This is a genomic window from Candidatus Paracaedimonas acanthamoebae (assembly GCA_017307065.1).
Taxonomy (GTDB): domain Bacteria; phylum Pseudomonadota; class Alphaproteobacteria; order Caedimonadales; family Caedimonadaceae; genus Paracaedimonas; species Paracaedimonas acanthamoebae_A.
In genome coordinates, this window is record JAFKGL010000013.1 from 1 (window position 1) to 57,671 (window position 57,671).

Below are 57,671 nucleotides of genomic sequence, written 5' to 3' on the forward strand. Positions count from 1 at the left end.
AGTAGATGGTCAGAGATGATGTTTTCTTCCTTGAAGGCCTTTAAAAAGCCTTCAATCTTCTTCAATAATTCCTCTCCTTCCGTCCTTTAAAATTAAGAGAGTCTAGCAAACTCTTAAGAGTTCTTTTTAACGCTCTTTTTTGAGCGAATGCCCTTTCTTTGTCCACTGAAAGGGGGAGGAACCCCTCAGCGTGCGTGAGAGGCACGGTGCAAGTGAGGAGTGGTGGTGACAAAAGGAATGAGAATGAACCAATCCATGATGGAAAGGTTTGGGAGAGATCGAATGGTGACAGGTTCGATCTATAGGCTGCTTGAGATTCTCGAGACATGCCCGAGAATGACGCAGGTTGGATATGGTTGTGTTCCTTGGCGAGATGGAAGAAGAAAGGATAACAACTTTTATTTTGTCATCCTCGGCCTTGTGCCGAGGATCCCAGGCAACCGGTCGGTGCCGGTAGTCGCCAGAAGATCTTTCAACGTGTACATGAAGGAATGGTGAAAGCCCTCATGAAAGCAAGAAGAGAGGCCTAAAAAGAAGGAGAGAGAAGGCAAAATTCTTAAATAATGAAAGTACTTCTTTTCATTTTTAGCCAAAGGTTTTATAGTGCTTTATCAAAAAAATATGGCTTTAAGAGTTCTGTAAGGAGCCCTTTAAAATGGAGATATAATCTTTGAAAGAGGTTGTGATTATGCGAAAAATTAAAAATTTAGTCACTTTCGTTTTTGTTAGTTTGTGGATTATGATGCCTCTTCACGCTGAGCTCGTGATTGACGTGACTTCTGGTAGTGTGGAACCTATGCCCATTGCTGTAACAGATTTTTATGGAACGACCCCGCATCTTGCCGAAATTGGAGCTCAAATTTCAAAAATTGTGAGCGATGATCTTGAGAGTTGTGGATTATTTAAGCCTTTGGATAAAATGGCATTTATTCAAAGCCCTGCTCAATTAAGAGATTATATCCGGCATGCAGATTGGCGCCTTATTAATGCGCAAACTCTTGTTCGTGGTGAGATCAAGCAATTATCCGACGGACATTTAAGAGTTGAATTTCGTCTTTTTGATGTCATCTCTGAAAAGCAAATGGAAGGTTTATCGTTTCCCTTTGATCCGAAACTTATTCGACGGATTGCGCATAAAATTGCAGATGCCATTTATAAGAGAGTCACAGGCGATGAGGGGTACTTCGATACTCGCATCGTTTATGTATCGCAAACAGGACCTTTAACAAATGCGCGTAAGAGATTGGCAATTATGGACCAAGATGGCGCCAATGCAAAATTATTAAGCCTCGGGGATACCAGTGTTTTAACACCTCGTTTTTCTCCTGATGGACAAGAAATCGCCTATTTAGAATTTTCGCGTCAACGGAATATGGCTCCTCATGTCTATCGTATTCAACTATCAACACTTCAACGTCAATTGGTGGGGAATTTTAAAGGGATGACGTTTGCGCCTCATTATTCACCTGATGGAAAAAATGTCGTTATGAGCTTTTCTGCGGGAGGTCGAACCTCTCTTTATAAAATGAATATTTTCACGCGAACAGTGCAGAGGTTAACAGATGGGCCTGTGATTGATACGTCTCCTTGTTATTCTCCGGATGGGACGAAGATTGTTTTTAACTCAGATCGAGGCGGAAAACCTCAGCTTTATATTATGTCTGCAGAAGGGGGGGAAGCTCAACGCATCAGTTTTGGTCAAGGGCGCTATATGACACCTGTATGGTCCCCTCGTGGCGATTTAATTGCTTTTACGAAACAGCATGCCGGTAATTTTTATATCGGCGTCATAAAGCCAGATGGAACAGGGGAACGTTTAATTGCTCAAGGGTATGTGGTTGAAGATCCATGTTGGTCCCCAAATGGGCGTGTGATTATGTTCACCCGGATGGAACGTTCTGGAAAATCAAAGATTTATAAGGTTGATATGACGGGATATAACGAAAGACTCATTCCCACACCTGTTGGAACAGAGGCGCGAGGACCTTCTTGGTCTCCCCCCTTGAATTAACATAATTTTTAGGTTATAATCACAGCCACGTTGAGGTCAAATTATACTATTGTAGGGAAAATCTAAAGATTTTCTGCTAAAAGTTAAACACGCTTAAAAGGACAAAGAGGACAATGAAAAAGTTATTATCCGCTCTCTGTGCAACACTTTTTCTCACAGCTTGTGATACTTGCTGTGAAGATAAAGCTGCTACAGGTGGTTTTGATATCAATGGCGAAGCAACACCAGGTTCAGCTGCTGAATTCCACCAAGTAATTGGTGATACAGTAAACTTTGGTTTTGATAAACACACTTTATCAACTGAAGCACAAACAGCTCTTCACAAGCAAGCTGATTGGCTTAAGAAGTGGCCACAAACAAACGTAGTTGTAGAAGGTCATTGTGACATTCGTGGAACAACTGAATACAACATGGCTCTCGGTGAACGCCGTGCCCACGAAGTCAAGACATTCTTGATTGGTCAAGGCATTGAAGCAAAGCGCCTAGAGACAGTTAGCTACGGTAAAGAGCACCCAGTTGCACAAGGTACAACTGAAGCTGACCACGCTAAGAATCGTCGCGGTGTGACAGTTCTTCGCTAGTCGCAAGTTCTTTTGCAAAATAAATAGCCGGCTTTTAGTCGGCTATTTTATTTGTATACCAAAAAAACCTCCTTCTCCAGGGGAGGTCTCGAACTTGTAAAAAGAGCGCGCATGGACTGAATTTTCTTCCAAAATAAGTATGTCTCTCTAATTCGAATGGATCAATCGAAGAAGTCGCAATGGCGTGGCGACAGCTTTTTAAATTCTCATTAATCCATAGCTTCTTGAAGAGTAGGATCCAATAGTTTGCAAATTTGTTCTAGAAATGTATGAGTAAGGGTATCAAATAAAAGTTGATCAGGCAGATCAAGTGAATGGCCCATCAAATTTTTTAAATAGTGTCCTTGATGAGAGCTTTGCATACCTTCTGCCTCAGACTCTATTTCGATGATTTGTTTCATGAAAGTTTATTTTCAGAAAACATTTTATCGATCTCTTCAGATAATATAGTAATGGCTTTTCTCTTACTTCTTAAATAGGCCATATCTTCATCATTCTGAGATTAAAATATCTATATTGTGAAGGTAAAATATTTTTTCGAGCATCTTCAAGAAGTTAAATAAAACATACTAGACTTGATAGACAAAATTTGGATTAACGAATATCTTATAATGGTAAGGTCTTTTTATTTTCTCATAATCAACAAATGCAGAAAGATGGTGAGCCACTTTTATAAGAATAATTTGATATAATGATCATTTTTTCGCGAGCAAAATAGATTTCTTTATTAAAAAAGCCCGAGAACTTAATCCCGAGCTTTTTTAAAAGTTACTTACAAATAAATTTTACTGCTTAGGGGCCAACACCATAATTATTTGTTTACCTTCAAGCTTTGGGTGCAATTCAATTTTAACATCTTCACCACAATCAGTGCAGACGCGTTTCAAAATTTCCATCCCAATTTCTTGGTGATCCATTTCACGACCTCGAAAACGCATGGTTACTTTGACTTTATCACCTTCTTCAATAAATCTTTTTGTATTACGAAGTTTTGTTAAGTAATCATGTTCTTCAATCATAGGGCGAAGCTTAACTTCTTTAATTTCAATGATTTTTTGTTTTTTGCGTTCTTGAGATTTCTTTTTCTGAGCTTCGTACTTAAATTTTCCATAATTCAAGATCTTGCAAACAGGGGGATCCACATTTGGAGAAATTTCAACCAAATCAAGGCTAGCTTCCCTTGCCATGTCAAGTGCTTCTCTCACGTTGACAATGCCAATCATATTGCCGTTTTCATCAATTAATCTAATTTGTGGGGTCCGTATCGCTTCATTGACACGATGGCTTTCGGACGCGGGGCCTTTCGTTGGGCCAAAAGGTCTGTTGATGGTTGTATCTCCTTTTTTTAATAATAACTTTACATATACCTCTTTTTTTTAAGCAGGTGGTAGTGTTTCTTCTCTTAGTTTAGCAATTGCATCTTCAAGTGCAAGTATTTCTTGCATTTCACCGCCTAAACGACGAATCGCCACAGTGCGTTCTTGGGCCTCTCGTTTACCAACGACAAAGATATAAGGGACTTTTGCAAGGCTCAATTCACGAATTTTATAATTAATTTTTTCATTTCTGAGGTCAGTTTCGACGCGTAGACCATGTGTTTTGAGGAGGTTGGAAATTTCTTGAGCGTACTCATGGCTTTCGTCTGTAATGGGGGCGATAGCAATTTGTGTGGGGGCTAACCAAAGAGGAAACTTTCCTGCAAAGTGTTCAATCAGAACGCCAATAAAACGCTCTAATGATCCTAAAATGGCGCGATGCAACATCACAGGGTGGTGTTTTTGCCCGTCTTCGCCCACGTAGTAAGCTTCTAAGCGTTGTGGAAGGACAAAATCGACTTGGAATGTTCCGCATTGCCATTCACGACCAATCGCGTCTCTGAGGCAGAATTCTAACTTAGGCCCATAAAAAGCGCCTTCTCCAGGGTTAAGGATAAATTCAAGGCCTGTTTCTAAAGCAGCTTCTCGAAGAGCTTGTTCTGCTTGATCCCAGACTTCATCTGAGCCCGCTCTGTTTTCTGGGCGGTCTGAGAATTTTATGGAGATGTGTTCAAAGCCAAGATCTTTATAAACACGTTGAAGTAATTGACAGAAAGCTTTAGTTTCAGCAGTAATCTGTTGTGGTGTGCAAAAAATATGCGCATCATCTTGAACAAAGGCTCGGACGCGCATGATCCCGTGCAAAGAGCCTGAAGGTTCATTCCGATGGCACGCCCCAAATTCTGCCATTCTTAAAGGAAGATCGCGATAACTTTTGATTCCTTGGCGAAAAATTTGAATATGACAAGGACAATTCATCGGTTTGACGGCCATAACTTTTGTTTCATCATCATTTGATGTGAACATATTCTCGCGGAATTTTGACCAGTGACCTGAGGCTTCCCACAAGGAGCGATCAACCATAATCGGCGTATTGACTTCGACATAATCATTTGTCTTAAGAAGGCGACGAATATAGTTTTGCAGAGTTTGATAAATCTCCCATCCTTTAGGGTGCCAAAAAATGGCGCCAGGAGATTCTTCTTGGAGGTGGAATAGATCCATTTCACGGCCAAGCTTACGATGATCTCGCTTCTCCGCTTCTTCAAGTTGGTGAAGATAATCTTTCAGTTGCTGCTCAGTTGCCCATGCTGTTCCATAAATGCGTTGAAGCATTGGGTTCCGATGATCTCCGCGCCAATAGGCCCCTGCGAGTTTCATCAATTTAAAGGCTTTACCAATCCGAGCCGTGGACGGAAGATGAGGGCCTCGACACAGATCAAGGAAACTTCCTTGTTTATAAAGAGTGACTTTTTCAGTTTGAGGAAGATCAGCAATAATCTCCGCTTTAAAATGTTCTCCCATAGATTTAAAGTAAGAAATTGCCTCATCTCGCTGCCACACTTGACGTTGGATGGCCTCATCGCGATCCACAATTTCAGCCATTCTTTTCTCAAGCTTTTCAAGATCAGCGAGCGTGAAGGATTCTTCACGATAGATATCATAATAAAAGCCGTTATCAATGGCGGGGCCAATTGTAATTTGAGCCTCAGGATAAAGTTCTTTAATGGCTTCGGCTAATAAGTGTGCGGCATCATGGCGCAGTACTTCGAGGGCTTCAGGTTGTTGGCGCGTGACGATTTCAATGGTTGCATCTTCGGTGATAGAACGGTTGAGATCCCACAAATCTCCATTTACTCTAACGACAATAGCCTCTTTTGCAAGACGAGGGCTAATGCTACTTGCGATCTCAAGACCTGTAATTTCTTTCTCATAAGAACGAGAAGAACCATCAGGAAGTGTTATTAAAACCATTTTAACCTCTTAAAAACTGTATGGTGGAATTTACAGAAGCCTAACACAAGGCGCAAGCATAACTTTGTGTTCATGTTAAGAGATTTATTAAATAAAAATATTTTTAGGGATAAAGATAAAAAATTCAGAAAAAAGAGAAAGAGGGAAGAGCCTCTTTCTCTGGATGATCATAATAAGTCTTAGATTATGATTGAGCTCGATGAAACGCTCTAATAAAAGCTAAAGCTCCATTTTTATTCTGTTCTACTTCTTTGTCGCTTGGTATGAGACCGTTTTCAATATCTTGAGGCTTTGGAGAAACAGCGATAACATCATCTGTAGTTATATTGTACTGCCAACGGATGTGCATATTTTTTTTCTCTGTACGGGGTTTGCTTTCATAATTTTCTTCTCTCCATCGCGTATTATTGACTGGAAGTGGCTTTGCTTCGACTTCTCTACTAATGCTGTAGTGAAAATCAATTGTATTTAGTGTTGATTTACCGATTGTGTAATGAGGTTTATCCACTCCACCATTTACATACATGTTTGTCTCAAACCCATATCCTTTTCTATAAATCCAATTTGTGGATCCATCATTAGAGCTTCTACCCTTAATAATAAGCCAACGAACGGTTTTACAAGTATAGAGATACGGACTAGAGTGGCCGGAGCACTTATAGCGACGTGTGATTTACCTGCTTACCAAGGAACTCACTTAATTATAAATGTGCATCAGGGTGTGGCAGGTCCAATGTGCAGTGCTGTTGCGGATAATGTGCCTTTTAATCACAACTAAAATTAATCTAAAGTAAGTTGTACTAGGGCTATCGAGTTAAATTAAAATGACTCCATAGCCCTTAATTTTGGGGGACCAAGTTCTTATTTTATATGTATCTTATATTTTACTAGTCACATTCGGCAAAAGAGATTAAAAAAGCACAAAAACATAGGAGACCGGTGTGGCCAACCCATTCTATATCACAACCCCCATTTATTACGTGAACGATGTACCTCACATTGGACATGCCTATACAACGATTGCCTCAGATATGATGGCGCGTTTTGCAAGGATGGCTGGTCGTGAAGTCTTCTTTTTAACCGGCACAGATGAACATGGCCAAAAAATTCAAAAAGCAGCCCAAACAGAAGGAACGGATCCTCAAGTATTTGTGGATCGCGTCTCTGAGAGATTTCAAGCGTTAACTCCTTTATTTCATCTGTCAAATGACTACTTCATTCGAACAACCGAAGAACGCCATATCAAGGCAGCTCAGGCTTTATGGAATAAGATGAAAGAAAGAGGCTTTATTTATAAAGGGGGATACGCAGGATGGTATGCTGTCCGAGATGAAGCCTTTTATGCGGAAACTGAACTTGTTCATGGCAAAGCTCCTACAGGCGCAGATGTTGAATGGGTAGAAGAGCCTAGCTATTTTTTTAAGCTGTCAGCTTTTCAAGAACCTTTGCTCGCCTTTTATCGCGCTAATCCTGATTTCATAGGACCAGAGTCGCGACGGAATGAAGTCATTCGATTTGTCGAAGGGGGATTGAATGACCTCTCTATTTCTCGTTCTTCTTTTAAGTGGGGGGTGCCGATTCCCGATGATCCTGAGCATGTTATGTACGTCTGGGTGGATGCATTGACTAATTATATCACCGCCCTTGGGTATCCAGATGAGGATGCGCCTGATTTTAAGAAGTTTTGGCCAGAAATTCTTCATATTATTGGAAAAGATATTTTGCGGTTTCATGCTATTTATTGGCCCGCCTTTTTGATGGCTGCGGGGTTGACACCTCCAAAACGTCTTTATGCTCATGGTTGGTGGACCAATGAAGGGCAAAAAATCTCAAAATCTCTAGGGAATACGATTGATCCTGTTGAGCTTGTTGAGACGTATGGGGTGGATCAGGTTCGTTATTTTCTCATGCGTGAAGTTCCTTTTGGTCAAGATGGAGATTTTTCACGAGCCGCTCTTGAGCAACGTATCAACTCAGATCTTGCCAATGATTTCGGAAATTTGGCCCAGCGCGTCCTTTCTTTTGTTTACAAAAATGCAGAGGCTAAAGTGCCAACTCCATCAGCTTTTGAAGCCCAAGATGAAGCTCTTTTAACGATGGCTCAAGAGCTCTTACCGCGCTTGGGTGAAAATTTTGAAAAACAAGCTCTTCATCGGATGGTGGAAGCAATTTGGGAGCTTGTGGGGGCGGCTAACCGGTATGTTGATGCAGAACAGCCTTGGTCTCTCAGAAAGACAAATCCAGAGCGTATGGCAACAGTTCTGTATGTCCTTTTAGAGACTTTACGGTATTTGGCATTTTACATCGCCCCCATTATGCCGCAAGCGTCAGTTAAATTACTTCACTTATTAGGGATTTCAGAGCCCAAACTTCACTTCAAAGAGCTTCAGGAAAAAAAATTGCAGAGTGGTGTGCTGTTACCTCAACCAGAAGGATTATTTCCGCGTATTGAAAAGGAGCGTAAAGAATGACTGAAAAACGCCAAAAGTTGATTGTTGCGAACTGGAAAATGAATGGAACACAAGAATTTTCACGTGATTTAGCGGCAGATCTTGCTGAAAAGTGGTTTGCAAATCCTTCTCCTCATCAGATTGTTGTGTGTCCTCCTTTTTCTTACTTATCAATTGTTTTAAATAGATTGTTTGGAACGGAAATTGCTTGTGGGGCCCAGGATTGCTCAGTTCATGAAAAAGGGGCGTACACGGGAGAAATTAGTTCTCTTATGGTGAGGGATATCGGATGTCGTTATGTTATTGTCGGGCATTCTGAGCGTCGTCACCATCATCAAGAAACAAGCGCGTTGGTCCGTCAGAAAGCTGAATCTGCTCTTAAAGTGGGTCTTAAACCCATTATCTGCATTGGTGAGACATTGGCTGAGCGAGAAGATCAAAAAACTTTAAAAATACTTGAAGATCAGCTAACAGCGTCAGTTCCTGAGGGGAATCAAGAGATGGCGATTGCGTATGAGCCTGTCTGGGCGATTGGGACAGGTAAAACGGCAACATCAAAGGAAATTCTTGAAGTGCATGCTTTTATTCGTTCATGGATGCAAAAAAATCGTCAAAATGGGTCGGATATGCCTATTCTTTATGGGGGATCTGTCACTGACCAAAATGCTCAAGAAATTCTTTCTCTTGAAAATGTTGACGGTGTTCTTGTTGGGGGCGCAAGCCTTAAATCAGAATCTTTTTGGCAGATTGTGCAAGCTGCTTAAGTTCAATAAAAAAAGAGCCCAATAAAGGGGCTCTTTTTTATGAGTTTTAAACTATCAAGATCTATATTTTGTTATATACGTCCATTAAGGTATTTAGCACCTTCATCTGGGTTATGAGCATTCTTCCAGCCATACCACTTTGACATTTGTATTTCTGATCAACGAGAAGGGAGAAGAAATTTTGAAGTAAAACATCAAGGTCTTCTTTGAATTCTTTATGTTCTTTAAAGGTTTCATAAATCCGATAAACTTGACTTGAAACAGTTAACATATACACATATTGATCGTTAGGTAAAAGGTCAACAGACTGCTTAACAGAAGCTTCTTTATGTCCAATCTTATGGTACGTAAGTGATCCTTCAAGCGCTTTTTGAATATCTGAACGTTGTTGCGAGTTAAAATCAAGGTCTTGTGAAATTTTGTCATAAAAATCCAAGACTTCTTCATATTTTTTAAAATGATGAACTTCTTTAGCCTTGAAAAAAGATTCTAAGAGATTGCTAATACTTTCTTGAAGTTTAAGGTGATATTTTGGTGCAACAGTCTGTCCATAAGCCATAATTGTTTCAGGTCCAGAGTTATATTTTCGTTCTTCTACTTCAGCTTTAAGAGAGGCTTGAAGTTCTAAAATTGTAGGAGAGAAAGGTTTTTTGTTAACAATTTTTGTCTTTTCTTCAAGCTGAGAACCTTGAGAACCTGTGGCGACAGAAGGAGAGAGTTTTGTAAGATCAATCAGTAGAACATCACTAAAATAGGGATTTTGCGTCCAGGAAGTTGCGCTGATATCGATGATCTGATCAATTTTCTCTTTTGTTTGTGTTAAAGTTTTGTATAAATCAACAAGTCCTAATCTACTAAAATAGTTAGTAATTTCTTTTTCTTGAGCTTCATCCATGGGAATTGGGAAATTCTTTTGAATATCTTCATCTGTAAGTTTATTAAGAATAGTGATAATTTTATGAAAAGTGCTTTCAAAAATTTGGAGATCTTTTTGGAAGGGAGATAAGTAAAGACCGAGTAATTCTATTCTAAGTGTCGGGTCAATCTGCGAATCGAGGTCAGGGCGGTATTTTTGCACAGAGCTGCTTATTCTGCCTTCAATCGATAAAGGAATAGTTGGTTTTGTGTAGCCACAAAAAGGCATCTCAATAAAATGAATCTCCTGGAGTATAGCAGTGATGTAAGATTGAATAGATCTTCCTTGTGTCGTGATATACCTTATTAATGGAATAAGATGGTCATTTTGAGCAGAAGGGATAGGCTTATCTTTCATTTCTGATTGGAGTACGAGGGGCTGAGGGGCTATAATTAAAGGCTTAGGTGGCTCAAGATCTAAAGACTTTGGTTTAATAGGTGCAAATTCTTTAGACATAGCTAAGGCTAATTGCAATGCAACTTCATCGTCTAAATCGCCATTACTATAATGACTATTATAATTGATAGGGGCGGGTGCTTGAGATCTGCGTAAAGCTTCTTGTAAAGCCTCTTCTTCGCTGTACCCAAAATTGTATTGATCGGACGCATAGCTCATAGAGCTTACGGCTAGTAAGCTTGTTGAGGCGAATAGATAAAAGCGTTTAAGGGGAGAAGTCATAAGAAGGAATCTCTCTATTTAATTGACCATATTGGTATAAATTATATAAGGGGTCTTTACTGAATTTCAAGTGATGTAATTGCAATATTATTATGCAAAATATCTAGTTGAAAATAGGTCAAGAATTTTAAACGAGCTATTTCTCTCGCGAGTCTAATTTCCCTCTAGCATTTTTTTTCAACCCCCTTTAAAATGCCGGCAGTTAAAACAAAGGATTCAGATTAACATGACGACTGTAGTGTTGGTATTTCATATTATTCTCGCGATTGCGATGGTGGGGATTATTCTTCTTCAAAAGAATGAAGGTGGTGGTCTTGGCATGGGAAGTGGCACCATGGGAGGCCTCATGAGCTCGAGAGGTACTGCCAATCTATTGACACGAACAACGGCAATTTTAGCGGGTCTTTTCTTTTTAACGACTCTTTTGCTCGCAATTCTTTTTAAGGGGGCTCATAAAGCGCAATCTATTCTTGATCATCCAGATGCGACAAAACCTGCGATTGAGGTTCCTGTGGAACCAGCTCCGCCCGTTGTTGCTTCTGAAAGTAAAGCACAACCAAAGTCAGCAGAAGGTTCTGTTGCGTCTAAAAATACGTCTACTAAAAAATAACATTAATAGTTTTAGGGAATGACACGATTTATTTTTATAACCGGAGGTGTGGTTTCTTCTTTAGGAAAAGGCCTTGCCGCTGCGTCTCTTGCTGCTTTGTTGCAAGCACGCGGATACAATGTCCGACTTCGAAAATTTGATCCTTACTTAAATGTTGATCCCGGGACAATGAGTCCTTATCAGCATGGAGAAGTCTTCGTCACGGATGATGGTGCGGAGACGGACTTAGATTTAGGGCATTATGAACGTTTTACGGGCGTCTCGAATCGGCGAAGTGATTCTTTGACGACCGGCCGTATTTACTCGACAGTGATTGCCCGTGAGCGACGAGGTGATTATTTAGGGGCAACTGTTCAAGTGATTCCTCATATTACAGATGCGATAAAAGAAGCGATTCGAGCTGATTTAGACCCTAATTTAGATTTCTTATTGTGCGAAGTTGGCGGGACCGTTGGTGACATTGAAAGTTTGCCATATCTTGAAGCTTTTCGGCAGTTTTCCAATGAAGAAGGCGCGCAAAGTGTTCTTTTTATCCACCTGACGCTTGTGCCCTATATTGAGAGCGCAGGAGAGTTAAAAACGAAACCCTCACAGCACTCAGTCAAAGAATTACAACACGTGGGGATTCAGCCTGATATTTTACTGTGTCGGACGACGCGGGAAATCCCTGAAGATGCAAAGCGGAAATTAGCTCTTTTTTGTAATATTAAGCCAGAATGCGTTATAGAGGCTGCTGATGTTGAGACAATCTATCAAGTGCCTTTGAGTTATTCTAAAGCTGGCCTTGATACAGAAGTTTTAAAATATTTTGGTCTCAGAAGTGAGGGAGACGCAAATCTGAGCCGTTGGGAAGCGATTGTTAACCATATTAAAAATCCAACTCAAGTCATTGATATTGCTGTCGTTGGAAAGTATGTCAAACTGCGAGATGCAGATAAGTCGCTCGCTGAAGCGCTAACCCATGGCGGTATCGCGAATAACGTTCGCGTTAATATTGAGTGGATTGAGGCAGAATCTTTTGAAAAAGAGCCTCATACGGTTGCTGAGCGGCTGAAGGATAAAAAAGCAATTCTTGTTCCTGGCGGTTATGGAGAGCGAGGCACCGCTGGTATGATGGCGGCTATCCAATACGCTCGTGAGCAAAAAATTCCTTACTTGGGAATTTGCTTTGGAATGCAACTCGCGGTCATTGAAGTTGCACGACACATTGTTGGCATTGAAAAGGCTAATACAACTGAATTTGGCGCTACGTCTGAGCCTGTGATAGGATTGCTTACAGAATGGTTGAATGGTGATGTCAAAGAACGCCGAAGTGCAGAAGACGATTTAGGCGGGACAATGCGCCTTGGCCTTTATCCTGCAGCATTGGAGCCAGGAAGTTTGATTCAAAAGATTTATGGAACGACATCAATTCAAGAGCGTCACCGTCATCGGTTTGAACTCAATCTAAATTATCGTGAAAAATTTGAAAAAGCAGGACTCAAGTTTAGTGGTCTCTCACCGGATGGTTTATTGCCTGAAGTTGTTGAGTTAACAGATCATCCTTGGTTTGTGGGAGTTCAGTTTCACCCCGAATTAAGGTCGCGTCCTTTTGATCCTCATCCGTTATTTAAATCGTTTATTGAAGCTGCTCTTCAAAAGAAAGGAACCCCAGAATGACTTCTCAACGCCATGTTATCATTGGAACCCCCGAGGTAAAGCAAGTCACGTTTGGGAATGATTTACCCTTGGCCGTTTTTGCAGGCCCTTGCGCACTTGAAAGTCGGGCCCATGGTCTTGAAATGTCAGCGGCCATTCGGGAAATTTCTGATAAGCTCAATATTCCGATTGTCTATAAGACTTCATTTGATAAGGCGAATCGCTCAAGCATGGTAAATTCTCGTGGTTTAGGACTTGAGAAAGCCTTACCCATTTTGGCAGAGATTCGCGAAAAAAGTGGTTTGCCTGTTATTACAGATGTTCATACGGCTGAGCAATGCGCGATTGTCGCTGAAGTCGTTGATATCCTTCAAATTCCGGCTTTCTTATGTCGTCAAACGGATCTTTTAGAGGCAGCGGCTAAAACAGGAAAACCCATTCATGTTAAAAAAGGTCAGTTTTTAGCGCCTTGGGACATGAAAAATGTCGTGGCAAAATTTGAAAGCTTTGGAAACACGCAAGTGATTGTCTGTGAACGTGGAGTTTCTTTTGGGTACAACACCTTAGTTTCCGATATGCGGGCCTTGCCTGTACTCAAAGACACGGGGTGTCCCGTTGTCTTTGATGCGACCCATTCTGTTCAGCAGCCAGGCGGGCAGGGAACCAGCAGTGGCGGGCAGCGTGAATTCGTGCCTGTCTTAGCGCGGGCGGCTGTATCTGTGGGAGTAGCCGGTGTTTTCCTTGAAACGCACCAGGATCCAGATCAAGCGCCAAGCGATGGCCCCAATATGGTTTATCTTAAGGATTTACCGAATCTGCTTAAGACCCTAATGAAATTTGACCAACTCGCGAAGTCTTTGTAACCATTATTGGCTTAACAATCGGAAGCAAGCTTGAGTATTTTCCTGAAGAAGTTATCAAGCTTGCCTCTTATTGGTCGTGATCAACCCTTTTATTTTCTCTTACTTTTTATCTTGTAACGAGTATTTTCAAAAATTCGAGCCACTTTTTTCTCTATCTTACTATATCTCACTGCTATTTGATAAAGAAAGATCTTGAAGTGTAGTATTCAATTTCAATTGATTAATTAAATTTTTTGTATCTGTTGGAGTTAAATCATTACTATAGCGCACTTTTAATTCCTGTAGCTGGGGGAAATTTTCGGAAACTGCAACTGCTGAAATTAAAATTTGCAATACTCTTTTATCATTATACGCAAAACAGTCTGTCACGCCTAATGATTTGATTTTATGAGAAAAAATTGAGATTAAGGATTCCATTGCAGGATCACCTATTTTTAACCCCCTTAAATATAAGGCTGTAAGATCGTTTGGTATCGATTGGATTAAAGATTCAGTCTGTTTTTCATCTAACCAATTTTCTAATTTCAATGTTTGAAGAGAGATAGGGAGTGCTTGCATTACAGCGTCCATATTTTGAGTATCTTTCTCTGAAGCTAAATCCAATTCTCGAAGATGAGAAAGAGGTGAAATCAGTTGTGCTAATTCCTTGTTTTTACCTGAATATGTTAATCTTAATGTCGTGAGATTGGTAAATTGTGGTAAATTCTGAATCTCGATGTCATTAAATTCCGTTGTACCTAAATCTAATACGTGAAGGCCAGAAGGAAGTTTCGAGAGTAAATCTTGTGGTGCGTTAGAAGTAAATCTTAATATTAGTGATTTTAATGGGGCATTTGGCAATTTCAACGTTCGAAGAGAGGAAGGAAGATCTGATGAGAGTAAAGATAGCAATTCTTCCGGGTCAATAGTATTCCCGCTGAGGTCTAGCTCTTCAAGAGTATCGGGAAGCGTTGGGGCAAGAATTCTTATAATTCGTTGATCAAGGTGATTATTATCAATAACCAGTTTTTTCAGATTTGAAAATTTTCTAAGTGCCAGTTCTAGGGCTTGAAAAGTTTCCGCATGAGGAATAAATTTAAAGTCATAAGTTAGTTGTTCAAGGCGCAGTATGCTAAAATTTGTGTACTTTGAAAGCTTAGGCAGGACTTCAACGAATTTTGTAAAAGTTAAGTTTTGCCCTGAAAATATATGAAGACTGTTGAGCTCATCTAAGTCTTGCATTCTTTGTCCCCAAGATAATGAATGAGTTTTAACATCAATTCCAAAATAAATGCGGTTCCCCGAGGGAGGGGTTGTTAAGCAAAGGTTATATTTGGGGAGTTCTTCATCTGGAGAGTGACTAAGATCACTTGCGCAAGCGATTGTGGTTGAGATGAGAAGAGAACAAAGAGTTGCGACGAGTTTTTTCATTATATTTACCTTTGATAACTAATAATTAATATTGCCTGAAAAATAGATAAGAAATCTTATTTAAATTACAAGAGATACTATAATTTTTTTTAAAGATATCCTATCAAAATAAAAATGTCAATTAGTTAATAATTATGGGTTTTTGAGGCTAAAAATTATTTTATAAACTATTGGTTTGTATGAGTTATTTGTTTGATTATGAAACAATTTTTTCTTGATATTTGTATCTGTTTATGATAATCTGGTAGTAGATGGTCAGAGATGATTTTCTTCCCTTACGCGGGCCTTACAACCCCTCGTAATTCTTTCACTAAATCCTCAACTACCGTCTTAATAAAATAGGGATATAAATACCTATCTTATTAAAGAAGATAAGCTTTTTAACGCTCTTTTTGAGCGAATGCCCTATCTTTGTCTTTTTTCAGGGGATCATTTCCTGTGAAAAAAGCAAGATCAAGAGACTCTTCTTGCCTCTCAATGGAACCTCGAGGCCAAAGGGAGAAGAGGGGTCGCTTGGGAGAGTAAAGACTGGACACACGTGGGGGATGAAAGAACCAGGTTGTTCGTCTTTATTTTTCTTAAGCTTTATGCAGATAGAGAGAAGGGCAAAAGGCTCATCATAAGTAAAGTATATAACAATAAACAGGGAGTCATAAAATGATGGAACAGTATAACGACGTAACAAACGGTAAGAGAGGGTCTCATCTTTGTGGAGAGATCTCAACAACAAAGAAAGATTCTCACAAGAGAGTGTTAAGGGAAGTTTTGAGGACGGAAGGAATTTGCTTTCCTTCTCAGCGAGACCCCCCCAAAGTCCTGATGATCAGTCCTTTAATCGGTGGTGGGATCTGACCTTTGGAGATGAAGAGAGAGAACAACAGATGGTAGAGAAGGGCGGCGGCTATTCAGTCCACCTAGATAAAGTTGGAATAGATCGACTGGTGATTGGTGAGATCTATCGGCCCCTTGAGTTTCTCGGGACACATCCAAGAATGACGGAAATAGAAAGGACAGTGTTCATAGGTGAGGCCTGAATAGAAATTGAGAAAAGAAAAAAGAAGGAAAATGGACTAAAAAGAAGTTTGTTAAGAATAATTTAAAATTTATGAAATAAACAGGGAGAAGGATAGAAACAATTTTATGAAGAAATGGCGAAAAAAAGAAACGTCAGCTCTTGACCCTTTTAGAGATTGTTTTTTATGCTTGGTTTGAAATGGAGATAGGATGACATATATTAAGCACGCGTACAAAGCAAGACCTGCAACGTTAACGCCAGAAAAATATGGAAAGCTTTATGCTCAATCCATTGAAAATAGTGAGATATTTTGGCGAGAACAAGCGCAGAGGATCACTTGGATTAAACCTTTTACCAAAGTTAAGGATACCTCTTTTAACCTAGAAGATTTTCGGATCAAATGGTTTGAAGATGGAACGTTGAACGTGGCGGCGAATTGTCTTGATCGGCATTTGGCAGAGCGAGGGGATCAGGTCGCTATTATTTGGGAGGGAGACGATCCTCAAGACTCTCAAAAAATTACGTACCGAGAATTACATGAACAAGTTTGCAAGTGTTCCAATATTCTGAAAACGTTGGGAATAGAACAAGGAGATCGCGTAACGATTTATCTACCGATGATTCCTGAGGCCGCTGTTGCAATGTTGGCGTGTGCCCGAATAGGAGCGATTCATTCAGTTGTTTTTGGTGGATTCTCACCTGAGTCGTTAGCGGATCGCATCGTGGATTGTGATTCTAAACTTGTGATTACGGCGGATGAAGGTGTTCGGGGCGGCAAGATAATTCCGTTGAAAAAGAACGTAGACGAGGCGTTGGCAAGACCCGAAGTCACCTCGGTTGAGTCTGTGCTTGTGGTGAAGAGGACCGGAAATACCGTTCCTTTTATGTCTTCACGAGATCATTGGTATCATGACTTAATGGCTAATGCTTCTCAGGAGTGTGCGCCCGTTGAGATGAATGCTGAAGATCCTTTGTTTATTTTGTATACGTCTGGATCCACAGGGAAACCTAAAGGCGTTCTTCATACAACTGGGGGGTATTTAGTATTTGCGTCTCTCACGCATCAAGTGATCTTTGATTATTATCCGGGCGATGTTTATTGGTGCACGGCGGATGTGGGATGGATTACGGGGCATAGTTATGTGTTGTATGGGCCTCTTGCTAATGGTGCAACGACTCTAATGTTTGAAGGTGTCCCTTCTTATCCTGATGCGTCTCGTTTTTGGGAAGTGATTGATAAGCATCAAGTGAATATCTTCTATACAGCTCCCACCGCTATCCGGGCGCTGATGCGAGAAGGCGATGAGGCTGTTAAGAAAACAAAAAGACACTCTTTAAGAGTGTTAGGATCGGTCGGTGAGCCTATCAACCCTGAAGCGTGGGAATGGTATTATCACGTCGTAGGAGAAGAACGTTGTCCTATCATGGATACATGGTGGCAAACAGAGACTGGCGGGATTTTAATGACGCCTTTGCCAGGTGTTCATGATCTTAAGCCAGGGTCTGCTATGCAACCTTTTTTCGGGGCGAAACCTGCTATTGTTGATCCTCAAGGTATAATTCTTGAAGATGAAACCGAAGGGGCTTTAGTAATGCTTGATTCATGGCCCGGGCAAATGCGATCTGTGTATGGGGATCATCAGCGATTCATCGATACTTATTTTAAAACGTATCCTGGCATGTATTTCACTGGCGATGGAGCTCGCCGGGATGAAGAGGGAGATTATTGGATCACGGGCCGAGTTGATGATGTGATCAATGTCTCAGGACATCGTTTAGGAACCGCAGAAGTTGAAAGTTCTTTAAATATGCATCCAAAAGTTGTTGAGTCAGCTGTGGTGGGTTTTCCGCATGATATTAAAGGACAAGGAATTTATGCTTTTGTGACGCTGCATAAAGGACATCACCCTTCGGAAGATCTTAAAAAGGAACTTATTCAAGAGGTCCGTAAGCATATAGGGGCGATTGCCAGCCCTGATATCATCCAGTGGGCTCCAGGTCTTCCAAAGACACGTTCGGGGAAGATTATGCGGCGCATTTTACGAAAGATTGCTGCAAATGAGATTGAAAACTTAGGGGATATCTCAACACTGGCGGATCCCAGTGTTGTTGATGCGCTTATCCAAGAGTGCGAAAGGAGTTCCTAATTTTTTCCTCAATTATCTTGAGAGAGGAATGAAAGCTTAGGAGCTCTATTTCATGAAAGATAAGAGAGAGGTACTTAAAAGTACTTCTTACTCTTCTTTTACAATTGTTGGTCCGTTCAATTGAAAAGTTTTTAAAAGTTCTGCGTTTGGTATTGCAAAGACAACATTTTTAAACATGCCTTTGAATTCATTTTCAAGGAGACTTTTATAAACAGATGCAATGTAACTTGGATCATTCCTAAATGCCCCACATCCCCATGCGCCAAGGATAATGGAGTCTATTTTTTTCAAAGAAAAACCTGCCAGTTGACTGTAAACCCTTTGTCTTATGATTTCTTCATAATTCTCGGGTTTTGGTTTGTTTAAATTAGGAGCAGCAGAGGTAAGAATTGTAATCATCCTTGGTTTTTCGAGATTTTGATATGTTCCCTTAAAAAAAATACGGAAAAGGGACACATCTTGAGAAATTAAAATCCCATTCAGTTTTTCCAATATACTATTTGTTATCTCATTATAATTAATCGCTGGATATGTTTGTGTAAGTTGTTGTGCTAAGTCAATAGTTGGATCTATTACTTGAGAGAGAGAAGAAAATAAAGTTGTTGTACGAATTAAACTCTCTTCTTGTCCACTAGCACCATAAAAAGCGCCTCCTCCGGGATGAGTGGAGTTCGCAAAATTTAAAATACCAACTTTTGTTCCTTTTTCTGCTGATAACTGAAGGGCAGCCATTTGTGCGGGCTGATTGGCGTACACAATAGACGTTTTGAAAAGAGGAACAAACTTTACTGTGGACAAAAAGCCGTGGTAAAAATCAAGAGGTTTTCCGGCTTCAATTAATTTCACTTCCGTATCTGAGGAACCTGAGGAATAGATGTAACTCAATTTTTTTGTACTATCGTAAGCGTCTAGTGCAGCTTGTCTTTTTTCTGCTGTTGAAAGCTCATACTCGGTTCTTAAGGATTGAGAAGAGGAAGAGCTTTTTTTAGAGTCCTCAATATTTGGTAAAACTGCCGCTGTTTTTTTCGAAGGAGCATCAGCAAATAGATGAGCTACATCCTTAAAAAATGTCCTCTTCTTTACTGGGGGAGGGGGCGTTATACCAGGAGTAAATCTGTTTACGGGAGAAAGTGTTATGTCCTGAGGTTTTGAAGCGGGAGGATAACTCACACCGTAAGGGAGTTTTTGAGAAGAAGGTGTTACACTATGGGGGAGCTTGGGATCAACATAATCATGCTGGGCAGCTGCACTATAAGATGCGGCTCCATATTGTTGATGTGGAGGTTGAGCATGCTGATAATCTCGTTGTTCTTGAGCAGCAGAGTGCGAAGAAGAAGCTTGTTGATAATTTTGCCGATGCCTATCATACGCTTGATTTTGTGGTGCTTGTGGGAAATGTCCTAATGGAGCATCATGTTGATAATTTTGGGGATGTCGTTGCTCTTGATGAGGGGAGTAAGAAGGAGCTGCATACGGAGCATCGGTCCGGGGAGCATAAGCTGCAGCTGAAGAATTTCCATATTGCTGTGGCTTGCCATAATATTGTTGGGGAGAGGGGGCCACATAAGGGGTATAAGCTGGGGGTAATGGTTCAAAAGAGGGAGCTGCAGGTTGTGCGATTGAACTAGGCGCTGATGGTTTTTTTTGGCCTAATTGAAGGCGTCGTGAAGGGGCACTCTGCAATTGAGGTTCAACGTCCATAGGAGTTCCCACAATATTATAAGGAGCGCCTTCTGGCCTTAGTAAGGTGCCATGAGGATCAAAAACTTTGGGAGGCGGCGGAACCATTGTTTCCAAGAATGGTTGGGCAGAATTTCTTGCATTTCCTGAATGAGGAGTGCTGTCGTCTATCTCTGTATCGACGTTATAAATAGGAGAAGCTAGACAAGAATTTTGGAAGGTCGCAGCACTAATTGTCATCAATAGGAGTGATTTCATTTTTCGCATGTTTTCCTCTTTATTTTAGATTTAACTGACTTCTAATGATCATATGGGTAGTGAATGTATATTTGTCAAATTTTTTATAAAGGTTAAATGCAATTATTGCATTTAATCTTTGAAATAAAGTCATTTTAAGAGAGTTTATGAGATGGTTTTGGCAAAAAAATGAGGGAGAGTGAAATAAGATGATTCTTTGCTATATAGAAACATCTCCTTGCCGGTATTTGCCGGCGTTGTTGGGAGACATTCAAAGGCAATATTAAATAATAAAAATTTATTACTCCCTCTTTTCTGCTGTAGAAGATGACGCTTGAGCTTTTTCTCTTAAAATTGTGACAATTTCCTGCATTTTTGCTGCTGTTGGTCTTGTGATACCGGTTTCTTTAGAGGTACCTGTATGATTCGTATGCATAACTGACACAACACCAGGATTTTGATCGGTAGGATCGATCTTAATTTTTACTTCTTTCTTGTCAGCCTCAAAATGAGAAAAGTACCCTAATTTATTAAGAGCTTGCGCTAAACTAAGAAAATGACGAGTTTTCATGCCAGCAGACGCTCCCCCATCGTGTTTTTTTAAAACATCTTCGAGTTGACTAAGTTTATCAATTGTTACTTTTAAATCATTTGGGGTGGATGACGATAAGGTAGGGCGTCTTTGAGATGCAGCTGGTAAAACAGGTGATGGCAATGAAGTTGATGATGAGGCGATAGCAGCTTCTTGCTTGGAGTGCGTTTCTGCAGCGCTATGTTGGATAGGAGACGCTATTTCTGCTTTTTTTTCTGTCGATTCTGGGAGAGCAGAAGGCACACTTATTTCAGGGTGGAGAGTTGCTTCATTTTTTTGTGAAGGCTCTTCAGGCTCATTTTCAAGAAGTATTTGATCATTCCCAAGTGTTTCAGGAAGAGAATTAAGTTCACTTAACTTAGGAAGAGGCATTGCCTGAAAATCGAACTTGTAATCACCTAATTTCCCGTTAACACATGTACGCTTAAGCAATTTTCTGTTAGGATTTTTGGGATCTTTTAAGTGTGAGTCTATAAAAATATACTGATTCACAAAAAGCATATAGTAAAGTTGTGTATTATGGATGATATAATCGTAGATTGAAAGTTTACCTTCTTTTTCAGCAAGTATAGAGTGGACGAAGTTTTGACTATAAAGCTTAATATTATTTGCAGGCGTATAGCTAACTTGCCCAAAATAATTTGTAAATTCTTGCAAATTAAATTCATCATTCGTCACGCCAAACACGTTGTTTGTCATAAATTCGATCTTTTTTAAGACAGCGCAAATATTAAAGAAATAAGTTTTAAGAATTTCTAAATCCGATTTTAAATATATGGCTTTTTGAGTTATCTCATTCGCAGTATCCAAAAGTTCAACAAGCGCTTTATCAAAGGCATTCATCAAGTAAAATTGTACAATTGTTTCTTTTTTAACCACAAAATCAAGCGTTAAGCCATCAAAGCTACCCGTTTTTTTGAAGTGAACCGGAGTGTAAAGTTTTCCTTGTCGAGCTGTTTCTTCAATTAAATCGAATAATGAGCGTAGTTCATCTTGTGTATGCCGAGGTTTAAGTTGACCTATATAGTACTTTTCAAAGTGTTCTTTTCCTTGATCCCACAAGACTTTACCTGTTGAAATGTTTGCCTTACCTGAGGATGGAATAGGCAAAGCATAAGGGCTTTTCTTTTCTTCGCTAAGATCAAGAGCTGATGAAAGAGCATGAAAGGGAAATAAAAAACTTATACCCAATAGGAACATAAAGGAAAATTTAGTATATTTCATAGTTATATAGCTTTCAAATCTCAATAGTGTCTTTTTGGTAACATTATTTCCATTTAAAGTCAAGATTAGCTTATCGTCACTAAAGTGATATGAAGACGTATGAGCCTTATACTGTGCACGCTTTTCCGACTTAAACTAACTTAAAAGTATTCTCTGCAAAGCTAAAATTTCACACACAATTGAGTTGTTTTTTCTAATAGAACACGCTATACGGAAACATCTCCTTGCCGGTTTTTTGCCGGCTCTGTTGATTTTTCAACCCATTAGCCATAGGGAGCTGATATGAATAATTATGAAATCGTTATTATTGCGCGTCAAGATTTAGCGCCTGCGCAAGTCGAGACTCTCGCAGAAAAATTTATTGGAATTATTAAAGATCAAGGTGGCCAAATTATCCGCAATGAATATTGTGGCCTTCGTACCCTTGCTTACCTCATTAAGAAAAATCGTCGCGGCCACTATGTTGTATTAAATACGACAGCCCCTGCTGCTGCCATTAAAGAAGTTGAGCGCGTGATGCGGATCAATGAAGATATCCTTCGTTTTCAGACAATTGCTGTTGAAGAGCATGAAAAAGGGCCTTCAGCTATTCTAAAAGCGTCTCGTTATCAAAGAGATGACTATTCACCTTCACATGAGCGTGGTGACAGAGATGCCGAAGATGGCGATTCTGGAACTGAAGAAGAATTAGAAAACTAAGGAAAAGTATTATGAATGATCCAATGTCAAAAGGTGGTCCACGTCGTCATTTTTTCCGTCGTCGGAAAAGTTGTCCTTTTAGTGAACCAGGTGCACCTAAGATTGATTACAAAGATGTTCGTCTTCTTCAGAAGTATATTTCTGAACGTGGAAGAATTATTCCAAGACGTATTACATCAGTAAGTGCAAAACATCAACGTGATTTGGCCATTGCAATTAAGCGTGCACGCTTTTTAGCTTTGTTGCCTTACGTTGTTCGTTAAAAAGTCTTTATTGTGACGACCTTGTCGTCCAAAGACTGGCATCAGGTTCTTGCAAGAGGAGTGCTTACGGCACTCCTTTTTCAAGGTTTTATAACGGGTAATCCTTTATGGGTTGCAGCCGCTCTTTTTCATCAAATCCCTCTATTTTCTGTTGGGCTCCAGTATGGGCTACGACCATTTCTAATCAGTTCCGTTATAACATCTTGCTGTATTGCTCTCTTAGGGGGAGTGAAATCAGCATTGTTTCAAAGTTTATTCTTCTTAGGTCCTTGTTTAGTCCTGATTTCTTTGGCTTTACGTCACCGGCAGACATCAAATAAAGAGATTGAGTGGTATCCGACGGGACGTCTTGTTGCATATTTGATAGCTTATATTTTAGGCCTTACGGCTTTTCTTACGATTACATTATTTGTAAATGGGAATCTTCAAACACTCCAACAAACTCTCTTAGAGGGATTAGGAAAACTTAATCCAGAGTTAGAAACTCTTTATCGACCTTTCATTGCGCAACTTGTAATGCTTTTGCCAGCTCTTTTTGCGAGTTTCTTATTTTTATTTACAGTGATCAATGGAATCCTAGCACAGAATATATTGCAGAAATTGTCGGGAAATCTAAGGCCAGCGCCTTCGATGATTCGTTTTGAACTTCCGTGGTGGCCTTGGTGGACATTTGCAGGTATTGGTATACTTGCTTTTTTTGGAAGGGGAATAACGAGTCAGGTTTCGATAAACATGGTCGTGGTTTTATTGAATGCGTTTATCCTTGAAGGACTTGCCATAGTTCATAGTTATTCAACAAAATATAAACAAAGAAATTTGTTTCTTTGGATTTTTTATACTCTTATGGTAGTGTTCGGCTGGTTAGCGTTATTACCCGTTTTGATTGTGGGAATTTTTGAGCCATGGCTCAATTTAAAAGAACGATTGTCTAAGATTTAGGAGAAAAATATGGAAGTCATACTATTACAACGTGTTGAACATTTAGGACAAATGGGTGATATCGTTCGTGTTAAGCCAGGTTATGCTCGCAATTTTCTGTTACCTAAAGGTAAAGCAGAAAGAGCGACAGCGAACAAGGTTGAAGAATTTAAGCAAAAGCGTGCCCAACTTGAGGCTCACAACTTGCAACTGAAAAAGGAAGCAGAAGCAGTTGCCGCAAAGATGAAAGGCCTTAGTGTTATTATTTTGCGTCAAGCAGGTGATAACGGTCTCCTTTACGGATCTGTTCGTCCTCAAGATATTGCTGAAGCAGTGACCGCTGCAGGTTTTACTGTGACACGTGCTCAAGCTATTTTAAGTATGCCAATTAAAGCACTTGGCTTGCACCAAATTCAAATCGCGCTTCATCCAGAAGTGGCAGAAACAGTTATTATTAACGTTGCTCAAACACAAGAAGAAGCACTTGCACAAGCTTCTTCTAAAAACTCCAAAGAGTCTGAAGGAGTTAGCGCTTAAGTTTTAAATAGCGCTTGTTCATAATGCCAAGGCAGAGTATAAAAAAATTATCTGCTTTGGCTCATTATGAAAAATTTTCAGGTACGTCTTTTTAAATATTAAGCCCTCAACAAGAGAGTTGTTATGACAGGAAACGTTGTTGCACTCACAGAAAATCGAAATCTATTGGCCTCTTCAACTCTTGAACACGACCGTATTCCACCTCACAATTATGAGGCTGAACAAGCCCTTTTAGGCGCTTTACTGCATAATAATCAAGCTTATGAAAAAATCTCTGATTTTTTAATGGCGGAACATTTTGCAAACGCTGCGAATGGGCGTATTTATGCAGTTATTTCCAAGCTTATTGAGCGCGGTCAAATTGCAGATCCCATTACGCTTAAAAGCACATTTGAACAAGACAATTCCCTTCAAGAAATTGGGGGAACTCAGTACCTTGCTCACCTTGCCGCTTCGGTAGTTTCCATCATAAGTGTTCAGCATTATGGTGAGCTTATTTATGATCTTCATTTAAGACGCCAGCTCATTGATTTAGGGGAGGAGGTTGTTAATAATGCTTTTACTCCTGATGTCGAACATGGCGCTCAACGACAAATTGAAAGCGCGGAACAACGCTTGTATGATTTGGCAACTGTCGGTCAAGCTGATCGTGGATTTGTTCCTTTTTCCAAAGCGCTGACAGAATCTATCCAAATTGCCGAACTTGCCTTTAAGCGGGAAGATAAAATTGTTGGTGTGACATCCGGTTTTAAAGATCTTGATGGTCTTTTGGGTGGTTTGCATCCCTCAGACCTCATCATTCTGGCAGGTCGTCCTTCGATGGGAAAGACAGCCTTAGCCACGAACATCGCGTTTAATGCCGCTGAAGCGGGTCTTGAGCAAAAAATATATGGCGGAATTGTTGCCTTTTTCTCCCTTGAAATGTCGTCTGAACAGCTTGCAACGCGTCTGTTAGCCCAAGAATCAGGGGTGCCTTCTGATCGAATCCGACGAGGTGATATTCCTCAGGGTGATTTCCAGAAGTTTTTTGAAGTAAGTCGTCGTCTTGCAAATTTACCTCTTTATATTGATGATACGCCGGGGTTGACTATTTCAGCTTTACGCACGAGAGCGCGTAGGCTTAAGCGCAAACATGGTCTTTCAATGATCGTTGTTGACTACTTACAGTTATTACAAGGGTCTTCAGGCTCAAGAAATTCAGAGAGTCGGGTTCAAGAAATTTCAGAGATAACAAGAGGGCTTAAAACGCTTGCAAAAGAGCTTAATGTCCCCGTTATTGCTCTTTCTCAGCTTTCGCGTGCTGTTGAGCAGCGTGAAGATAAACGTCCTCAATTAGCGGACTTACGTGAATCTGGATCGATTGAGCAAGATGCGGATGTCGTCATGTTTGTTTATCGTGAAGAATATTATGAAAGCAGGCGGGAACCAACTCCCAACTCTGATAAACACGCAGAATGGTCAACAAGAATGAAAGAAATTTATAATTTAGCTGAGGTTATTGTCGCTAAGCAAAGACATGGGCCTATTAACAACGTTAAATTATTCTTTGATGGCGCTTTGACCAAATTTGGAAATTATGTTGAATCTGAACGGATGCCTCAGTATGGAGGGCGTTAAACAGGAATCAGAGAGGAGCTCTTTCTTAAAAAGTGTGCCTGCGGCGACAACCTCGGTCATGATGGTTGATTTGCAGGCGATTCAACATAATTACGTCTTAACTCAAGCTCACCTTAAACCTGGATGCCAAATCGCGGCAGTTGTTAAAGCCGATAGTTATGGACTGGGAATGAGCCAAATCTCTCAAGCTCTTTATGCCCAAGGATGCCGTATTTTCTGTGTTGCTTTTATTGAGGAAGGTGTAAGACTTCGTCAGGCATTGCCGTATCACGATGCAAAAATTATTGTTTTTTGCGGCGTTTTAGAGCGAACTGAAGATTATTTTTTTGAGTCTCATTTAATTCCTGTTCTTGTTGATCTGGGACAGGTTTCTCGCTGGTCCAAGTTTGGACAGTTAAAAAATCAAGTTTTACCAGCTATTCTTCATGTTGATACGGGAATGACTCGGAATGGCCTTTCATTTCAAGATGTTATGAGTCTAAGCCAGGATCCAAGTTCTATGGATTCTTTTCAGCTAGAGATGATTATAAGCCATTTGGCAAGCAGTGATGAACCGGAAAATCCTCAAAATGAAGAACAACGTCAGGCTTTTGAACGTTGTCTAAAGATGCTTCCTCAAACGGCAGTAAGTCTTGCAAATTCCAATGGAATTGCTTTAGGGGAAGCTTATCATTATGACTATGTTCGCCCGGGCTTGGGGCTTTATGGGTATGCAGATCCTTATCCCGAGAGGCATAATTTAAGGGCTAGTTTAGCTCTTTATGCATCCATTGTGCAGATTCAGGAAGCCCATTTAGGGCAAAGTGTTGGATATAATGCAACTTATCAATGTAAGACACCTAAACGCTTAGCAACCTTGGGAATTGGCTATGCTGATGGCATTATGCGAGAATTATCGAATAAAGGGCATGTTTATATCGGAGAATTTTCGGCGCCGATCGTGGGGCGCATCTCAATGGACTTTATGATGGTTGATGTGACGGATATTCCTGACTCATTATGTCAGGTTGGCGCTTGGGTTTCAGTGTATTCATCAGCTCAAAATCTTCGAGAAATGGCGTCCTTAGCGGGTACGAATCCGTATGAGTTACTCACAAGCCAAGGGAAACGGGCCTACCGTATTTATTCTTAGGAAGAATTATCAGCTTGAGCTACTTGTTGCTTTAGCTGTGTTCTTTTTCGCGGATTTTCCACTTATAGGAACAGAAGAAACCGTACTTTCCTTTTCTATTGGGGGTAAAGTTGTCTGAATAGCGCTGGTCTTTTTTTCCCTTTTCTCCGCTGTTCTTGTTGATCTTCTGGGCGCTTTTTTTTCCGGAGAAGAGCTAGAGCTACTTTCAGGACTTTCTTCTTCTAATGTAGGCATGGGAACAGGTGAAGAGGGATGCCGTTTTTTTGTAAGGGGTTTTTGAACAGATAAATGTATTTGCTCGTCATCTTCTTCAACTTTCACAATTTCTTCAATTTCTTCTGTTGTATCTAAAGTGCTTCTAATCTTGGTGCGGATGTCCAATCCTCCAGGTAATAGATCAATCGTGATTGTTCCACTGTTTAACGTGGAATAAATAGCTTTAGTTGTTGTATGAAGGCTTTCTTCTTTTTTAGCATCTTTTCCAACTAATACATGATGCGCAGGAACTTGCTTTAAACGAGAAGGCAACTTAAAATTTTCATATGCCTTAGGGGTAGGATGATTATGCTGATGACCATGGCTAATGATGACATATTCAGGATCAACAAGTTTAATCAATTCTGGGCTATTACACCCATGTTCGATAGCCCCATGATGGCTCGCAAGCAGGACTGTTGATCTTAAGAAACCAAGATTATTTTTATAATTGAGTTTAATGCATCTTACTGTTGCTTGTGTTGCATCTCCCGGGAGCATGACAGAAGAGTCACCATGTTGAACTTTTATAACGAGACTATCCTTGTTATCGTCTGTCTCATCATCTCCATGACGAAGAACGTTGTTAAGTTCTCCACTGTGAATGGGGTTGACGGCCAGCAGAGAGATCGTGACTTGAGGATGGAAGTCAAATGCTTTTGCAAAAGGCAATTTTGAGAAATTTGGATCTCCAGAGAAAATGTGAGGTGCAAATTCATCGTTTTTTTCCATTTTAATAAGCATTTGTAAAGGATCAAGATTTTTAGGATCTAAAGCGTCATATTGAATGGCAGGGAAGAAAATTTGAGTTTGATTGTTTAGACAAATTCTTAACCAGTCTTTAAATGTGTCTCGATCACTTGGATAATAATGGCTCGGGAGACCTCCAAAAATAAGAAAATCTATTTTATCAGTTGTTTGAGAAAACAATTCCATCAACCAGCCATAGTGATCTTGATCGGGATGTGTAATAACGACTGTCTTCACGGCAATCGGTGAGATTTTTGTTTGCTCTTGTTGTTGATTTTTCCTCAGCGTAGATTTTTTTGACCGAGATTTTTTTTCCTGCTGTGGTTCTGTAGGTTTTTTTAACATTCCGCGCATATCTTCAATAAATTTATCCAAATACGTTTGCCTTAAGTGAATGATCGTATCTTTATCTTCCATGGCATCTTCCCAATCCGGTGATTTTACGGTGCTTTCAGGAGGGATGAGTTCACCTTTTTTCTTAAGGGGTGTATGAAGTGAAGAGGATGCTTGATTTGAATTAGAATTACTTTCTTTCTGGAGGATGGATTCAATTTGATACTGCGTGTAAGCAGCTTCATTCGCAAAGGCTTTTGATCCGATATCCACGAGCATAAATTCCGAGAGGCCTGTAAGAGGATTTTTTACTTCTAAAGTGACACAGTTTCCCTCGCCAACTGCATGAACTCTAAGAGTAACTTGAGGCGAAGACTCATCTTCATGTATGGAAGGAGTCGCAAAACTAAAAGTTATTAAAAAGCTGAAAGAAATAATAAAAGAGTAAAAAAAACGAAATTTCAACTCAAGGCTCCTTAGAAGAAAGTAGACGTCTTATCTATTTCTTCATATAGGAACCTTTTTTTTTATTTCAACTTTCAGTCAAGAATTTTTCAATGATTTTTATCATACTTTTTTGCATAACTGGAGCTACACGTAGATCATCCCAATTTATTCTAATATCGCCTTGAAGAGGGGCGCCATAAAGTTCAACCCATTCTGTGGAAAATTCTTCCGGGAAATAATATTGGCCTTGAGAATAAGCATATGGTAGGCCAACTCTCATCCCCTCTTTAATAGAGGCGGAAAGGTTATTCTTATCTGTTTTAGCTTTTGAAAATTTATATTTTTCTTCCCAAAATTTAATGAGGTATTCCCATCCTCTAGGATCATTTATTTCTCCGGCCTTCCTAAAAAAATCAGCGGTTTCTTCGGTTAAATGGTTAGCCTCAATTCGTAGTATCCCTAATTCAATATACCCTGTTGCTATTCTATAATTTTCCGTTACTTGTCTAAAGATGGAAGCTTGTAATTCCTTTGCTTCGTCATTGTCCTCTGGTTCATCATAAAGAAGATAGCCTCGGTCAAGGAGTAGCGTTGGGTCATGCTCTTTTTCAGAAATTTCTTTTAAGATATTTTCTTTAGGAATGGTGTCTTCAATGCCGTCAAGAAATTCTATCACGTCACTATAAGCACGGGAATACCCTCGCTGTGCAAGCATCAGGAAATCTTCCATTGTTGATTCTTGAGATGCTGTGATAAGTGCATGATATTTATTTCTTAAATGGTCAGGATGACGCCTAAACAGGTCATGAGCAGAAAGAGTCTCGTCATAACGCGAAATACAAGTAAAAAAGTCTTCTGTGATGCCGCGCCCTAATAAATAACATGCATCTGGATCGTCTTCATATGATTTTAATTCTTGAATTGCCTTGCCAAAATATCCTTCAAAAAACTCTGTTAAAATTGGAACTTCGGCATATTTACGGTGTCTGCGTATTTTTTGGAGAGTGTTACAAAGTAAATATTTTCCACGGGGATCTTTGAGTTTTGCATTAATTGCAAATCCCCAAATGATATCAAAGCGTTTCAATAAGTGGCTTCTGTAGGGACAATCAAACCAGTCGAGGGCTTGAGGATGGAAAAAAAGGTGGGCACCGACCTGTTCTTTCCATGTTGTTTGGGAGGGCCACCTATAATCAATCTTATGTTGTCCCGCATATGATTTCCACGTTTCTTCAGAAAGAGAGAGTTGTGCAAAGATGTCATAAGCGTTTTTTAATTTTTTCCACTCAGCTTCAGAATAGGCTATTTTTATTATGGTATGAATGTCATCAATAGACTTAAAGTCTTGTTCAAGACTAGCCGAAGGTGCTGAGGTAAGAGATAAAGTAGGAGAGCAATCCACTTCCATGGAATCTGATGTGTGAGAAGATGCTTGGCATGATATCTTTTGAAATCCCATAACGCATATCAGAGTCGCTAAAATCAATTTCTTCACGATAGATTCTCCTTGAGAGGCTTTGATGCTCTTCTTTTTTAATTTTTATGACAGTTAGCACAAAAAAAATTAAAGATTAAGTAAAATTTTAGGAAAATTTTTCTTATAAGGCAAGGTAATAACCTTTTGGACAAAACAATTCAAAAAGAGGAGGAGAGTCATTAAGATGAAAATCACAGAGTTAAAAAGTGGGCAAGCTCATCAAAATTTTGAGGCTCAGATGAGTTTTAGAGTGTCTCTAGAAGGATGAACTTAAGGATGTTCAGGTTTTTGATGCGTCCACCAAGCTTCGTGAAGATCATGAAAATGACACATAATCTTTTCCACATGGAGACAAATCTCGCATTGATCTGAAAACAAAAGATGGATCTCACCTTCTTTATCGCCATGAATTGTTAAAAGGTTCACTGTTTTGGTCGGATCTTTAAGATCAATCCCTTTATGGCGAACATGATGAACATGCGAAAAATGAAGGCCTGAATGCACACGTGAATACAGAGGTGTCCCTGTATGAAGTTGAGGGCTTACTTCCCAACAGAAACGGTTAGCTAAGATACTAAAATGCTTTCCCTCTTTATTATAATAGAAAGCTGTCATGGGAATGAGGCTATCTTGAAGATAGGCCCCCATCACTCTCAGATCTTGTTGATCTTCAGCACGCAGCTTTAACGGGGTGTGTTGTTGATGAAATGTCATATGTTGAGTCCTCCCTGACTCGTTCAATACTGGCACCACAGGCACCAAGCTTATTCTCTATTTCTTCATACCCGCGGTCAAGATGATAAACACGACTAACCATCGTTTCTTCCGAAGAAGTTAGAGCGGCGAGCACTAAAGAGACAGAAGCGCGAAGGTCTGTTGCCATCACAGGCGCACCTTTTAAGCTCTCAACGCCTTTGATGATGGCGGTATTGCCTTTAATAGTGATATCTGCGCCCATGCGAGCAAGCTCAGGCACGTGCATAAAGCGATTTTCGAAAATAGTTTCCGTGATAAGGGATGTTCCATCTGCCACGCATGTAAGGGCCATGAGTTGAGCTTGTAAGTCTGTTGCAAAGCCAGGATATGGATCTGTGATAACTTCAATGGCTTTAAGGCGATGAGACGGGCCTTTCGCAATAAATCCTTGAGGAGTCTTTTGGAATGTCATCCCCATCATCTCAAGGGTCTGAGACGCACTTGGAATGAGGTCTAAGTCAGTTCCCACTAATTCTATTTCACCGCCAGTAATGCCGGCTGCCATCGCATAAGTGCCCGTCTCAATGCGGTCTGGTAGAACAGAGTAAGTGGTTCCATGGAGACTAGAGACGCCTGTCACGGTTAAAATGGAGGTTCCAACGCCGTCAATTTTGGCGCCCATGCTTTGGAGGCAATGGGCAAGGTCGGTTACTTCAGGTTCAACCGCACAATTTAATAGACGTGTCGTTCCTTGGGCTAAAACTGCGGCCATGAGGATATTTTCAGTGCCTGTGACGGTCACCATGGGGAATGAGAATTCTGCGCCTTTGAGGCCATTTGGGGCCTTTGCAATGACATATCCGTCTTCAAGTGTAATTTCAGCGCCTAAGGCTTCTAATCCTTTTAGATGAACATCGACAGGGCGACTGCCAATGGCGCATCCACCAGGAAGAGAAACTTTTGCATAGCCGGTTCTTGCTAGAAGAGGGCCCAAGACAAGGACAGAGGCTCGCATTTTGCGCACAAGGTCATAGGGCGCTTCAGGAAGGATGGGGCCTTGCGCATGGAAGGTTGCTTGGTGTTCACCGACCGTGTGACCTGCATAAGTGGTTTTAACGCCCAGATGGCTTAGGACACTGCCAAGTGTAAAAACATCGGCGAGGCGGGGCAGATTTTTTAAAATCAAGGCTTCTTTTGTTAACAGGCTTGTACACATCAATGGAAGAGCAGCATTTTTTGCCCCTGAGATGCGAATTTTTCCAGAAAGTGTCCGACCGCCTACAATTTTAATCTTATCCATTTGCTTTTACTACCTGTGGTAAAGTTACACCGCGTTGCCCCATATACTTCCCTGATCGATCCTTATAAGAGACCTCGCAGGCTTGTTCGCCTTTTAGAAAGAGGAATTGGCAAGCTCCTTCATTTGCATAGATCTTCGCGGGAAGAGGGGTTGTATTTGAAAATTCTAGAGTCACGTGACCTTCCCATTCGGGTTCTAAAGGGGTCACATTTACAATAATTCCGCAGCGGGCATAAGTTGATTTTCCGAGGCAAATAACTAAAACATCTCGGGGAATCCGAAAATATTCAACCGTACGCGCAAGCGCAAAACTATTTGGGGGAATGATACATACATCTGTCACGCGATCGACAAATCCATTATGATCAAAATTTTTGGGATCAACCACGGCGCTATCAACATTGGTAAAAATCTTAAATTCATTCGCAACACGAGCATCATAACCAAAAGAAGATAAACCATAAGAAATAAGGCCTTGACTTTGTTGGCGTTCAACAAAGGGTTCAATCATGTTTTGAGTGAGCGCAGCCTCGCGGATCCAGAGATCTGATAGAATAGGCATAAGGTTCTCTAGTTACTTGTCAATATTTTCGTATCCTAATAGAAATTCGTCAAAAAGGGGAGAAAAATCTGAAAAACAGACGGAATTTTTTTGATATTTGTAGCTGTTTTTATGAGTGGATAAAAAGATGATTAAAAAAAGTTCTATCTCTTATCTAGGCCTTGTTGAAAAGAAGAAGCAAGCCTGATTCTTTTTTTAAAGAAATACTGTTGGATAGACTTGGTGGTCTGCAAGTCTTGTCAGCGTTTGGTTACGTTTTCTATTTCTTTCTAACTGTACTAAAGATACAGGTATTTGTTCACCCAATAAAGAAAAGGTTACCATCTGAAGGGTAAGATTTTCTTCTAAGCAGTTTTTTACTTCATCAATCAGGGGGGTGATATCTTCTCTTGTAGGGAATTTAATATCTAACTTTGTAAGAGTTGTATTTGATCTCATCTCTTTGATCAAAATTTGAGCACTGTCCATAAGCAAGGAATCCGACAATAAAAGTGTTTCCAAATTAGGCAAATAATTATTGAGTGCCTTTCCTACAGCTGATGCTCTACTTTTTGTGATCCAGCAAGCATGCAAAGTTAATTTTTGAAGACTTGTTGGAAACTTTGAGATGAGATAATCATTTAGATTACTTCTCTCACCCTGCAGACAGATATGGCTCAAAGGATTTTTTATAGCCAATTCTCGAAGGTTGGGCGAAAGAACTTGAGTCAAAGCGTCGAACGGTGACTCCAACGGTTCAGAATTATTAATATTATGTTTCGGAAGAATAGAATTTAAACTCAATACCTCAAGCTTCCCTGGAAGAGCCAAGAATGCACTTCCGTCTGGTGTTAGGCACTCGTTGAGAACAGCATGGTAGTAAATTTTCAATCTTTTGAGATCTCGGGGGAGTTTTTCAGTCAATTCTTTAAAATTACTATAAAGTGGATAGGGAAAGGGAGATTCTCTATTAGGATCTAAATGTAAACTTAACTCTTGTAAATTTGGTAGAGAAAAGATCGTTGATCCCAACATTGTATAATTTGGTTTTGTTGGCTCAGGATTCAGTATTTTTCTCTGTTCAAAATACCTTAATTCAAGTGCTTCGAGATTGGTAAATTGGCTTAAAATTTCGAGCATACTATTATCAACACAGTGATGTCTTAAATTCAATTTTCGCAGAGTAAAAGGAAGATCTGAAATCATGCTTTGTAGATGTTTTGTAGGAAAGGATAAATTCCATCCTAAAGATAGCTTTTCAAGTTTAGGGGGGAGATTAGAAGCTAAAACTTTTGCCATCTTCCCAAATCTCACACTTTCGGAGACTGTGTTGATGGTGGTATTCAGCCTATTAATCATATTCAAATTCATATCGAGTGCAAGAAGCGAAGAAAAATTTGGAAGAGCTAAGGCTAATTGCTCTAATTTTTCTAGCAGAATCTCATCAACATCGCTTGATTTGGGATTCAGAAGAGGGATATTAAATTCTATTTTGAGATCATGAAGATTGGTATGTTTTGAAAGCATAGAAAATAAAGATTGTATTTTTTCTAAATCTTCTAAATCTTCTGTATCTACATCCACTGCTGTAAGGGTTGTGAACTGAGATAAGTATTCAATACCTTCTGGCATCTCTGAGAGCTTATCATTGTTTTTCTTTCCTGCAATAATTTTAAGATGAGTAGGTCTTTGCTCTTGATCATCACTTGCGCAAGCGATTGTGGTTGAGAGGAGAAGAGAGCAAAGAGTTGCGACGAGTTTGTTCATTATGTTTGCCTCGTTAATAAGTATGGATAAGAGTTGCTTAAAGTATAGATAAGAATGCATTTGTAAATTACAAGACAGAGTTTAAATAAATGAGCTTTAATTGTAATAAAATGTCAATTTGTTAATAAAAATGATTTTTTGAATGTAAAAAATACTTGGTAATTATTTGATTTATATCTTTTATTTATTTAATTTTTGCACTGAATTTTCTTGAATTTTGTAGCTTGGTGGTGATCTAAGATTAGCAGGTCAATAAAAATCATATTAGCTTATAAGAGTTTAAGAAAATTTCTCTCAGTTGGAGCAAAACAGCAAGCTTGACTCACCCCCTAAGGAATGTCTCAAGCTTGCGTGCTATTAACTTGCTAGAAAGAATTTTGGAGAGGCTAAATCTTCAAGTGTTACGGCACGTTTCACATTATTGTTTAATGTTTGTCGAGTTGTTTTTGTTAGCTGGTAATTACCTCCTAATTTTTGCAGAGTATAATTTTCCTGTGGTACTTCAAATTTTAAATTTCTTGTATCTTCAAAGAGTGAAATATCTTGAAGGGTTGTATTCGAACTCAACATTGTGAATAAATGTTGTGCTATTTCCTCATCAAAGAGATTTTCATATAAGTCTAATTTTTGTAGATTGAGAAATTTCTTAGGAAACATCGACATTAAGACTTGTAGGCCGTCATTATGAATATTGTTGTTTCTTAAAGATAAGATGGTAAGGTTGGTTGAGACCGCCATTAAAGCTTGCATCGCGTTATCGTTGAGTACGAAATGCGATAAATGCAAACCCTGAAGATGAGGAGGAAACCACTTAATTAAATCTACGATGCCCTCTTGTGGCTTAGTACGATAAGAGTATTCTAACTTCAATACTTGGAGGGTGTGAGGAAGAGTATGTATTACTTCTAATATATTTTGAATGACCCATCTACTACAATTCCAATGGAATTCTTTAAGAGTAGGAAGAGAGCTAAGATTTTCTAGTAAAAAGTTGCCACCAACATGACCTACATGACCTAGTTTTAGGACTTGCAATTCAGAAAGTGTTGATAATTCTTTGAAAATATAATGGAAGTGCATATCACCATTATCTACATCCAACTTTGTGAGAGACGTCGGAAAAACGTTTATAAGATTGTTATCAGTAATACCTGATGTTTGTAATTTCAAGCTTTTGAGCTGAGAAAATCTTCGAAAGCTTTTAGCTAAAGTTTCTTTGGCTCTAAGTGGACTCACATGGCTCATGTTCAGACTCAACTTTTGGAGGGTATTGGGAAGAGCACGAACTAGTGACACCGTATCATTGTCTGTTGCATTAGTTAATTCTCCTAATTCTAATTCCTGGAGAGAAGAAAGATTGCTTAAGATTTGGTTGAATGTATTCATGTGGGATTTATCTAAATTTTCTACTGACAAATTTTGAAGATTTTTGTACGGCGCTAAATCTTCAAGTTTTCCTTGCCATGATGAAGATTTATCATGCAAAGTGCCGTTGCTAATAGCTTTAAGGTGAGTTAGGTTGTGGTTTTCATCTTGTTGATCACTTGCGCAAGCTATCGTGGTTGAGAGGAGGAGAGTGCAAAGAGTTTGAACGACTTTTTTCATCATGTTTAATTTTCCTTAATGGGTATAAGATTAGCCTCAAAAAATGTAGAAGACTTATCTGAATTGTAAGTAAGAATTTAAAGAAATTACCTCCATCAATAAAAAATGTCAATAAGTTAATAAATATGAATTTTTCCTGTCTGAAAATTATTTTATAAATTATTGATTTATATTAATTATTTTACTGTTTGAAGAGCTGAATTTTCTTGAAATTTGTATCATTGTATGGTAGTCTAATAGTAGATGGTCAGAGATGATGGTTTCCTTCCTTGAAGGCCTTTAAAAAGCCTTCAATCTTCTTCAATAATTCCTCTCCTTCCGTCCTTTAAAATTAAGAGAGTCTAGCAAACTCTGAAGAGTTCTTTTTAACGCTCTTATTTGAGCGAATACCCTCTCTTTGCCAAATGAAAGGAGGAGGAACCCCTCAGCGTGCGTGAGAGGCACGGTGCAAGTGGGGGATGGTGGTGAAAGGAAATGGTGATGGACCGATTCGTGATGGAAAGGTTTGGGAGAGATCGAAAGGTGACAGGTTCGATCTATAGGCTGCTTGAGATTCTCGGGACACGCCCAAGAATGACGCAGAATTAGAAGAGGAAGCATCTTTTGACAAGAATGTACTGAAAGGAACGAGAGGGATGCAACCAGACGGTGCCAGTAGACAACAGAAGGTCGTCAATGTGTGCATGAAAGAAGGGGAAAAGAAAGCCCGCAAAATAATTATTTTTTAACAGGTTAATGATTAAATAGCAGGGAGAGAGAAAATGGTCAGAGAAAATAGACAAAAAACAAAAATCTTTTATGGATTGAGGTTTTTAATAAAGGCTTTAGAGCAAAGCAAAAGTAAGCTAGCTTTTTGAGTGAAGCCAAGGTAAAAATAAATGGAAAATGATTCAGATAAGGTCTTAAAAATGAAGAAAAAGCAGCTGAATGAGCGTGTAGAGGCGATCGCAGAACTTGTTCAACAAAAAGTAAGCGTTGCCGTCAGAGAGTCTATCAAAAGCTTCACACAGCAATTTTTTGCAACGCTTGCCTCTGATGATATGCGAAAAATTCCCCTTGAAAATTTGGCAGTTGGTGTCGTCGATCTATGGCAATTTTTCCAAGAACGCGAAATTGGAAAACCAAAAATTCGGATCTATTATTGGAAACCAGACACGACCTTGTCTTCCCCTCTTGCTGAACGGATAGTGATTGATATTGTCAATGATGATATGTCATTCCTGGTTGATTCCCTTATTCAACTTCTGCAAAAACATAACCTTAAAGCCAAAAGAATTGTTCATCCTGTTATTAAAGTGAAGCGAGATGAAGAAGGAAAACTAACAGATGTATTTCATTTAACGGAAGAAATTCCCGACGCTCAATATGAATCAGTGATCCATTGTGAGATCGTGGAATCAATTTATCCAGAACTTGTTGATCTTTTGGTCGAAGAACTTCAAGGCGTTTTGCAGGATGTGAGATATGCAACTTCCGATTGGCAGAAGATGCTTGATAAAGCTTCAATTGCTCATGAAGATGTTCAAAAGACGTGTTCGCAGATTTATTGTGATCAACAAGAGGAAATTTTAAATTTTCTGTCGTGGATTCGGGAAGATCATTATACGTTTTTGGGATACGCGTCCTATGATTTCCGAGAAGGTTCCACTCAAGGACTTAAAGAAATTCAATGCTCAGAAGAGCTTGGTATTATGAAACTAAAGACATACCAAGATCTCGCAAAAATTTTTGAGGGCGTTGATTTTGAAAGTCAGACATTTCAATATATTTTAGAGCCTGTGCCTTTATTTATTAATAAAGCAAGTCAAGTTTCGCGTGTTCATCGAGGCGTGACAATGGATGTTATTGGGGTCAAGCGTTTTTCATCTGATGGTACGGTCATTGGGATGCATCTTTTTATGGGACTCTTTACCTCTGTTGCCTATGATAGCAGCGTTCGTGACATTCCTTTGTTGCGCCGAAAATTGGAACATATTCTTGATTATACAGGATTAGTTCCGGCATGGCATGATGGAAAATCATTGATTCATATTCTGGATTCTCTCCCTCGAGATGATTTCTTTCAAGCCGGTGTTGAACAATTAGCGGAAGTTGGGCTTGCTGTCTTAAATCTTCAAGAACGCCAGAGATTTGCCCTTTTTATTCATCAAGATCAATTCAATCGCTTTTTGTCTTGCCTCGTTTACATCCCGCGCGAGCGTTTTGATTCAGAGTTGTGTGATCTTATTGGACAAACACTTGCAAAGAATTTAAAGGGAGTGCTGTCGGTTTATAAAGCACAATTTGGATCTTTCGCCCTTGCTCGCGTTCATTACACGATTAATATCCAAGGGGGTATTAAAGAAAATTATAATACAGAAGACCTTGAAGAAAAAATTGTGAAAGTCGTGCGTTCGTGGAAAGACGATTTACGAATGACTCTTGTTTCAGCTTTTAATGATTATGAAGGACAAAAAGTCTTTCAACGCTATTCTCAAGCGTTCTCAAAAGGATACCAAGAGCGTTTTCAGGGAGCAGACGTTAAAGCTGATATTGAGCTCATAGAGTTAGCTTGTCATTACAATATTCCTAAGGCTCGTCTTTATACGATCGATGGCGCGCCAAATCATTGCTTACATCTGAAAGTTTTTAATCCAGGGGATCCGATGGCGCTTTCAGATATTTTGCCTGTGCTTGAAAATCTTGATCTTCGCATCATTAAAGAGATCCCTTTTGTGGTATCTCCTCAAGGGGTTACCGCACCTGTGTGGATTCATGATTTTGAGATGATCACGCGCGATAATTACGCTGTGAATGCTGAAGAAATTCAAACGAATTTCTTTAACGCGTTAAAGGCAATAAAGGGAGGATTAATCGAAGATGATGGGATTAATCGGCTCATTTTAAGAGCAAACATAACGCCCCGTGAAGGATTAATTTTGAGGGTTTTAAGTAAATATTTACGTCAGCTTCAGTTTTCATTCAGTCGAGAATATATAGAGCAAACCTTCTTGAAACATCCTGATATTACAAAGCAGCTGGTGACATTTTTCGGCAGCAAATTTGATCCCGAAATTGCCCTTGACGATCAACTTCTAAAACAAGAAATTTTGAAGAAGATTAATCAAATTCAAAATCCAGATGAAGATAAAATTTTAAGAAGATTTTTTAATCTGATACAGGCAGCCTTAAGAACAAATTTTTATCAAAAAGATGCAGAAGGTAATTTTAAGACGTATACGTCTATTAAATTTGATTGCCTTCAAATTGATGAGCTTCCTCTGCCAAAGCCAAAATTTGAGATCTATATCTATTCTCCTCGCTTTGAAGCCATTCACTTGCGGGGTGGAAAAGTTGCTCGAGGAGGTCTTCGATGGTCAGATCGCCTGGAAGATTACCGAACAGAAATTTTAGGTCTTCTTAAAGCACAGATGGTTAAAAATACGGTCATTGTGCCTGTGGGCTCAAAAGGCGGATTTGTCCTTAAAGCGGTTTCACAGAGTGCAACTCGTGAGGAGATTCTAACTGAGGCTATCACCTGTTATAAAACGATGATTCAAGGTTTATTGGATATCACAGATAATTATAAAGATGGAAAGGTGATTCCCCCTCAAGCTGTTGTGCGATGGGATGAAGATGATCCTTATCTTGTGGTTGCTGCAGATAAAGGAACAGCGACTTTTTCAGACTATGCCAACGAAGTCTCTAAAGCGTACGATTTTTGGTTGGATGATGCTTTTGCTTCGGGCGGATCCAGTGGTTATGATCATAAAAAGATTGGGATCACGGCGCGAGGCGTCTGGGAATCTGTGAAACGTCATTTTTATGAACTAGATATTCCTATCGAAAAAACACCCTTCACTGTTGCGGGTGTAGGGGATATGTCAGGAGATGTTTTCGGAAATGGGATGCTTCAATTCGAGACAATAAAGCTCGTGGCTGCCTTTAATCATCAACATATCTTTGTTGATCCAACCCCAGATTCTCAATTGAGTTATATTGAACGCAAACGTCTTTTTGAGCTTCCTCGTTCCACTTGGAAAGATTATGACTCTGCCTTTATTTCCAAAGGAGGTGGAGTGTTTGAGCGGACAGCCAAAATTATTTCTGTTTCTCCTGAAATGCAACGACTTTTTAATTTTGACGTGACCGAAATTACGCCTTCAGACCTCATAAAAGCTATTCTTAAATTGAATGTGGACCTTTTGTGGTTTGGTGGGATTGGAACTTTTATTAAATCCTCTAAAGAGAATCATCAAGAGGCAGGTGATCGTGCAAATGATGGATTGAGAGTGAATGCAAAAGAACTCCGCTGTAAAGTTATTGGAGAAGGTGCCAATTTGGGTGTGACGCAGTTAGGTCGTATTGAATATGCGACTCTAGGAGGGCGTATTAATACAGATGCCATCGATAATTCAGGGGGAGTGAATTGCTCAGACCATGAAGTAAATATTAAGATTCTTTTGAATCGGCTTGTCCTGGATGGAAGTTTAAGTTTGGAAGCGCGCAATAAGTTGCTGGAATCTATGACAGAGGAAGTTTCTAAGCTTGTTTTACGTGATAATTATAAGCAAGCACAAGCGATCAGTTTACTTGAAGCTCAAGGGCCAAATCTTTTGGATGGGCAAATTCGAATTATGAGAACACTGGAAGCAAAAGGGATCCTGAATCGAGCCCTGGAATATCTCCCAGATGATGCCATGATGTTGGAGCATCAAACATTACAAAAGGGTCTTACAAAACCTGAAATTGCAATTCTATTGGCCTATAGCAAAATTGATTTTTATCAAGAAATCCTTAAGTCTCCTCTTCTTGATGATTTTGTGTTTGAAGAAGATCTTTTAAATTATTTCCCAGATAGTATGCGTCGAGATTATCGAGAGGAAATTTTAGCGCATCCGTTGAGGCGCGAAATTGTGGCGACTAAGATTACAAATGAAATAGTTAATCGCATCAGTGCCAGCTTTATTTATGATACCATGGCAAAATTAAATTGCCGTCTTGAAGATGTTTACCGAGCCTATATCATTATTCGGAATGTCTTTGATCTTCGGGCGTTGTGGAGACAATTAGAAAGTTTGGATAAACTGATTCATCCAGAGACACTTCTAAAAGTCATGATTGATATTTTGCATATGGTGAGAAGAACAATCAAATGGTTGATTCGTAACTATAAAATGGAAGACAATATCACTGCATCAACTCATCTTTTTAAACTTGGAACAGGGGCCTTTTTAGCAGATCTTAATCATTTCTTAGATGATCAGAGTCATCTAACTCTGCAACAACAGATTGCATTTTATGAAAAGTTAGGCCTTCCACAAAAACTCGCGCTTGAGATTTCCCATCTTCAAGTGGCGACATTATCACCAGATATCATCTTAATTGCGTCACAAACGGGATATAGCATTGCGCAGATCTCGACTTTTTATTTTATGGTGGGGGCACGACTTGGGATTACTCGACTTCGACAAGCGATTGAAAAGATCAAATCGAATACATCATGGCATCGCCTTGCGATTTTAGGCCTTCAAGAAGACTTATTTAATATCCAGAATGAAGTCGTGTTACAGGTGTTAAGTTTTGATGATCAAGTGCCGAAAAATGCTCACCTCGACACAGCCATATTGATGGAACTTTGGACAAAGGCCTCAAAAGATAAGTTAATATCTCTTGATAACTTGCTTCAAGAAGCTTTTCTGCAAAATTCTTTGGATTTAGCAAATCTTACTGTGATTACTCGCGAATTGAGGAATTTAACAGTAGAATTAGCATTGAAGGGTTAGTCCTTGCGCGTCGTTAGGTGAGGCCCTTAAGCGCAAGAGCTGATAGCTTCGGCTAATAAAAACGCAATCGAAAGATGGCGAAATTTAGGGTGCTGTTTTTCTGACATAGGCGTGAAGATACTGTCGGTAAAGACAACTTCTTGCAAAGGGGAGAGAGTGATTTTATCAAAAGCAGAGCCCGAAAGAAGAGGATGTGTACAGTAGGCATTCACTGACTTGGCTCCCTTTTCCATAAGGAGTTCAGAAGCTTTACAAAGAGTTTCAGCTGTATCCACGATATCATCAACAATAATGCAATTTTGATCAACGACTGAGGCATTGAGTTTCATGGTACATGTTCTTGAGCTTTCATTCCTTTCTTTCTGTAAAGTAATGACGTCTACATTTAAATGATGGGCGAGCATTTGTGCTCTGTCTTGACCTCCAGCATCAGGCGAGACAATCAGAAGATTTTCTAAAGAATGGAAGGTCAAGATATCTTTACAAAACAGGGGCGCTGTTGAAAGATTATCAAGAGGAATCGTAAAGTATTTTTTGATTTGAGGGGCGTGCAAATCAATGGTGATAATTCTTTTGATTTTTGTGGATTGTAGAAGCTGGGCTATCAATTCTGAAGCAACTGAAGATTGGTTGGTTATAAGCCGATCTTGACGGGCATAACCATAATAAGGAATGACAACAGTAATAGAACAAGGCGAGCTTTGTTTTAAAGCATTCAGGGTGATAAGTAACTCCATTAAAGTATCGTTGACAGGAAAAGAAATCGCCTGAATAAGAAAAACGTCTTCTCCTTTTAATTCATCAAGAATTTCAACAAAAATTTCTTTGTCAGAAAATATTTTAAGAGAGGTTTTTACAAGGGGAAGTCCCAGGAAAGAGGAGATCTTTTCGGCAAGAGGCTTATTACTATTCCCACTAAGAATTTTCATAAAATAATCTCATTAGCGTCTTATTTTTATCGCTTTAATTTAAAGCGTTATACTGGGAGAATTTTTTTTCTAAATTCTTGACCGTTAAGGGGTCTTTTGTAACTTTGGCGAGTTGATGAAGATACTCTTGTGTCGCTCCCCAGAGATTAGCTTTATGGGCAGCTTCCGCTAGAACAACTAAAGAAACTTCATGCTCTTGATTATGGGCTGTTAATTTTTGAATTGCTTCGTAAGCCTTAAGAGGCGTTTCAGGCTTCACAGAGTGGATATAGAGCTGGAGCAGTTCTTGATCGGGCGATCGTTTCCAAAGATGCTTGATTAGAAATTGAGCTCGCCACCGATGATTAAGTTTTATATGAAGTTCCGCTAAAATTTTGCCTTCTTCGATTCCTGGGTGAATTCGATAAGCTTTTTTTGCCCGGGAGAGAGCTTCTTTATGAGATTGTTGCCCTTCTAAAGATTTAGCCCATCCTGCAAATAAGGCGCTTTTTTTCTCATTCATAACGTCATCTCCAAAGTAGCCAATTTTCTTAAGTTGACTTAAAGCATACTCAGCTTTTTTATAGTCACCTAAGGCTTGAGCTTGTTCATAAATGATTTTAAGGGCGCATGGTGAATCTGGAAAATATTGAAGAGCTTTTTCTGCATACGCCTGAGCTTGTGCTTGGCGATCTTCTTTTAAACTAAGACGCGATAGACCTTGCCATCCTAGATATTCAACACCTTTGAAAGTCGTCATAATTTTAAAAATAGTTTTGGCTTGTTCATCGTCATTCAATGCCATTAAGGCCATTGCTTCAAAGTATTCGCCAAGCCCTGCGGTAGGGCTATATTTTTGGATAAATTTGGCTTTTTCAAGGGCAATTTTCGGAAGGCCACGTTCTAGAGCTGTAAAAGTTGCAAGAATGACTTCTGGAATTTTTTTACGATGCCGTGCTTGATTATATTTTCGCCAGTTAAAAATAAAAGATAAAAACTGAGAAGATATATTGAAAATGATGAAGAAAGTAATAAGGAATAAAAACAGAATTCCTGCTGTTGTTTCAATCTGATAATCTCCCCAACTAAGGGTGATATGTCCAGCCTGCCATTGTAAATAAAGAATCAGACTTCCTAAAAATAAGCTTGTTAATAAATAGAAAAATATTTTTTTCATGACTCATCTCCTCTAGAGAGCGATTTTTGAAAATTTGTTGCTTTTGCAAGCCAATGATGAAGAGAAGAGGCAGGGTCGTTCCCTAAAGGGCGAAGGAGTTCTATCGCTTGTAAAAGGTTTCCTTCTTTAAGAAATTCGTAAGCTTTTTTGTATATTTGGTGATGGGGAGTTTCTTTAATTTGAATATGGCGTGTCAGCCACTTAAAAAATCTTCCCTCTTCCAATAAGGGAATCGAAAGGGGCGAAGAAGTTTCAGTGTCCATGAGAGATTTGAATTCAATGATAAGGGCTTGGTAAGACGTATCTGTTTTTTGTTGGGTCGATTCATTCTTCGTTGGTTCATTTTTATCTGCGGCAAGAAGTTCTAATTGATTATTAAGAGTAAGAAAATATGTCTCATACAGTTTTATCTTTTCTTCTGTCAGAGCAAGTCTTTTTTCGAGTTTATGAAGGTCAGTTGTAAGTGTGTTAACAGCTTGAGTAGGGTTAAAATGACGAATGACAAGTGCAATACCAATCAGGACAAACCCAAAAATAATAATATTTGCAAAAAGAATTTTTTTTAAGAGGAAAGAGTTAGGATGTTCTTGTTCTGAATCTATAGAGGTTTTTGTTTCTTGAGCGTGTTCATTTTCATTCACAGGATATTCTCCTTTTTTAAATCTTTTAGAATTTCAATGATTTCTTGCCGGCTTGGGGATGCAGCTGTATAAAGTTTCCGCCATTTTATTTCAGAAACAATGTTTGAAATTTCTGGACTTAAGCAAACCCCATAAAGAAACTGACATAAATCTTTATAATTCTCGACCAGTTTAGCAAATATTTGGGCGCTGCGGGGAGAAAAAAAAGTGACGACTGAAATGGTTTTATCTTTCAAAAAATTCTGAGTTTGAAGATCGAGAGAAGTACATTCAATTGTATTATACGCAATAATCTGTTTGGCGGAGAAACCAAGCTCAGTAAGAGGTAAGATAAGATCTGTATGGATATAATCTCCCGTAATACAGGCGATTTCTTTTTCTGCTGGAGAGCATGTTGTTTGTATGAGAGGTAAAAGAGAGAGGGCAGTTCCATTTCCTGGGATGATTTTTTTGAAATGAAAAGAAGATGCAAGGTTCATCGATTCTTGCCCCACAACAAAAAGAGGAAGAGATCTTTCTTGATTTTGGGTGGCAAAGGATCGAAGGCCATTTAAGCTTGTTATAACAAAAGCTTGAGCACGTTCTGGATCATACTGAAAATGTTTTTGTTCAATCTCAAGTAATGGATTGATATGACTTTCAATCCCGTAATCCTGGAGATCTTTTGCAAGTTTCTGAGAATCATATTGAGGACGTGTAAGTAGCACCTTCATTTTATTAAATTTAAGCTCATAATAATATTTGTAAATAGCCTTTTATGAAGTTAAAAATAGGAAAGAAATCACTATTTTAACCCTCTATAAGGATAAAGAGCTTGCTCTTAAAGAACTACAAAAAAATTCTGGTCATTAAACATGGCGCTCTTGGAGATCTGATAAATGCGATGGGAGCATTTGCAGAGATCCGGCATCAACATTCTCAAGCTCATATTATTCTTTTGACGAGTCCCGCTTATATCGATTTGATGGGCAAGACAGGTTATTTTAATCAAATTATAGGTGATGCACGGTCTAGAAATCCTTTTTTAATAGGGAAATTACGGGCACAACTTTTATCGTTGAATGTCGAACGCGTATACGACTTACAAAATTCAGACAGGACAGGTCTTTATTTTAAACTCTTAGGTCCTGGAAAACGCCCGGAATGGTCGGGAATTGCTCCAGGATGTTCACACCCTCAAAAGAGGGAAAATCGAAGGAAACTTCATGCTTTTCTAAGATTCGCTGATCAATTGAAAATGGCAGGATTTGATCTAAAAGGGAAAGAAGAACTTTTCCCCGATTTATCATGGTTGAAGAGAGAGATAAGTCATCTTGATTTTCCTAAAAAAGCGGTACTTTTGGTGCCTGGTAGTTCTTTAAGGGGAGCATATAAAAGATGGCCAGCAGAGAGGTATGCTGAATTTGCGCTATGGCTCAAAGATAAAGGATTTAATCCTGTTTTATTAGGAGGTGCTGAAGATATTGAGGTGATCAATCGTATTCTCAATATTTTTCCAACTATTCATAATTTAAGCCAAAAAACTAACTTTTTTGAAATAGGTGTCTTAGCCTCAAAATCTCTTGCAATTATTGGGAATGATACGGGATCCATACATTTAGCTGCTGCAATGAAATGTCCAACCTTAGTTTTGTGGTCGAATGCCTCCGAGCCAGAGATTTATGCCCCACGAGGGCAGCATGTAAAGGTATTATATTCGCCAAATTTATCGGATTTGAGACTCAAACAAGTTCAAGAATCAGTGCTAGAAATATTGGAATACAAGGGCTAAAATAAAAAATAACTCCTTATCCAATATGAATCTAAAATCTCATATCATGAGTGACTGTAAAATTCCAAAAAGACTCAAGACGAGCCAGTAGGGATTTAAGATTTTTTAGGTCTTGTTCAGCAATACCATTATGTTTCATGTTTTTTGTATGTTCAGAAAGGATCTGATCAAATCTTTGATATAGTTTTAATCCTTTTTCTGAAAGTCGGATGTGGCTTGAGCGACGATCATGAGACGATTGTTCTTGTATTAAGTAGCCCGTTTCAACCATTTTTTTAAGATTGTAGGTAACATTGGAGCCAAGATAGTATCCACGATTAGAAATTTCACCCACTGTGAGATGATTTTCTGCTATATTATAAAGGATAAAGCACTGTACATTATTAATATCTTTTATTTTTAAGCGGTCTAGTTCAATTCGAGTGACTTCAAGAAAAAGTCGATGGAGTCTTTCAATCACCATAATTGAATCAAAATAGATGTTTTTCATTAACTTATCTCTAATTTGTCTCATGTTAATTTTAGAATAATAGAAGATGAGTTAAATTTTAATTAATGTAATGATTTTTCTTGAGGTAAATTCTAGATAAATTTTATGTTTATTATTTTTTTTAGGGGTAATTTTTTATTGTTTTGTAAGGGAAAATTTGGGTTTTTGAAGAAGGATTGCATAAATGCCCATTATGCCCAAAGCATAACAATAATAAACATGAGGTATAATAGTTAACGGAGAGAGCCCTGCGATCGAGCCTGCAAGTAAAATTTGAGCACTATAGGGCAAGATTCCTTGAAACACACAAGAGAAGAGATCAATCAGTGTTGCGCTTCGTGCAGGATTAAGATCATATTTTTTTGCGAGTTCTCGGGTTGCGTCTCCGCTAAGAATGATTGAAATCGTATTATTTGCGGTACAAATGTCACAAGCGCTTACAATGGAAGCAATTGCAATTTCGGCAATCGGTTTTGATTTTTTCTGAGAGAATTTTTGCACAAATCGAGTCGCTAGATTTATTAAAAAGCGCAATCCTCCTTGGATTTTTGTGAGATGACTTAACCCGCCGATAAGGAGGGATAAGATAAGAATTTCTTGCATGCTGCCATAACCTTGATAAATATTTTTGGCATACGTAATAAAGTTATAATTAGGCGTAAAACTAAGCCCAATAAGACCCGCTGATAAAATCCCAAAAGTTAAAACAAGAAATACATTAACCCCTGAAATAGCAAGGACTAAGACAAAGAAATAGGGTGTGCTGGCAATCCATTGAAAGTCTTCTGTCTGGAAGCAAGATTGACAAGGATTATTAAAACCGTAGGTGATCAAAATTATTAGCGTTATAAGCATGGCGGGTAAGGCGATTAAGCTATTAATTTTGAATTTTTCTTTAAGGCTTCCTCCTTGCGTTTGAACGGCTGCAATCGTCGTGTCGGAGATGAGAGAAAGGTTATCACCAAACATTGCCCCACCAACCACAGTTCCCAGTGTAAGAGGAATTGAAAGTCCTGTGGCATTGGCAATTCCAAAAGCAATCGGCGCCATGGCTGCAATCGTACCCATGGAGGTTCCCATGGCGGTTGCAATAAAGGCACTCAGGATAAAAATCCCAGGTAGGGTCGCTTGTGTTGGAAGAAAGGCAAGCGTTAGATTAACGGTCGCTTCAACGCCACCAATACCTTTTAATACTTCGGTATAAGCACCTGCTAACAGATAGATCATACACATTGTAATGATGCTATTATCTCGAACACCTTCGATGAAGTGATTAAGCTTTGTGGTAAAAGTTCCCTCTCCCAATGTGATCGCTAAGATAATGGCAGGTAAAATCGCTACAGTTGCTGAAATTTGATAAAAAGCAAAAGGCATTCCTTGAAAGCTAAAATAAATGCCACTTCCGATAAAAATGATTAAAAATAAAAAAATTGGACAGAGGGCATACCCTCCTGAAAGTTTAAATTGGTGAGAAAAATGGGGTCTCATTTTTAATATTCTATCATTTTGAGGAGGTTATAGGACATTTTATCTTAATTTTTGGAAAAATATTGGCTTAAGTCCATAGTGAAACCCAATTATTTTCAGCGATCCAATAGACCAGGGTTGTTAAGATAAAAGCTATTATCGTTGTGAAGAGAAATTTCAGGCCTAAACCATGTTTTGAGGGGGCTCCTCTATCATGCCCTTGGGGAGGGTTAATTTCTTTTTTTAGTCCCAAAGGAAGCAGAGAAAAGAAAGATAACCACCAAAAGAGAGTAAAGACGATAATAATAGAAATTAAGCTCATGGGAAGGCCTATCTTAGGTGGGATCTTGTTCTTCTGATGAATCTAGATCTCTAATGAAATTCTTGAAGTCTCCAGGAACATCAAAATCTTGATAAACAGAAGCAAAACGAACGTAAGCAACTTTATCAAGCTCATAAAGAGATTGCATTACCATTTCACCAATTTTAGTGGAGGGAATTTCAGTTTCTCCGCAAGATTCAAGTTGTCTTACAATACTGCTAATCACGCGTTCTCTTCTGTCATTATCAATGGGCCGTTTATGAAGAGCTAACTCCATTGAATGAGAGAGTTTTTCGCGCTCAAAAGGTTCAAGTTCTCCATTTTTCTTGATAATTTTTAACGGAAGAAGTTGAACGCGCTCAACGGTTGTGAAGCGGGCTCCACAATCCGTGCAATGTCTACGCCGACGAATCCCCACGTTTTCTTCGATGGCTCGTGAGTCTTTGACCGCCGTATCAGGGTGACCACAAAAGGGGCAGCGCATTAAAAATCCTTATAAAGAGGAAAGGCCTGACAAAGATGAGTAACCTTTTGCCGAATCTTTTGTTGTGTGGCTGTAAGATCTCCTTGGCGAAGACTTTTTAATAATTCTGCGATCATCAATCCAATTTCTTCGAATTCTGCTTCCCCCATGCCTCGCGTGGTGAGAGCTGGAGAACCTAAACGAATCCCAGAAGTTTTTAAGGGAGGCAAAGGGTCAAAAGGGATTCCATTTTTATTGCAAGTGATTCCGGCGTGCTCAAGAGCCTCACAAGCTTCATGGCCCGTTAATTTTTGATGCTGCAAATCAACAAGTAAAAGATGGCAATCTGTCCCTTTGGTTGTGATATTAAATCCTTGCTCGGTCAATGTTTTCACGAGAGTTTGCGCGTTTTTAACAACTTGAGTTGCATAGTGCTTAAAAGTAGGAGAAAGCGCTTCTTTGAACGCAACGGCTTTTGCGGCAATAACGTGCATTAAAGGGCCGCCTTGAGCACCGGGAAAGATAGCTGAATTAAATTTCTTTCCTATATCTTGATGATTGGAAAGGATCATTCCCCCGCGAGGACCTCGTAAAGTTTTATGAGTGGTCGTTGTGACAACATGCGCATGGGGAAGAGGTGAGGGGAAAACGCCCCCAGCAACTAATCCCGCAAAATGGGCCATATCTACCATTAAGTAAGCGCTAATCTGGTCAGCAATCTTTCTAAAGCGTTCAAAATCAATGATGCGAGGATAAGCGGAGCCCCCGGCAATAATCAGCTTAGGTTTATGTTTTAGGGCAAGTTCCTCGATAAGATCATAATCTAAAAGATGAGTTTCTTTATGGACAGGATAACTAACGGCGTTAAACCATTTGCCTGACATATTCACGGCTGAACCATGGGTGAGATGTCCACCGCAGTTAAGATCCATCCCTAAAAAGGTATCACCTGGCTTCAGAAGTGCTAAAAATACAGCTTGGTTCGCTTGTGATCCCGAATGTGGTTGTACATTTACATAAGTGCAATTAAAAAGTTGTTTCGCCCGCTCTATGGCAAGGGTCTCAACTTGATCCACATAAGTGCATCCTCCATAGTAACGGTGTCCAGGATATCCTTCTGCATATTTATTCGTCATAATGCTGCCCTGAGCCTCGAGGACAGCGGGAGAAACGAAATTTTCGGAAGCAATCATCTCGAGTTGGGTTTGTTGACGATGAAGCTCGTGCTCAATAGCCTGGAAGACATCGGCATCTTGAAGGGGAAGAAATTTAAATTCTGTCATCGGCAACTTCCTTTTTTAATGGCCAAAGACTAACAGAGAAAATGTAAAGGTTCTAGAGTTTCTCTTCCTTTTCTTAGAAAAATTTAGTATAATAGGTTTGTTAGGGTTTCCTAACTATGGCGATAAACGCGCTACGGAATAGGTGGGACGGACCCGGGGGCGGTACCCGGCGCCTCCACCAAACCTGTGAAGGCTTTAAACGCACAGCTTTGGTGGGGGCGAAATAGGATCGACGTACGCTCAAAGGTAGAAGCTTTCGCTCGACATGGTACCGTCGCAAATGGACTAAAAATAGTAAATGGCAAATCAAAATTTGCTCTTAATGGTAATGTACCTCAAGCCATCAATAACAATGGTGTAGAGGCTGCAACAGCTTATGCTGCTGCTTAGTTATCGTTAGCGGTTCGAGGGGCACCGGGCAACAGAAGCCCCTCACTTTAATCGCACAATGGTACGCACATTAATTTTTCATGCGCTGAAAAATTTGTGAGTTCATTTCATTTTTTCGGATATTCGTAAGAACTTTTTCTAATTTTAATTCACATCATTTTGCTTTTTTATTGTCTTTTTGTCAAGTGTAGGGTAATTAAGTTAAGCATCATTGATGGATTATTTCATAACGTATAGAATTTCATAAATGGGTATCTTAATCACGTCTAAAAATAAACTCTTTCTATTTGTTTTTCTGAGTACTTTCTTCTTTCAAAACCCAATTGTTGCTACTGAGGCAGACATAGAGTCCAACTCTGCAAAGAAACAATTAACTCTTATTGTTGGAAATACATATGAAAAAGGTTGGGTTAAGCCAAGTGTTGCAAAGCTTATAGGACAAGATGCTGCTGATTTTACCCACATAAACAGCTTCCAAGGACGCGTTGTAAGTGTTGACTTAGCTCCTCTTCATCAAAAAGGGGATTATGAACATTTAGCTTTAGATTTTGTAAAAACAAAGCCTGAGAAAATTATAGAAGCTTTAGGAAGTCCTCCTACGTGCATTTTCTTTGAATGGTTTCCTTCATGTGTTGAAAATGAGCCTGAAAATAATATTACGCCTCTTTTATTGCCAGCCCAGCTCTAAAAAATGCTTTTAATATTTTAGCAGATAGTGGGGAGGTTATCATAGAGCACATGCCGCATGCTGTTTATTTGCCAGATGAATATGGCGAATCTTTAACAAAATTAATACAAGAAGTAAAATGTGACTTAAAATATCTAAAAAATGCAGCCCCTTATTCTGAGAGTGGTACAAAAACTCCGGGAACTCTTTCGGCACTTTTGCAAAAGGCAGACCCTACCTCAAAAATATACTGATTATAGTATTATTGATAAAGATGTTGAGGTATTTGCAGAAAATTTTGGTGTCAATAAGCCAACGATGGCCGGTATGATACAAAATGGCTTGGTCGGGTATTATATGGAAAATAACCATCAATACCAAGGTTATTTTAATTTATTTGATGTCTATTATTATATGGAAACTCAAAAGATTTCTATTTTAAAGACTCTGAGAGAGATCGGGTTTAAGAATGCTTCCATTGAATATGATTCAGGTCCCAATCCTTATAATGGAAGAAAGCATACTTGGATCATAAAAGCTTCTAAATCATCAAACTTAAAAAATTAAAGGGGCTTTGTTGTAAAAAAGCGATTTGTCTTGATCCCATTTTCTATGAAATAGGGGAAATAAGAGGAATTTTTCGCTCTTACAATAGGCCTCTTTTATCTATTTACTAATTTTATTTTTAAATTCTTGAATATAAAATCTGCTTACGTCATTTTAAAAAATGAGTGCGCTTTTTGAGCGGTATTAATTTTTTTGAAATGGTTTCAAGGTAAGATGGTGATATAGCATGACAGATATAGAAAATAAGGACAAAGACGTGGGCCGCAATAAAGCTTTTGATTATGATGAAATGGTTCAAGCTGCATTAAGGGGTGTCGTTCGCAATGCCTTACAGCAAGCCAGTAAAGAAGGTCTTTCAGGAAGACATCACTTTTATATTACCTTTGAATCCAGTCGACCAGATGTGAAGGTGCCTGAATACCTGAGAAAGCAACATCCAGAAGAAATTACAATTGTTCTGCAGCATCAATTTTGGGATCTCAAAGTGGATGATAAAGGGTTTTCTGTGTTACTTAGTTTTAATGAAGTTCAAGAACGTATTGAAGTAAGTTATGCAGCCTTAATTAGTTTCTTAGACCCTTCTGTAAAATTTGGGTTGCAATTTGAGCCAAGCCCACCTGCTTCACCTGAAAAGAAAACGAAGAAGGAAAAAGCAGAAGAGCCAACAAAGGTAGAAGAAAATAAGAAAAAAGTTGTTGAGCTAGATACTTTCCGCAATAAAAAATAAAATTGAATTATATCAATGGAAACTTAAAAGGCAGAGGCTTCATCTGCCTTTTGTCTTAAGGAGTAGACCCTTTATGAAAATCTTGCTATAAGGACGACATATTAAATGTGGAGGATCCAATGCAAAGAACACAAAAAATAGATCTTTTAAAAGCAGGTATGCAGTCAAATACAGTACAAGTTGCTTTAGGGGTTATGCTCCTTTTTGCCTGTTCTCAAATTCAAATTCCCTTAAAGCCAGTCCCTATTACATTGCAGACATTAGCTGTTATGTTAATTGGATTAACCTATAGACCTCGCCAGGCATTTGAGGCCGTTTTTGTTTATCTTTTATTGGGAGCCATTGGGACGCCAGTTTTTTCTAACTTTTCAGGAGGCTATGCGAACTTAGTCGGACCTACAGGCGGTTATTTTGTGGGCTTTTTAGTTGCGGCTCCCTTAACAGCTTGGATATTTTCAAAATTTGAGCAAAAATCCTGGGGATCTATTCTTGCGAGTTGTGCGATGGGGCAAGCAATGATTTACGTTCTTGGTGTCACGTGGCTTGCAAAATTTGTAGGATTTGAATCAGCTTTGAAAACTGGAGTTCTTCCATTTATCTTGCCAGGTCTTGTTAAGACATTTATTTTGGCGAGCATTATTCGAGCGATAAGAGGCACTTTACAGAAATAGAAAAAATAGCGATATGCTAAATTTTCGTCCTCATCATTTCCTGTGTACGATAGGATTTGTGGGGGAAGGTTATTCGCCAAATTTCGTCAAGAACTATGCAAAGATCGTTAATAAGCTTGAGGAAGATGAAAACACTTCTATAAGAGTACATTTTGGAACAGATTCTATTTGTGCCGCTTGTCCTGGAAAATTGGCGCGCGACTTATGTATGAGTCAAAAAAAGATTGATCCCCTGGATGATGCGCACGCTAAGATTTTAGAGTTGAAGAATGGGGAAATTCTTACTTGGAAACAAGCCAAAGGGCGCCTTATAAAAAAAATGACCTTTAAAGCTTTTCATCAGGCCTGTAAGAGGTGCAATTGGAAAAAATTAGGGGTATGTGAAACTGCTTTAAGAAGTCTAAAATCTTTCTCTAAAACAGAAAAATATTTAAGGTAACACGATGGTAAACTTGCTGGGGGTAAATGGGAGATTAATTTCTTCTTCTTTCCTGCAAAAGCTCTTGACTTCTGCCCATAAGAATTATACTGAAGGGTATCGTAAGCCTGAATACAGGTTTAAAAATTAGTTTTTACTTAGTGCTTAAGTGTGTTAAAAAGCACAAGCTTATAAATTTAAATAGATGGATTGAACATGTTTGCAGTCATTAAGACAGGTGGAAAGCAGTATAAGGTCTCAAATGGAGACGTCGTTAAAGTTGAACGTTTGGAAGGGGAAGCAGGAGCAACTCTCCATCTAAGTGATATTTTGATGCTCGGTGAAGAGAGCAAGATGACTGTTGGTGCACCTGTTGTGCAAGATGCTGCAGTTCGTGCGACCATCTTAGAGCAAGCACGTGCCGACAAGATAATTGTTTTTAAAAAGCGTCGTCGCCAAGGGTATCGTCGTAAGGCGGGTCATCGCCAAGACCTAACTGTATTACGTATTGAAGAAGTGATTGCCTCTGGGGCGGGTTCACTCCCTAAATATACAGCTCCTAAAGGGAATGCTGTAAAATCACCATCTTCAGATGAAAAAGCACCAAAAGTTGATGCAGCACCAAAAGCAACGGCAAAAGCAAAACCAGCAGGTGAAGAAAAAGTTAAGAAAGCCTCTGTTAAAAAAGAGACAAAGAAGTAGTAGGAGATTTTAAATGGCACATAAAAAAGCTGGTGGTAGTTCTCGTAACGGACGCGACTCAGCAGGTCGTCGTTTGGGCGTCAAAAAATATGGTGGTGAATCTGTGATTTCAGGAAATATAATTGTTCGTCAAAGAGGAACAAAGTATCATCCTGGTAAAAATGTTGGAATTGGAACGGATCATACCCTTTTTGCGACAACTGAAGGTAAAGTGAAATTTTCTTCAGGGCTTAAAGGTCGTACTTACGTTTCAATTGTTACTCAATAATATATCTTCAAATAAAGATAATAAGGAGAGCTCAAATCCTGAGTTCTCCTTTATTTTTGGTTAAATTTTATGAAATTCCTTGATGAAGCAAAAATCTTTCTAAAGAGCGGTGATGGTGGCCCTGGATGCGTTAGTTTTCGCCGTGAAAAATTTATTGAATATGGAGGGCCTAACGGTGGTGATGGGGGACGTGGCGGCGATGTCATTATAGAAGCCATTGAAAATTTAAATACTCTAATCGATTATCGTTATCAGCAGCATTTTAAAGCAGGCCGCGGACACCATGGAATGGGAACTAATCGAACTGGTGCAAATGGGCATGAGGTCATTTTAAAAGTTCCTGTTGGGACCCAAATTTACTATGATGATAAACAAACCTTATTAGCTGATTTTGATAAGCCAGGAAAACGTCTTGTTTTATTGAAAGGTGGTATTGGTGGCCGTGGCAATACACACTTTAAATCTTCTGTTAATCAAGCCCCGCGCCGTGCTGATACGGGAATGCCTGGAGAAGAATTATGGGTTTGGTTGCGACTTAAGCTTATTGCTGATGTTGGTTTAGTTGGGCTGCCGAACGCTGGGAAATCAACTTTTCTTTCCGTCACTTCTCGAGCCAGACCTAAGATCGCAGATTATCCTTTTACGACACTCCATCCACAATTAGGTGTAGTGCATGTTGATAATCATGAATTTGTACTCGCAGATCTGCCAGGTCTTATTGAAGGAGCTCATGAAGGTGTTGGTCTCGGGACACGCTTTTTAGGGCATGTTGAACGGTGTAAAGTTATTCTACATCTCGTCGATAGTACATTAGAAGATCCTATTCAGGCTTACAAAACTATTCGGGCTGAGCTTGAAAGCTATGGTCATGGTCTTGCTGATAAAAAAGAAATCATTGCTTTTAATAAGATAGACGCTTTAACCGAAGAAGAAATACAAATCAAAAAAAGAGTTTTAGAAGAGACTTTAGAAAAACCTGTCTACTTTTTATCTGCGGTAAGCGGCACAGGAGTGCAGCCAATCTTACGTCTTCTTTATGAAAATATTCAAGAATTTAAGTCAGTAGACGAGCAAGATTCGTCTCTATAAATTCATTTTATTTAAGTAAATATTAGAGTATAATAAAAATATAGGGTGAGAAAATAGAAGATGATGAAAATAAATTCAAAAATAACTACCCGTTCTCAAGTTTTTGATGCAGGTCTTATTTCTTTTATTAAGAATTTCTTAGAAGATCATAAAGTTGAAGATATTTCTATAATTGATCTTTTCAATAAATCTGTGATGTCTGATTATTTAATTATTGGAACAGGACGTTCTCAAAAACATGCAAGAATGAGCATTGAAATTTTGCACTTAGAACTTGCAAAACAAGGATATAAACAAATTGTTGTTGAAGGGTTGCCTAATAGTGAATGGGTACTTTTAGATGCAGGATCAGCCATAGTCCATCTTTTTACATCTGAAATGCGAGATTCTTATAATCTCGAGAAAATGTGGTCTAGCGATTTTAGGTCATCTCATCATCTAGAAGAAAAGGTGGGGGCTTAATTATAATGAATGATTATGAGAACAATCTTAACCCTGAAGAGGCAAACTCTTCTGAAGAAAAAGGATATGTTGATACTGAAGGCAATGAAAAGTGCCAAAAAGAAAAACAATCACAAATAGCTTTTTTAAAAGAACGAGATGAAAAAAAAGAGTGTGCGAGATCTGCTTATCAAGCTTATATAAATAAAGTCACAGGATATATTACGGATCATGAAGCTGATTGTACAAGTGGGACAGCAACTTCTGCTTCTCAATGGGGAACGTGTTCAAATACACGCCTTGAAGTAACGGAAGAAGATGGCTGATGAAGATTCACCCGGAGAAGCTGGAGCTGCAATTCCAGAAGAAGAAGTGGTGAAATTAATAAGGAGTCAAGAAAAGTGAACAAATCTTTTGAAATTGATGAGCTCAGAAAAACTCCAGAAGTAAGATATATGTATGCAGGATTTTGGATTCGTGCAACAGGATGGGCTTTAGATACATTAATTTTAACTCTTGTTTTAACCCCTATTTTTATAAGTTTAATGGCTTTAACAAGCTATAATAATGAGATTTCAAGCCAAGCAAAGCAGGTTTCCGCATCTTTGCAAGCAGTCGCAAATTTTTCATTTATTTTTGTAGCTTATATTCTTCCTTTATTGCTTCAATGGTTATACTTTTCGCTGCAATATTCTTCAAAATATCAAGCAACTCTTGGCATGAGGGTATTTGGTCTTAGGATAATTTCAGAAACAGGAGGGGCTGTTAGCTTTAGTCGTGCGACAGGTCGATACTTTGCTTCCTTCTTATCTGGCGTAATTTTTTTCATTGGGCGACTTATTATGCCTTTCATGTCACGTAAACAAACCTTACATGACATTATGGCGGGCACTTACATTATTCGCAAAATAGAAATCGAAAAGAAATAATCTGTTAGAGTTGAGAAATAAGAAGAAATTTGATAGAAATAAAATCAAACTCGAAGGTCGGATGATCGCTTC

General features: G+C 39.1%; 52 protein-coding genes and 2 other RNA genes (1 of these 54 running past the window's edge). 30 read left to right on the forward strand and 24 right to left on the reverse strand.

Annotation, left to right across the window (positions count from 1 at the left end; genetic code table 11):
- Positions 1-688: 688 nt before the first annotated feature.
- Together tolB and pal are read left to right on the forward strand one after the other, a co-directional pair.
- Positions 689-2,011: a Tol-Pal system protein TolB gene (tolB, locus tag J0H12_02475; GenBank protein ID MBN9412779.1), complete on the forward strand. Its 1,323-nt coding sequence runs from the start codon at positions 689-691 to the stop codon at positions 2,009-2,011.
- 113 nt (positions 2,012-2,124) lie between these two features.
- Positions 2,125-2,592: a peptidoglycan-associated lipoprotein Pal gene (pal, locus tag J0H12_02480; protein ID MBN9412780.1), complete on the forward strand. Its 468-nt coding sequence runs from the start codon at positions 2,125-2,127 to the stop codon at positions 2,590-2,592.
- A gap of 209 nt (positions 2,593-2,801) precedes the next feature.
- Here pal and J0H12_02485 read toward each other — a convergent pair whose 3' ends face one another.
- The 4 genes from J0H12_02485 to J0H12_02500 form a co-directional block, all read right to left on the reverse strand.
- Complete coding sequence (locus J0H12_02485) at positions 2,802-2,993, reverse strand: hypothetical protein (GenBank protein MBN9412781.1); 192 nt, start codon at positions 2,991-2,993, stop codon at positions 2,802-2,804.
- Between the two features lie 384 nt (positions 2,994-3,377).
- A complete protein-coding gene (gene infC / locus J0H12_02490) occupies positions 3,378-3,920 on the reverse strand; it encodes a translation initiation factor IF-3 (GenBank protein ID MBN9412782.1) in 543 nt (180 codons plus the stop codon).
- A 48-nt stretch (positions 3,921-3,968) separates the two neighbouring features.
- Entirely contained in the window at positions 3,969-5,882 is a 1,914-nt protein-coding gene (gene thrS / locus J0H12_02495) for a threonine--tRNA ligase (protein ID MBN9412783.1), read from the reverse strand.
- Between the two features lie 184 nt (positions 5,883-6,066).
- Positions 6,067-6,408 carry a hypothetical protein gene (locus J0H12_02500; GenBank protein ID MBN9412784.1) on the reverse strand — a complete coding sequence of 114 codons (342 nt, stop codon included), beginning with the start codon at positions 6,406-6,408 and terminating at the stop codon, positions 6,067-6,069.
- A gap of 415 nt (positions 6,409-6,823) precedes the next feature.
- Here J0H12_02500 and J0H12_02505 point away from each other — a divergent pair, with 415 nt between their 5' ends.
- Both J0H12_02505 and J0H12_02510 read left to right on the forward strand, forming a co-directional pair.
- Positions 6,824-8,353, forward strand: coding sequence for a methionine--tRNA ligase (locus J0H12_02505; protein MBN9412785.1), 1,530 nt, complete (start codon positions 6,824-6,826; stop codon positions 8,351-8,353).
- Positions 8,350-9,096, forward strand: a complete 747-nt coding sequence (locus J0H12_02510; GenBank protein ID MBN9412786.1) for a triose-phosphate isomerase — start codon at positions 8,350-8,352, stop codon at positions 9,094-9,096. Before J0H12_02505 ends, J0H12_02510 begins: the two co-directional genes overlap by 4 nt.
- Positions 9,097-9,157: 61 nt before the next feature.
- On the opposite strand, the gene J0H12_02515 is transcribed toward J0H12_02510, so the two are convergent.
- Entirely contained in the window at positions 9,158-10,690 is a 1,533-nt protein-coding gene (locus J0H12_02515) for a hypothetical protein (GenBank protein MBN9412787.1), read from the reverse strand.
- Positions 10,691-10,916: 226 nt separating this feature from the next.
- Here J0H12_02515 and secG point away from each other — a divergent pair, with 226 nt between their 5' ends.
- The 3 genes from secG to kdsA are packed head-to-tail and all read left to right on the forward strand — an operon-like array spanning position 10,917 to position 13,801.
- Entirely contained in the window at positions 10,917-11,300 is a 384-nt protein-coding gene (gene secG / locus J0H12_02520; GenBank protein ID MBN9412788.1) for a preprotein translocase subunit SecG, read from the forward strand.
- Positions 11,301-11,318: 18 nt separating this feature from the next.
- Positions 11,319-12,959, forward strand: a complete 1,641-nt coding sequence (locus J0H12_02525; protein ID MBN9412789.1) for a CTP synthase — start codon at positions 11,319-11,321, stop codon at positions 12,957-12,959.
- Positions 12,956-13,801 (forward strand): 3-deoxy-8-phosphooctulonate synthase, encoded by an 846-nt coding sequence (gene kdsA / locus J0H12_02530; GenBank protein MBN9412790.1) that lies wholly within the window; start codon positions 12,956-12,958, stop codon positions 13,799-13,801. Before J0H12_02525 ends, kdsA begins: the two co-directional genes overlap by 4 nt.
- A gap of 159 nt (positions 13,802-13,960) precedes the next feature.
- Here the strand turns inward: kdsA and J0H12_02535 are convergent, their stop codons facing one another.
- Positions 13,961-15,211, reverse strand: a complete 1,251-nt coding sequence (locus J0H12_02535; protein MBN9412791.1) for a hypothetical protein — start codon at positions 15,209-15,211, stop codon at positions 13,961-13,963.
- A gap of 657 nt (positions 15,212-15,868) precedes the next feature.
- Between J0H12_02535 and J0H12_02540 the strand changes: the two genes are divergently transcribed.
- Entirely contained in the window at positions 15,869-16,063 is a 195-nt protein-coding gene (locus tag J0H12_02540) for a hypothetical protein (GenBank protein MBN9412792.1), read from the forward strand.
- Between the two features lie 372 nt (positions 16,064-16,435).
- Positions 16,436-18,373 carry an acetate--CoA ligase gene (acs, locus tag J0H12_02545; protein MBN9412793.1) on the forward strand — a complete coding sequence of 646 codons (1,938 nt, stop codon included), beginning with the start codon at positions 16,436-16,438 and terminating at the stop codon, positions 18,371-18,373.
- A gap of 87 nt (positions 18,374-18,460) precedes the next feature.
- Here acs and J0H12_02550 read toward each other — a convergent pair whose 3' ends face one another.
- Both J0H12_02550 and J0H12_02555 read right to left on the reverse strand, forming a co-directional pair.
- Positions 18,461-20,320: a TIGR02452 family protein gene (locus J0H12_02550; protein ID MBN9412794.1), complete on the reverse strand. Its 1,860-nt coding sequence runs from the start codon at positions 20,318-20,320 to the stop codon at positions 18,461-18,463.
- 271 nt (positions 20,321-20,591) lie between these two features.
- A complete protein-coding gene (locus tag J0H12_02555; protein MBN9412795.1) occupies positions 20,592-22,106 on the reverse strand; it encodes a hypothetical protein in 1,515 nt (504 codons plus the stop codon).
- A gap of 282 nt (positions 22,107-22,388) precedes the next feature.
- Between J0H12_02555 and rpsF the strand changes: the two genes are divergently transcribed.
- The 6 genes from rpsF to alr all read left to right on the forward strand — a co-directional run bounded on the left by rpsF (position 22,389) and on the right by alr (position 27,272).
- Entirely contained in the window at positions 22,389-22,805 is a 417-nt protein-coding gene (rpsF, locus tag J0H12_02560; GenBank protein ID MBN9412796.1) for a 30S ribosomal protein S6, read from the forward strand.
- Positions 22,806-22,816: 11 nt separating this feature from the next.
- Complete coding sequence (locus J0H12_02565) at positions 22,817-23,068, forward strand: 30S ribosomal protein S18 (protein MBN9412797.1); 252 nt, start codon at positions 22,817-22,819, stop codon at positions 23,066-23,068.
- A gap of 12 nt (positions 23,069-23,080) precedes the next feature.
- On the forward strand, positions 23,081-24,007 hold the full coding sequence (locus J0H12_02570; GenBank protein MBN9412798.1) for a DUF2232 domain-containing protein: 927 nt from the start codon (positions 23,081-23,083) through the stop codon (positions 24,005-24,007).
- Positions 24,008-24,016: 9 nt separating this feature from the next.
- Complete coding sequence (gene rplI, locus J0H12_02575; GenBank protein MBN9412799.1) at positions 24,017-24,523, forward strand: 50S ribosomal protein L9; 507 nt, start codon at positions 24,017-24,019, stop codon at positions 24,521-24,523.
- A 123-nt stretch (positions 24,524-24,646) separates the two neighbouring features.
- A complete protein-coding gene (locus J0H12_02580; GenBank protein MBN9412800.1) occupies positions 24,647-26,140 on the forward strand; it encodes a replicative DNA helicase in 1,494 nt (497 codons plus the stop codon).
- Positions 26,127-27,272: an alanine racemase gene (gene alr, locus J0H12_02585; protein MBN9412801.1), complete on the forward strand. Its 1,146-nt coding sequence runs from the start codon at positions 26,127-26,129 to the stop codon at positions 27,270-27,272. Before J0H12_02580 ends, alr begins: the two co-directional genes overlap by 14 nt.
- Before the next feature lie 9 nt (positions 27,273-27,281).
- Here the strand turns inward: alr and J0H12_02590 are convergent, their stop codons facing one another.
- The 7 genes from J0H12_02590 to J0H12_02620 form a co-directional block, all read right to left on the reverse strand.
- A complete protein-coding gene (locus tag J0H12_02590; protein MBN9412802.1) occupies positions 27,282-29,075 on the reverse strand; it encodes a hypothetical protein in 1,794 nt (597 codons plus the stop codon).
- Positions 29,076-29,142: 67 nt separating this feature from the next.
- The gene (locus tag J0H12_02595; GenBank protein MBN9412803.1) at positions 29,143-30,552 is read right to left on the reverse strand and encodes a hypothetical protein; all 1,410 of its coding nucleotides are present in this window, start codon (positions 30,550-30,552) and stop codon (positions 29,143-29,145) included.
- A gap of 252 nt (positions 30,553-30,804) precedes the next feature.
- Positions 30,805-31,248: a DUF2948 family protein gene (locus J0H12_02600; GenBank protein MBN9412804.1), complete on the reverse strand. Its 444-nt coding sequence runs from the start codon at positions 31,246-31,248 to the stop codon at positions 30,805-30,807.
- On the reverse strand, positions 31,205-32,530 hold the full coding sequence (gene murA / locus J0H12_02605; GenBank protein MBN9412805.1) for a UDP-N-acetylglucosamine 1-carboxyvinyltransferase: 1,326 nt from the start codon (positions 32,528-32,530) through the stop codon (positions 31,205-31,207). The genes J0H12_02600 and murA overlap by 44 nt, the downstream gene beginning before the upstream one ends.
- The gene (locus J0H12_02610; protein MBN9412806.1) at positions 32,523-33,092 is read right to left on the reverse strand and encodes a dCTP deaminase; all 570 of its coding nucleotides are present in this window, start codon (positions 33,090-33,092) and stop codon (positions 32,523-32,525) included. The genes murA and J0H12_02610 overlap by 8 nt, the downstream gene beginning before the upstream one ends.
- 195 nt (positions 33,093-33,287) lie before the next feature.
- Complete coding sequence (locus J0H12_02615; GenBank protein MBN9412807.1) at positions 33,288-34,838, reverse strand: hypothetical protein; 1,551 nt, start codon at positions 34,836-34,838, stop codon at positions 33,288-33,290.
- A 357-nt stretch (positions 34,839-35,195) separates the two neighbouring features.
- Positions 35,196-36,446, reverse strand: coding sequence for a hypothetical protein (locus J0H12_02620; protein MBN9412808.1), 1,251 nt, complete (start codon positions 36,444-36,446; stop codon positions 35,196-35,198).
- Positions 36,447-37,351: 905 nt separating this feature from the next.
- Between J0H12_02620 and J0H12_02625 the strand changes: the two genes are divergently transcribed.
- A complete protein-coding gene (locus tag J0H12_02625) occupies positions 37,352-42,208 on the forward strand; it encodes an NAD-glutamate dehydrogenase (GenBank protein ID MBN9412809.1) in 4,857 nt (1,618 codons plus the stop codon).
- A 26-nt stretch (positions 42,209-42,234) separates the two neighbouring features.
- Here the strand turns inward: J0H12_02625 and J0H12_02630 are convergent, their stop codons facing one another.
- Genes J0H12_02630 through J0H12_02645 form a run of 4 tightly spaced genes read right to left on the reverse strand, consistent with a single transcriptional unit; the run spans position 42,235 to position 45,647 of the window.
- Positions 42,235-43,137, reverse strand: a complete 903-nt coding sequence (locus tag J0H12_02630) for a ribose-phosphate diphosphokinase (protein ID MBN9412810.1) — start codon at positions 43,135-43,137, stop codon at positions 42,235-42,237.
- Between the two features lie 34 nt (positions 43,138-43,171).
- On the reverse strand, positions 43,172-44,293 hold the full coding sequence (locus tag J0H12_02635) for a hypothetical protein (protein ID MBN9412811.1): 1,122 nt from the start codon (positions 44,291-44,293) through the stop codon (positions 43,172-43,174).
- Entirely contained in the window at positions 44,290-44,934 is a 645-nt protein-coding gene (locus J0H12_02640; GenBank protein ID MBN9412812.1) for a hypothetical protein, read from the reverse strand. Before J0H12_02640 ends, J0H12_02635 begins: the two co-directional genes overlap by 4 nt.
- A complete protein-coding gene (locus J0H12_02645) occupies positions 44,931-45,647 on the reverse strand; it encodes a uroporphyrinogen-III synthase (protein ID MBN9412813.1) in 717 nt (238 codons plus the stop codon). The genes J0H12_02640 and J0H12_02645 overlap by 4 nt, the downstream gene beginning before the upstream one ends.
- Before the next feature lie 170 nt (positions 45,648-45,817).
- On the opposite strand from J0H12_02645, the gene J0H12_02650 reads away from it, so the two are divergent.
- Positions 45,818-46,705, forward strand: coding sequence for a glycosyltransferase family 9 protein (locus tag J0H12_02650; GenBank protein MBN9412814.1), 888 nt, complete (start codon positions 45,818-45,820; stop codon positions 46,703-46,705).
- Between the two features lie 31 nt (positions 46,706-46,736).
- On the opposite strand, the gene J0H12_02655 is transcribed toward J0H12_02650, so the two are convergent.
- The 5 genes from J0H12_02655 to J0H12_02675 all read right to left on the reverse strand — a co-directional run bounded on the left by J0H12_02655 (position 46,737) and on the right by J0H12_02675 (position 50,730).
- Positions 46,737-47,165, reverse strand: coding sequence for a winged helix DNA-binding protein (locus J0H12_02655; GenBank protein MBN9412815.1), 429 nt, complete (start codon positions 47,163-47,165; stop codon positions 46,737-46,739).
- 165 nt (positions 47,166-47,330) lie between these two features.
- A complete protein-coding gene (locus tag J0H12_02660; protein ID MBN9412816.1) occupies positions 47,331-48,683 on the reverse strand; it encodes a Na+/H+ antiporter NhaC family protein in 1,353 nt (450 codons plus the stop codon).
- 67 nt (positions 48,684-48,750) lie between these two features.
- On the reverse strand, positions 48,751-48,984 hold the full coding sequence (locus J0H12_02665; GenBank protein MBN9412817.1) for a DUF1467 family protein: 234 nt from the start codon (positions 48,982-48,984) through the stop codon (positions 48,751-48,753).
- Between the two features lie 13 nt (positions 48,985-48,997).
- A complete protein-coding gene (gene nrdR, locus J0H12_02670; protein ID MBN9412818.1) occupies positions 48,998-49,468 on the reverse strand; it encodes a transcriptional repressor NrdR in 471 nt (156 codons plus the stop codon).
- Entirely contained in the window at positions 49,468-50,730 is a 1,263-nt protein-coding gene (locus J0H12_02675; protein ID MBN9412819.1) for a serine hydroxymethyltransferase, read from the reverse strand. Before J0H12_02675 ends, nrdR begins: the two co-directional genes overlap by 1 nt.
- A 60-nt stretch (positions 50,731-50,790) precedes the next feature.
- On the opposite strand from J0H12_02675, the gene ssrA reads away from it, so the two are divergent.
- The 13 genes from ssrA to rnpB all read left to right on the forward strand — a co-directional run.
- Positions 50,791-51,167, forward strand: a transfer-messenger RNA (tmRNA) gene (gene ssrA, locus J0H12_02680).
- Between the two features lie 200 nt (positions 51,168-51,367).
- Positions 51,368-51,808 (forward strand): hypothetical protein, encoded by a 441-nt coding sequence (locus tag J0H12_02685; GenBank protein MBN9412820.1) that lies wholly within the window; start codon positions 51,368-51,370, stop codon positions 51,806-51,808.
- Between the two features lie 141 nt (positions 51,809-51,949).
- A complete protein-coding gene (locus J0H12_02690; protein ID MBN9412821.1) occupies positions 51,950-52,354 on the forward strand; it encodes a hypothetical protein in 405 nt (134 codons plus the stop codon).
- Between the two features lie 226 nt (positions 52,355-52,580).
- Positions 52,581-53,081, forward strand: coding sequence for a hypothetical protein (locus tag J0H12_02695; GenBank protein MBN9412822.1), 501 nt, complete (start codon positions 52,581-52,583; stop codon positions 53,079-53,081).
- A 119-nt stretch (positions 53,082-53,200) separates the two neighbouring features.
- A complete protein-coding gene (locus J0H12_02700; protein ID MBN9412823.1) occupies positions 53,201-53,752 on the forward strand; it encodes a biotin transporter BioY in 552 nt (183 codons plus the stop codon).
- Between the two features lie 13 nt (positions 53,753-53,765).
- Entirely contained in the window at positions 53,766-54,191 is a 426-nt protein-coding gene (locus tag J0H12_02705; protein ID MBN9412824.1) for a DUF1284 domain-containing protein, read from the forward strand.
- Between the two features lie 195 nt (positions 54,192-54,386).
- Positions 54,387-54,872, forward strand: a complete 486-nt coding sequence (gene rplU / locus J0H12_02710) for a 50S ribosomal protein L21 (GenBank protein ID MBN9412825.1) — start codon at positions 54,387-54,389, stop codon at positions 54,870-54,872.
- A gap of 13 nt (positions 54,873-54,885) precedes the next feature.
- Positions 54,886-55,140 (forward strand): 50S ribosomal protein L27, encoded by a 255-nt coding sequence (gene rpmA, locus J0H12_02715; GenBank protein ID MBN9412826.1) that lies wholly within the window; start codon positions 54,886-54,888, stop codon positions 55,138-55,140.
- A gap of 69 nt (positions 55,141-55,209) precedes the next feature.
- Positions 55,210-56,229, forward strand: a complete 1,020-nt coding sequence (obgE, locus tag J0H12_02720; GenBank protein ID MBN9412827.1) for a GTPase ObgE — start codon at positions 55,210-55,212, stop codon at positions 56,227-56,229.
- A 60-nt stretch (positions 56,230-56,289) separates the two neighbouring features.
- Complete coding sequence (gene rsfS, locus J0H12_02725) at positions 56,290-56,691, forward strand: ribosome silencing factor (GenBank protein ID MBN9412828.1); 402 nt, start codon at positions 56,290-56,292, stop codon at positions 56,689-56,691.
- A 5-nt stretch (positions 56,692-56,696) separates the two neighbouring features.
- Positions 56,697-56,996, forward strand: a complete 300-nt coding sequence (locus J0H12_02730) for a hypothetical protein (protein ID MBN9412829.1) — start codon at positions 56,697-56,699, stop codon at positions 56,994-56,996.
- 75 nt (positions 56,997-57,071) lie between these two features.
- Positions 57,072-57,599, forward strand: coding sequence for an RDD family protein (locus tag J0H12_02735; GenBank protein MBN9412830.1), 528 nt, complete (start codon positions 57,072-57,074; stop codon positions 57,597-57,599).
- 49 nt (positions 57,600-57,648) lie between these two features.
- Positions 57,649-57,671: RNase P RNA component class A (gene rnpB, locus J0H12_02740), an RNA gene on the forward strand (it continues 347 nt past the right edge of the window).

What these genes read in the sequence shown, in the direction of transcription:
- J0H12_02645 (MBN9412813.1), bottom strand. Translation starts at nt 45,647, where the DNA reads ATGAAGGTGCTACTTACACGTCCTCAATATGATTCTCAGAAACTTGCA.
- J0H12_02510 (MBN9412786.1), top strand. Translation starts at nt 8,350, where the DNA reads ATGACTGAAAAACGCCAAAAGTTGATTGTTGCGAACTGGAAAATGAAT.
- J0H12_02565 (MBN9412797.1), top strand. Translation starts at nt 22,817, where the DNA reads ATGAATGATCCAATGTCAAAAGGTGGTCCACGTCGTCATTTTTTCCGT.
- J0H12_02665 (MBN9412817.1), bottom strand. Translation starts at nt 48,984, where the DNA reads ATGAGCTTAATTTCTATTATTATCGTCTTTACTCTCTTTTGGTGGTTA.
- J0H12_02535 (MBN9412791.1), bottom strand. Translation starts at nt 15,211, where the DNA reads ATGAAAAAACTCGTCGCAACTCTTTGTTCTCTTCTCATCTCAACCACA.
- obgE (MBN9412827.1), top strand. Translation starts at nt 55,210, where the DNA reads ATGAAATTCCTTGATGAAGCAAAAATCTTTCTAAAGAGCGGTGATGGT.
- murA (MBN9412805.1), bottom strand. Translation starts at nt 32,530, where the DNA reads ATGGATAAGATTAAAATTGTAGGCGGTCGGACACTTTCTGGAAAAATT.
- J0H12_02700 (MBN9412823.1), top strand. Translation starts at nt 53,201, where the DNA reads ATGCAAAGAACACAAAAAATAGATCTTTTAAAAGCAGGTATGCAGTCA.
- J0H12_02580 (MBN9412800.1), top strand. Translation starts at nt 24,647, where the DNA reads ATGACAGGAAACGTTGTTGCACTCACAGAAAATCGAAATCTATTGGCC.
- J0H12_02540 (MBN9412792.1), top strand. Translation starts at nt 15,869, where the DNA reads ATGATGGAACAGTATAACGACGTAACAAACGGTAAGAGAGGGTCTCAT.
- J0H12_02690 (MBN9412821.1), top strand. Translation starts at nt 51,950, where the DNA reads ATGCAGCCCCTTATTCTGAGAGTGGTACAAAAACTCCGGGAACTCTTT.
- nrdR (MBN9412818.1), bottom strand. Translation starts at nt 49,468, where the DNA reads ATGCGCTGCCCCTTTTGTGGTCACCCTGATACGGCGGTCAAAGACTCA.
- J0H12_02550 (MBN9412794.1), bottom strand. Translation starts at nt 20,320, where the DNA reads ATGCGAAAAATGAAATCACTCCTATTGATGACAATTAGTGCTGCGACC.
- rsfS (MBN9412828.1), top strand. Translation starts at nt 56,290, where the DNA reads ATGATGAAAATAAATTCAAAAATAACTACCCGTTCTCAAGTTTTTGAT.
- J0H12_02685 (MBN9412820.1), top strand. Translation starts at nt 51,368, where the DNA reads ATGGGTATCTTAATCACGTCTAAAAATAAACTCTTTCTATTTGTTTTT.
- secG (MBN9412788.1), top strand. Translation starts at nt 10,917, where the DNA reads ATGACGACTGTAGTGTTGGTATTTCATATTATTCTCGCGATTGCGATG.
- J0H12_02650 (MBN9412814.1), top strand. Translation starts at nt 45,818, where the DNA reads ATGGGAGCATTTGCAGAGATCCGGCATCAACATTCTCAAGCTCATATT.
- J0H12_02660 (MBN9412816.1), bottom strand. Translation starts at nt 48,683, where the DNA reads ATGAGACCCCATTTTTCTCACCAATTTAAACTTTCAGGAGGGTATGCC.
- thrS (MBN9412783.1), bottom strand. Translation starts at nt 5,882, where the DNA reads ATGGTTTTAATAACACTTCCTGATGGTTCTTCTCGTTCTTATGAGAAA.
- J0H12_02730 (MBN9412829.1), top strand. Translation starts at nt 56,697, where the DNA reads ATGAATGATTATGAGAACAATCTTAACCCTGAAGAGGCAAACTCTTCT.
- J0H12_02615 (MBN9412807.1), bottom strand. Translation starts at nt 34,838, where the DNA reads ATGAACAAACTCGTCGCAACTCTTTGCTCTCTTCTCCTCTCAACCACA.
- rpsF (MBN9412796.1), top strand. Translation starts at nt 22,389, where the DNA reads ATGAATAATTATGAAATCGTTATTATTGCGCGTCAAGATTTAGCGCCT.
- J0H12_02515 (MBN9412787.1), bottom strand. Translation starts at nt 10,690, where the DNA reads ATGACTTCTCCCCTTAAACGCTTTTATCTATTCGCCTCAACAAGCTTA.
- J0H12_02555 (MBN9412795.1), bottom strand. Translation starts at nt 22,106, where the DNA reads ATGAAATATACTAAATTTTCCTTTATGTTCCTATTGGGTATAAGTTTT.
- J0H12_02630 (MBN9412810.1), bottom strand. Translation starts at nt 43,137, where the DNA reads ATGAAAATTCTTAGTGGGAATAGTAATAAGCCTCTTGCCGAAAAGATC.
- alr (MBN9412801.1), top strand. Translation starts at nt 26,127, where the DNA reads ATGGAGGGCGTTAAACAGGAATCAGAGAGGAGCTCTTTCTTAAAAAGT.
- rplU (MBN9412825.1), top strand. Translation starts at nt 54,387, where the DNA reads ATGTTTGCAGTCATTAAGACAGGTGGAAAGCAGTATAAGGTCTCAAAT.
- J0H12_02500 (MBN9412784.1), bottom strand. Translation starts at nt 6,408, where the DNA reads ATGTATGTAAATGGTGGAGTGGATAAACCTCATTACACAATCGGTAAA.
- J0H12_02620 (MBN9412808.1), bottom strand. Translation starts at nt 36,446, where the DNA reads ATGATGAAAAAAGTCGTTCAAACTCTTTGCACTCTCCTCCTCTCAACC.
- rplI (MBN9412799.1), top strand. Translation starts at nt 24,017, where the DNA reads ATGGAAGTCATACTATTACAACGTGTTGAACATTTAGGACAAATGGGT.
- rpmA (MBN9412826.1), top strand. Translation starts at nt 54,886, where the DNA reads ATGGCACATAAAAAAGCTGGTGGTAGTTCTCGTAACGGACGCGACTCA.
- J0H12_02600 (MBN9412804.1), bottom strand. Translation starts at nt 31,248, where the DNA reads ATGACATTTCATCAACAACACACCCCGTTAAAGCTGCGTGCTGAAGAT.
- J0H12_02485 (MBN9412781.1), bottom strand. Translation starts at nt 2,993, where the DNA reads ATGAAACAAATCATCGAAATAGAGTCTGAGGCAGAAGGTATGCAAAGC.
- J0H12_02525 (MBN9412789.1), top strand. Translation starts at nt 11,319, where the DNA reads ATGACACGATTTATTTTTATAACCGGAGGTGTGGTTTCTTCTTTAGGA.
- tolB (MBN9412779.1), top strand. Translation starts at nt 689, where the DNA reads ATGCGAAAAATTAAAAATTTAGTCACTTTCGTTTTTGTTAGTTTGTGG.
- pal (MBN9412780.1), top strand. Translation starts at nt 2,125, where the DNA reads ATGAAAAAGTTATTATCCGCTCTCTGTGCAACACTTTTTCTCACAGCT.
- acs (MBN9412793.1), top strand. Translation starts at nt 16,436, where the DNA reads ATGACATATATTAAGCACGCGTACAAAGCAAGACCTGCAACGTTAACG.
- J0H12_02705 (MBN9412824.1), top strand. Translation starts at nt 53,766, where the DNA reads ATGCTAAATTTTCGTCCTCATCATTTCCTGTGTACGATAGGATTTGTG.
- J0H12_02610 (MBN9412806.1), bottom strand. Translation starts at nt 33,092, where the DNA reads ATGCCTATTCTATCAGATCTCTGGATCCGCGAGGCTGCGCTCACTCAA.
- J0H12_02635 (MBN9412811.1), bottom strand. Translation starts at nt 44,293, where the DNA reads ATGAAAAAAATATTTTTCTATTTATTAACAAGCTTATTTTTAGGAAGT.
- kdsA (MBN9412790.1), top strand. Translation starts at nt 12,956, where the DNA reads ATGACTTCTCAACGCCATGTTATCATTGGAACCCCCGAGGTAAAGCAA.
- J0H12_02625 (MBN9412809.1), top strand. Translation starts at nt 37,352, where the DNA reads ATGAAGAAAAAGCAGCTGAATGAGCGTGTAGAGGCGATCGCAGAACTT.
- J0H12_02675 (MBN9412819.1), bottom strand. Translation starts at nt 50,730, where the DNA reads ATGACAGAATTTAAATTTCTTCCCCTTCAAGATGCCGATGTCTTCCAG.
- J0H12_02695 (MBN9412822.1), top strand. Translation starts at nt 52,581, where the DNA reads ATGACAGATATAGAAAATAAGGACAAAGACGTGGGCCGCAATAAAGCT.